Here is a 57,671-nt window from a genome sequence, read left to right as displayed (position 1 = left end):
AATTCAAAACGTACTATCCCGATGGATCAAAAAACATTAGACATACTAAAGCATTGGCGTTCGGTTCAAAGGAAAGAGTTCTTGATTTCAGACTACAATACCCTTAAACCTAATCAGCTGTTGTTTAGCAATGAACGAAACACTTTCATGCAGCTGTCTAAACCTAGAAAATGGATGGAATCCATCATCAAGCAAAACAACTTAAAGCGGATCACGATTCATGGACTGAGACACACTCATGCATCGCTTCTCCTGGAAGCTGGTTCTACCATCAAGGATGTTCAAGAGCGACTAGGCCATGCATCAATCCAAATTACAATGGATTTGTACATCCATATCACCGAGGAACGAAAAAAAAAAACAGCTCTACAATTTGCAAATTATTTAAGAATTTAACCGAACCGGATTCAATCCCGTATTCACTCCAAAAAAATAGAGCTAAAAACATTAACAGATTGGCTCTGTTACAATGTTTCTAACTCATCATCTGGCAAGATGGAAGGAAGGTACGGGATTTGAACCCGTGCACCACATTACTGCGGCTCGACGGATTTCGAGTCCGTTGCATTACCACTCTGCCAACCTTCCGCACCATTTATCTTACCTTTTTTCGTTTAAATGTCAAGATTTTATAACGTATCTAATACAGAAGTGTCTTCTTCTTCCAAGATATTGTTGATCGTGCGGTTCATCAAATGAACGATTTCATCTTGTGTCGGCTCGATAATCCCTGATGACATCAATGTGGCAATTCCAGTCACACAAATCCACGTTCCAACATGCAGAGCATTGATTTTATTTTCGGATAAATTCTTGTATTTCGGATGCTCAGTAATTAATTGATGGAAATAGTTGTAAGAAAAGTCATGCATTTTCTTTCCACCGCCATATTCTTGAACATATAACGCGTTGTAAAGATTACTTTGTTCCTTAGCAAAATACACATAACTTAAACCCAAATCAATAATGGTATCACCTGTGCGAACTTCTGGGAAAATATCGTAATATAGGTGATTACATATTTCATCTAACAAGGTGTTCTTCAGATCACTCATATTCTTAAACTCTAAATAGATCGGTTGCGTACTGATTCCCATTTTTTTGGCAATGTTCCTTGCTGTAAATCCAGAAAAACCTTCATTTTCGACAACTTCATAGGCAGCCTTTAGAATCTGGTCTTTGGTATAAACTTTTCTTCTCATTTTAATTCCTCCCAGAATGTTATTATTTTTCCCGTCATTTTATTTTAATCAAAAACTGATTAGTTTTGCAACCCTTATGCAAGATGTTATCTAAATTTACAGAAATTTTTTCCTAAAAAGCGGCGATGTTATCGATTTTTTTCTTATAAAGGCAGTGTAAACGTTTTATTATTTATGTAATATTTAACTTATTTCATTAAAAAACAAAAGAGTCGTTATACATTTACGGGCATTTTTGTTTCTTTAAAGTAAAAACAGTATCTCACAAAAAAAAAATTGCTGTTACTTTATTATACTTTCTCTGAGGTTCGGTGACAATCCTTATTCTTTTTCTTGTCTAATTTATTTATTTTCTCTACTATAGTATAGGAATAGTAAGGGGGATTAATAGGATGGAACAGCAAAATTATGCACAACTTGTTTTAAATACCTGCTTAAAGGCCGGAAAAATCATGATGGAGTCCGGCTCAGAGGTTTATCGAGTAGAAGATACAATGAAACGAATCGCCCTCAATGCCGGCTTAGATGATATACAAACATACGTAACTGCGACAGGTGTCATCGTTGGTTTTCCCTCTGAACAGACTAGTCAAGTGGTTCAGATCACCCCGCAGTCGATCAACTTAGAAAAAGTAACTGCTGTCAATCAGGGCTCACGGCAATTCGCAGATGGCGAACTCTCTTTGCCGGATTTCTATCTTTATTTAGAAGAAGTTGATCAGGATACACCTGACTTCCCTTATTTGTGGAAAATTATTTCGGCAGGCATCGTTAGTAGTACACTGATGATTATTTTGAACGGTACTTGGTTTGACTTTATTCCAACCTTCATCATCGGAATGATTGGTTTTGCCGTCCATACCTTTTTCGGTAATAAGCTACAGATGAAATTTCTAAATGATTTTGCGGCAGCTTTGATTATTGGGTGTTTGTCTTTGTTGGCAGTTTCATGCTCGCTAGCACGCGATGTAAATAGTTTGATTATCGGATCGATTATGCCCCTTGTCCCCGGACTAGCAATCACCAATGCTTTTCGTGATATCATGGCGGGCCATTTGATTAGCGGGGTAGCTCGCGGTACTGAGGCGCTTTTTATCGCTGGAGCGATCGGCGGTGGGATCATCGTTGCCTTTAACTTCTTTTAACCGAATAAATCTACTTGGAGGTTACTCATGAATTTTATTGTCAATTTTCTTTTCAGTATGTTTAGCACGATCGCCTTCAGCGTCATTACGAATATTCCTCGCCGTGCCTTTTTGGCTTGTGGCTTGACTGGGGCTGCCGGTTGGATGACGTTTTGGGTTTTACAAACCTATTTTCATCAAAATATCGGTATCGCCAATTTTATGGGGGCACTATTGATTGGATTAATCAGTATTTTGTTCTCACGAAAGATGCATATGCCCGTGATCGTCTTCAACGTTCCCAGTTTAGTCCCATTAGTTCCAGGCGGACCCGCATACATGGCGGTTCGGCATATGATGAACCAGCAGTTTACTGAATCGATGGAAAAAGTCGTGACAGTACTCGTTACTGCCGGCGCAATCGCGATTGGCTTCATGTTCACGAACTTGATCGAACGAGCTTTGAAAAGAACACGTTCCAATTTTCAAACTAAATGACTTTAGTAAAACAGGAAAGCCTTCCTGTTTTTATTTGTTTATAGGCTAATGATGTAAGCGGAACCAATAAATATCTAAAAATATTTAAAGTTTTGTACGAAATTTACAAATTACAACCTCAGACCTATGCATTTTGTGAATTTATCCTATATACTCACTGTAGAAAGACAAAGGAGCTGAATCAAATGAGTGTTGTTCAATCCAGAAGGCTGTTAAATATAGTTTCATTAATGGGTATAGCCATAACGATCAGTTTGACAATCTACTTCTATCGTTTAGGAGTATTTAATGATATGAATTCGCTGCAGCAGCTTGTCGGGCAATCCCCGATCGCCGGGCCGCTCATTTTCGTTTTAATTCAGATCGTTCAAGTCGTGATTCCAATTATTCCAGGCGGTATCAGCCTAGCAGCCGGGGTTCTGATTTTCGGACCGTACTGGGGTTTCGTCTATAACTATGTCGGTATCGTGATCGGTTCCTTAATTCTGTTTTTAATGGGACGTCACTATGGAAAACCGTTGATCATGCATCTTGTCAGTGATAAGGTTTATCAAAAATACAATCATTGGCTGGATGATCCCCGTTTCGACAAGCTATTCGCACTGGCAATCTTCTTACCAGTAGCACCGGATGATGCCTTATGTTTGATGGCTAGTCTGACAAATATGTCATTTAAAAAATACAGCGCAATCATCTTTTTAGCAAAACCAGCTTCGATCTTTCTATACAGTTTGGCTTTACTACAAGGCGGCGCATTATTACAACAACTACTCCTCCACTAATCCGTTAGTGGAGTTTTTTTGTCAGTTCTACTTCTTGCTTTAGCAAGATCATGCTAGTTTCACTTGCGGTCCTTGCTTAGTGAAACTGTAGGCGTAACGTAGTGTAGACGTAGAATGATATGCGAGGTGAAAACTCAACTCATTTTTCGCGCCTTTTGAAAAATGATTCCCTTATTACGAACTAGCTGCTTGCTTTGCTTTTCATCGAATATTTATAATTATACTGGATTTACATTTTTCGAGTATTTTTGTAACCAGGCCTCTAGAATGGTATACCTAGCTAAACTCAATTCTATCTATCTTGAATTTCACGAAATAATCTAACTTTTTCGGACAAAGTTGTGATACGCTAAATAAAAAGCACGGTTTATTCCAGATAAACCATTATATATAGCATTTCAGGAGGAACAATGAATTACTTTCGACAACGAATCACGCATTATTTTCGTACGTTTTCCATATATAATTTTTTATTACTTGCCTTTGGTCTCCCTTTTTTGACGGAGGGGCTCTTTTTATTTTTCCGTCAAAGTTTTCTTAATAATCTGTATCACCCATTCTATCTGCTATTATTTTTTGCGTTGTTCTTTCTTTACGGAAATTTATTCAGCCAAGTCCAATCCAATGAAAAGATCTTTGAGAATTTTTCTTTAAAGGCAGCTTTTGTTAGTTTTGCTTACTGGATTCTTTTATCACCGATTTTTTTCTTTCGCTTTTATCAGATGCTGCTGGTATGGCAGCCACTCCCAGCAAGACTGCTTTCTTTTGTCTTTTTATATCGTTGGAAAATTTTACCAGTTATCGTTTTGCTGTATCTGATCCTGCTTTACTTTCTTTTCCGTGGGATTTTGGTACCAAAATACTTGAAGCAAGGAGAAAATCTGAGAGCCAGTTGGCAGCTAAGCTGGCGGAAAACGAACAAACCAACAGCAAAACAGCTTGTTCTCTTTTTCCTTATCCCCTTCGCCTTTTTAGCAGCTAGCTTATTGATCAAGATCGCATTCATCGGATTCACTCAATGGTTGAGTCGTGAAAGCACAGCTATGATTTTATTATTGGTTTATCGTGTGATCCAAAATGCATTATGGGCACTCTTCTTTCTCTACTTAGCCGCTTCTGACAAAGAACCGATCAAGGACGACTCCATGACAAAGGGAACAATCATTTGGCTCAGCTTGATGATCCTGGCTTGTCTTGGGCTCTATTCGTTGCATTACGCTCATGCCTTTCAGGTGAAACAAATCGACGAGCCATTCACGATTTCCCATCGCGGCGTATCTCAGCGAAACGGAGTCCAAAATTCAATCGATGTTCTGGAAAAGACCAGCAAATCCGCTCACCCCGATCTTGTAGAAATGGATGTGCAGGAAACGGCTGATCATCAGTTGGTAGTGATCCATGATGAGGATTTGAAATCCCTGGCGAATAAGAACATACGCATTGACGAATCAACCTGGAATCAACTGAAGAACATTACTTTGAAGGAAAATGGTTATGACAGCAAGATCCCGTTATTCGTTGATTATCTAGCAACAGCAAATCAATTAAATCAAAAATTGTTGATCGAACTGAAAATCACTGCTAAAACAAAAAACACGATTGTTAAGCATTTACTGCCGCTGAAAGACCAGCTGGTTAATCATCAGCTGCAAAGCATGGATCTAGACATAGCTAATCAAATGAAGAAAAATTTCCCTACAATGAAAGTCGGCTATATCTTACCTTTGGATTTGATCGGTGCGCCCAAAACATCCTTAGATTTCATCAATATCGAGTCACGAACGGCTAGCGGCGACCTGATTCAATTTCTACAACATCGTAATCAAGGAATCTATGTATGGCCAGTCAATTCTAAGCAACAAGCAGCTATTTATCGTTACCAACGCGTAAATGGCATCTTATCCGATGATTTGAGTGTATTCAAGACTGGAACAGAGGATATAAAGGCAAAAACTGCTGGAATTCTTCAATTTGATTAAAGTAAGGACCGTAAACAGTCTTCTCCTTTAGAAGAGTGTTCACGGTCCTTTTTTAACGATCTAATAGGCGTTCATATGTAAAACCTGTCATAGAAAACCTTAATAGCAGCAGTGCAATCATGAGCAGAATCAATCCAATAGAGATGACGATCCAACCACCAAAAACGAGAATACCGGTGAACTGGCCAACGAGAAGCAGAGCCAACGGCATAATCAAGAAGGCTGCTTTTTGCTGCGACTCCTCAATCGTGGTAGATTTTGCAGATCCTCTGACGATTAGGACGATAGAAATAATCGTGATCGCTGGAACAATCAACAGCATAACCCAAAGCCAGTTGATACTGAAAGGCAGCAGTATTCCTTGAAGAAGATACACCTCAACCTCAACAACGACCACGGTTAACAGAAATGAAACATAGGTCACAAAGATTGCGACAAGAAAGGAAGCATAGACCTTTGCTTGAAAAATCTTTCTGATTGACAAAGGAGAATACAGCAGTGTTTCCAGCGTTCGTTTTTCCTTTTCACCGACAAATGAACTAGCTGCCATGACACTTGCAGTCATTATTGGAATAATCAAAAAGAAAATCGGAATGACATTATTAACCATGAGCGATAATAGATCGTAAATTAGCTGCTCTTTGCTCAGTGTTTGAAAATTTGGTAAAATGCGTGCCATCTCGGTAAATGATGAAGAATCTGTTGGGCTCAGCAGAACAGTCAACAGCATCATTGTCGGGAAAAGAATCGAGAAAACTAACGGAAGAATCGTCAATACTGAAAAGTAGCGTTTATTTTCAGTAATCCCACGTATATCCTTGATCATGATCGCCTTTTGACGACTATTAATCATGTGTCTCCCCTCCTTCCAATAAAGCGAAATAGATATCCTCCAGTGAATAGTCAACTGGCGTTACCTGTGATATATTGCCGCCTTGAGCAACGATTTTTTTTACTAATTGAGCAATTTCGTCTTTCCTCTGGATACTTATTTCGTAAAGATCACCTTTGACTCGATTGCTTTCGATCGTTAGCGGCATCAGATCTGTTTCAATCATCACCTTAAAGCTATCAAAGGTACGCTTGCGTAATTCTCTCAAACTGCCTAAAGCGAGCAGTTGTCCATTATCCATCAGTCCATATTCATTGCATATCTCCTGCGCATATCTTAATTGATGAGTACATAGAAAGATTGTCGTTCCTTCTTCTTTGGACAACTCCAGTAAAAGCTCGTTGACACTCTTAGTACTTTCAGGATCAAGACCGCTAGTAGGTTCATCCAGAAATAGAACCTGTGGGCGATGGATCAACGTCCGGGCTAGTGATAATCTTTGCCTCATCCCGGTTGAGTAACTCTTTAATTTCACATCAGCAGCCTCGGTTAAACCCAACTTTTCCAACAGTTGTCGACCTCTTAAGTCACTCTCTGCATTGCTCATTCCAAAAAGCTGTCCGAAAAAACGCAAATTATCAATGCCGGAAAAATGGTCGTACATCCCGGCATGTTCGGTTAAAACACCAGTAGATTGATGAAGCTTCTCTGCCTCACTAACTGGATCGAGACCTAAGACGCGCATCTCTCCATCAGTCGGATCTAAAATACCGTTTAGCAATTTAACCGTTGTAGTCTTCCCCGCGCCATTCGGTCCTAAAAAACCGAAGATCGTCCCTTGAGGTACCACCAGACTAACATTATCTAGTGCTTTCTTTCCTTCAGGATATATTTTTTCTAATTGATTAATTTCGATCGCATTCATTTAGAATCCCTCTTTTCTATCAAACGACATACTCCTCTAAACGATATGGTTTTATATTCTTATTGTATTTCTTCTAAGCAGAGGGTTCAATCGATTCTTTGTTAACTTAATGATGCCTATGTATCGCGATACGATACAACAAAATAATTTTTTTACTTTCTTTTAAATTGCTATTAAAAAAATCCGGACCTTATTGAAAGATCCGAATCCTTTTCCTGTCAAAATAAGTTTTTCACATGCTTGCTTAAAAAAATTATGCAGTGCATTCAACCGCAACACAGGCATGCACATTCTCGTATTTCACTAATAAGCGATTTTGCAATTCGATAACTGCTGCTCGATCAGACGGAGCACAAGATACAACATTGATTAATACCGTATTATTGTAAAGCTGTTCGACAACTCCAATAACTTCCTTTTCGATTCCAATTGCTTTACACTCATAAGCAAGACCAATTTCAATAGTTTCTGTCATTTCCATAATAAATCCCCCTTTAATTCTACGTTTTTATAATAACATAATGAAGTAAAATTGAAAACGTTTTTTATTACTTTTTTTGCTTTTATATCAAGGGGTTCGTCACAATTGTTAGAAAATTCGCAAAACACCAACATAAACAACTGAGGTTATTTTTAATCTCCTATTCATTTTTAATTTATCTTTATTTGTTTAAAACCGATTTCATTATGCTTCTATTATGTTTTTTGTGGTTAATTTTGCTTAGCTGTCAATTACTTTTACTATACCAATTAAAAAAGAGCCCTCGCGTAGCGAGGGCTCTTTTCAATGTTCTATAGACGATTATTCAATTCTTTTGCTAAATCTTCAAATCCTGGTTTTCCAAGCAACGCAAACATGTTTTTCTTGTAAGCTTCCACACCTGGTTGATTGAATGGGTTAACACCCAATAAGTATCCAGAGATTCCAACTGCGATTTCAAAGAAGTACATTGCATAACCTAAAGTATAAGCATCCATTGTTGGGATGTTTAATACAAAATTAGGAACACCGCCATCAGTATGAGCTAATAGTGTACCTTGATATGCTTTAGAATTAACAAAGTCAACATCTTTTCCTTCTAGGTAGCCAAGTCCATCTAAGTCAGATTCTTGTGCAGGAATCGCCACAGATTTACGAGGTTTTTCCACTTTCACGATCGTTTCGAAGATGTTGCGACGACCTTCTTGGATGTATTGTCCAAATGAATGCAAGTCAGTTGAGAAGTTTGCACTTGATGGGTAGATCCCCTTCAAGTCTTTTCCTTCTGATTCGCCGTATAATTGTTTCCACCATTCGTTGAAATATTGCATACCTGGCTCGTAGTTGACTAAGATTTCAGTCACTTTGCCTTTACGGTATAGAATATTACGAAGTGCAGCATATTGATAGGCTTCGTTTTCGTCTAAGTTATCGCTTGAGTAAGCTTCACGAGCGTCAGCTGCACCTTGCATCAACGCATCGATGTCCGCACCGCTGGCTGCGATTGGTAATAGACCCACAGCTGTAAGTACTGAGAAACGTCCACCGACATCATCAGGAATCACAAAAGTTTCCCAACCTGCTGCGTCTGCTTCAACTTTAACAGCTCCGCGAGCTTTATCTGTTGTTGCATAGATACGTTTGTTGGCTTCTTCTTCACCATATTTTTTGATCAATAATTCTTTGAAGACACGGAAAGCGATAGCTGGTTCAGTCGTAGTACCTGATTTAGAGATTACGTTAACTGAGAAGTCACGGTCGCCGATCACTTCGATCAAGTCAGCAATGTATGTTGAGCTGATTGAGTTTCCTGCAAAGAATACTTGTGGTGCTTTGCGGTCTTCTTTATCTAACACATTGAAAAAACTTTGGTGTAAGAATTCGATTGCTGCACGAGCTCCAAGGTATGAACCTCCGATCCCGATAACCACTAATACTTCAGAATCAGATTTGATTTTTTCAGCCGCTTTTTTGATGCGCGCAAATTCATCTTTGTCATAGTTTACTGGAAGATCCACCCAGCCTAGGAAATCATTTCCTGCGCCAGTCCCTTCGCGTAATTCTTTGTGAGCTAGAGCTACTTCAGATTTGATGTAGTCCATTTCATGTTCGCTCACGAATGGTGCTACTTTCGAATAATCGAAATGAATGTGTGCCATTGTTTTTCCTCCTTGAAAGTCACTTCATAACAATCTATACTTTACGTTTCTTTTGACTATTTTTCAAGCGTAAACCATTTAAAAATTAAACAGTTCCTTGGGCTAACATTGCTGCGGCAACTTTTGCAAAACCAGCGATATTCGCGCCAGCAGCAAAATTATCTTTATCAGCATATTTGGCAGCTGTATCACGACAAGTTTCATAAATATTTTTCATGATATCATCAAGTTTTCCGTCGACTTCTTCTTTTGTCCACGCTAAACGTTGAGAGTTTTGACTCATTTCTAATGCCGATACCGCTACACCGCCTGCATTGGCTGCTTTCCCTGGTCCATAAAGAACACCGTTTTCATGGTACAACTTAACAGCTCCGTTGGTACTTGGCATATTTGCCCCTTCAGCGACTACTTTCACACCATTTTTGACTAAGAGTTCCGCTTTTTTATCATCGATCTCATTTTGTGTTGCACACGGTAAAGCAATATCCGCTTCTGTTTCTAGCTCCCAAACAGAACCTTCATAGTATTCTGCCGTCTTACGTTCCTTCACATATTCTGTTAAACGAGCACGACGAACCTCTTTGATGTCCTTCAATAGTTCAACGTCGATTCCGTCTTTATCATAAATGTAGCCATTTGAATCTGAACAAGTGATTGCAGTTGCGCCTAGTTCCTGTGCTTTTTCGATTGCATAAATTGCCACGTTACCACTACCCGAGACAAGAACTTTTTTGCCTTCAAAAGAATCCTTGCGATCTTCTAATAAATGTTTCACGAAGTAGACTGCACCATATCCAGTCGCTTCTGTTCTGCCTAGGCTGCCGTTAAAGCCTAAAGGTTTACCAGTCAGCACGCCCATATCGTATTCACGCAAACGCTTATATTGACCGAATAGATAGCCGATCTCGCGTCCGCCGACACCGATGTCGCCTGCCGGTACGTCTAGGTTCGGACCAATATGTTTTGATAGTTCTGTCATGAAGCTTTGGCAATAACGCATCACTTCCGAATCAGATTTTCCTTTCGGATCGAAATCTGATCCACCTTTCCCCCCACCGATTGGAAGACCTGTCAAACTATTTTTAAAGATTTGCTCGAAACCTAAAAATTTCAAGATACTTAGATTCACACTTGGGTGGAAACGTAAGCCGCCTTTATAAGGACCAATCGCTGAGTTAAATTGTACGCGATAACCGCGATTGACTTGCCAATTACCCTTGTCATCTTGCCAAGGCACACGGAATTGGACCATTCTTTCTGGTTCAATGATCATGCCTAAAATATTTTTCTCAACATACTCAGGATGTTCTTCTAGAAAAGGAATCACGGTAGGTAAAAATTCTTCCACCGCCTGTAAAAATTCTTCTTGGTTCGGATCTTTTGCCTCTAAGTTCTTTTGAATCTGTTCAACATATTCTCGTACTTCCATCAAATTCCTCCTCACAGTTAATACTCATAGTTTACATCATTTTCTAATAGAAGTGAAAAAAAATTCATGCTACACTGCAAGTTGAATGCCAATTGTTCGTATTTACAGTATGATTATACATGGTGAACCAATAAATCAATGGATAAATGAGGTTAGTATTAATGAGTAAAACATTTGATGTAATTGTGATTGGCGGCGGACCAGCAGGCATGATGACCGCTATCACGGCGGCGATGAACGGCGCTCAGGTCGCACTATTCGAAAAAAATAAACGATTAGGCAAGAAATTGTTAATGACTGGCGGCGGTCGCTGCAATGTGACGAACAATCGACCAGTCGAGGACTTGATTACACACATTCCCGGCAATGGTCGCTTCTTATATAGTACATTCTCGCAATTCGACAACCAAGATGTGATGAATTTCTTTAGTGAACGCGGGGTCGCTTTAAAAGAAGAAGATCATGGACGGATCTTCCCAGTCTCTGACAAATCAGCAACGATAGTAAATACGCTAAAGGATGAATTAGAGAATCTGCAGGTTGAGCTGCATTTTAAAGAACCGATCGAGAAAATCATCGCCGACGATTCCGTCATTCGAGGGGTTCGTACGGCTGAAGGTGATTATTCCGCAAAGAGCGTTGTAGTGACGACTGGTGGAATCACCTATCCATCGACTGGGTCACAAGGAGACGGCTATCGCTTTGCCAAAAGTGTCGGGCATCATGTTACACCCTTGTATCCGACTGAATCACCAATCTTTTTGACAGATAGCTTTATAACGAACAAAACTTTACAAGGGTTGTCTTTGCAGGATGTTAAATTATCGGTTGTGGATGATAGAAACAAAACCGTCGCCAGTCACAAGATGGATCTGCTTTTTACTCATTTCGGTATATCTGGTCCTGCTGCTTTACGTTGTTCAAGTTTTGTTAACCAACTGCTTCGAGAACAAGAAACCGTAACACTAAAGCTAGACTGCTTCCCAGAAAAATCAGCCATTCAATTATTGGAGGAAATCAGCGAGCGCTCATCAGGCTCCACAAAACAATTAAAAAATGCTCTTACCAGCTTTTTACCAGAACGACTGCTGCTCTTCTTTTTAGAGCAAGTTGATATCAGTGAACAAACCTATAACCAGACATCAAAAGAACAATTAGAAGCTTTTGTTTCTTACTGCAAGAACTGGTCCTTGACTGCCAACAAAACGTTTGGTTTGGAAAAATCCTTCGTCACTGGCGGCGGAGTCGAGCTAAAAGAGATTAATCCAAAAGAATTATCCAGTAAAAAAATCCCCGGCTTGTATTTTGCCGGGGAGGTTCTTGATGTTAACGGGTATACAGGTGGTTATAATATCACTACCGCTTTTTGTACTGGCTATGTGGCTGGCACTCACGCTGCTTATAATGCTTTTGCTTAATGCGTCAATTCAGCAAATTGTCCTCGCGTCAGATCTAAGATGGCGTTGGGGGCAATTTCTATTTGCAGCCCTCTTCTGCCCGCAGAAATCGCAATCTGTTCAAAGTTTTCAGCCGAAGCATCGACAAAAGTTGGAAACAGCTTCTTCATTCCGATTGGGGAACAACCGCCACGAACATAGCCTGTCGTTGCTTCCAAATCTCTCAGATGCAGCATCTCAACTTTTTTATTGCCGCTGACCTTCGCAATTTTCTTCAGATCCAACTCATGATCGCTGGGAATTACTGCAACGACCGGACCAGTTTTGTTACCTACTGCTACCAGCGTTTTAAAGATTCGCTCAGGTTCGATGTCTACTTGCTCAGAGACATGCCCTGCTCCGAGATCACCTTCGCTCCAAGCGTATTCATGCTCTTCATAGGCGATTTTCTTCTGTTCAACTAGTCGAATCGCATTGGTCTTCTGAATTTTCTTCTTAGCCAAGACTATCCCTCACTTCATACATTTTTCTAAAGTCTAGCAAAAAAGCCGTTAGGAAACAAATCGGTCGTTTTGTTTGGTCTTTTTTTCTAAAAGTCCTACACTGGATTTGTAACAGAAAGGATGTTTTCATCATGAAAAGAATCTCAAGAGGAAAGTTTGAAAAGATGCAACAATTGTCAAATGATCACGGTGTCATTGCGGCCTTAGCAATCGATCAACGGGGCTCTATGAAAAAGATGATGCAAGCCGCTGTGGGTGAAGATAAATTTTCAATGAACCAAGTTTATGAATTTAAAGAACTTGTCTCTCAAGAATTGACCAAGCACGTCAGCGCGATCCTGCTGGATGAACAATATGGATTCAAAGGTATTAAAGCCAAAGATCCTGATTCAGGGTTAATCATGTCTTATGAAAAAACTGGCTACGATGCGAATACTCCCGGTCGTTTACCTGAACTATTGCCCAACGAATCCTTGAATCGTTTATTAGAAAAGGGGGCGGATGCAGCAAAAGTTTTAGTTTACTATGATCCTGACGAACCGCAAGAAATCTTAGAAGTAAAGCATGCCTTCCTAGAACGTTTGGGAACAGAAGCCTTAGCAGCGGACATCCCTGTTTTTGTTGAACCGATTGTTTATGATAATAAAATCACCGACGATCACTCGCCAGAGTTCGCTGAAATCAAACCACAAAAAGTGATTGATACAATCAAAGAATTTACGAAGGACAAATACCACATTGATGTATTGAAAGTCGAAGTTCCCGTACTCTTCAAATATGTGGAAGGCTTCAATCAAGGCGACGATCCAGTGGTTTATACTCAAGAAGAAGCGGCTGCCTATTTTAAAGAAGCCGGTGAAGCTGCTACCCGCCCCTTCATTTATCTAAGTGCCGGTGTTCCTGCGGATATTTTCCGCGAAGAGTTGGAATTCGCCGGTCAGAATGGTGCCAATTATAGCGGTATTCTTGGCGGACGAGCTACTTGGCGTGACGGCGTTCAAGTCTACGCTGATGGTGGGAAAGATGCGTTGGTTAAATGGCTAGATACCAAAGGACGCGAAAATGTTGAAGAATTGAATGACATTTTGAACAAATACGCCAAACCTTGGTATGACATTTACGGCGGTTTAAATAATATTGAAGTATTTGATATTGATGTCATGGAATAACTGAATAAAAAAGCCGAGCAGTCATTTTCTATCATTCTGATAGTTTATGATCCCTCGGTTTTTTAATTTTACTTCTATTTTAATTCGTCAATCATCAAAGCCAACTTATCAGCCTCAATCTGTGCATCCGGACTAGCTTGACCTTCTAAGCAACCATAGGTCATGCAGGAGCCATCTAAAGAGCCGCTGATCTGTGAGAACTTCCCTAAGCGCCCCAGAGAGACAGAGACGACTGGTAAGGAAACGAAGGTTTGGGCTTTCATTACGATCTCCATCTGACGCAGGACATCTGCCTCGTTTTCCGGCTCAACCACAATTTTGGCGATATCTGCCCCCCAGTGCTCCATGAGATTTAGTCTAAAAAGAATCACCGCATCTTCAGGTGTTTCTTTGAAGTTGTAATAGCTTAAGATTACCCTTACGTCCAATGCCTGCATCCATTTAATGAAGGTCGTCGATAACTGATCAATGATCGATACTTCCACATCAGCCAGATCAATTGCCCGTGAGGAAACCGCAAATTCATTAATATGACGGTATTGATTCAAGGAAATATCAATTTCTCCCCCAGCTTCTGGTGTTCGCAGGTTGAAAATCAATGGGATATTGCGAATTTCATCCCGTAATGCTAATAATGTTGAATTCAGCTTGTCGTCATCTAAGACATCTTCGTAATAATCCGCACGCCATTCAATTACTTCCGCAACTTTCTTGGCCACATTTGCCTGATCGATGATTTCCTCGAAAGTCCTTCCAACAATCGGCACGCAGATTTTAGGTTTTCCCGCATCAAATCGTACCTCTCTTACTTGAATATCCATCATACGCATCCCATCCCATTTTCTTCTATTTTTTTACCGTATAAAACAATACCTTCAAATAATTGCTTTCTTCAAAATTGCTGGCTGGAAAATCCGCTGGCAGCCGGTAGCTTTCTGATAACTGATAGCGAACGTTTTTATTCTTAAAAGCTGTTTCGATCGCTTGCTTGAATTTCTTGATCGGAAGATTCGCCGCATTGGTTGACGCGATAATCGTCCCTTCTTCAGAAAGGATATCTACACTGTCTTCGATCAAACGTCCGTAATCCTTTGCTACAGAAAATGTCTTTTTCTTATTGCGGGCAAAACTAGGCGGATCCAAGATAATCAAATTATAACTTAAATCCTTCCTTACTGCATAGCGGAAATAGTCAAATGTATCCATAGCGATAATTTTTTGTTGTTCTAATGGTAGTCCGTTTACTTCAAATTGTTCCTGCGTTTTCGGTAAACTGCGCTGTGCCAAATCAACACTTGTTGTTTCTAAGGCACCACCATATGCTGCTGCCACTGAAAAAGCTCCAGTATAACTGAACATATTTAACACTTTCTGCCCAGCTGCCATGCCTTCAGTCAGTCGCCCGCGGACTTCCTTTTGATCTAAGAAGATACCTGTCATGTATCCTTCATCTAAGTATACGGCATATGAAACGCCATTTTCCAGTACTATTAGGGGTTCCTGCGGTTTTTCTCCGGCCAACCAGCGACTCTCTTTCAGTTCGCTTTTGAAACGAATCTTCTCGACAGCTCCTTTAGTACTTGGAAAGACCGCCAATAAACTATCAACAATCAGCTTCTGGAAATGATAAATCGTTTCGTTGTACCAGGAAATTACCAAATAATCCGCATAATAGTCGACGGTTACGCCGCCAAAGCCATCGCCTTCCCCGTTAAACAAACGAAATGCATTCGTTGTTTCATCTGCGAAAAAGGGTTGTCGCTGCTGAATCGCCTGCTGAAATGTTTCCATTAAAAAAGTCTGATCGATCGGTCGTTGTGTCTGATCAAGCACCCAGCCGAATCCTTTATTTTGTTTTCCTAGATAGCCAGTTGCGACGTACTTATTTCTATTATCAACAAAAGTCACCCATTCTAAAGGAATTTCATTAATTTTTTGTTTTAAATCCTCTTCTTGAATTAATGGGTTTCCTTGACGAATTCGTTTAATTCCATAATTATTTAATTCTATTTTCACACTCATCCCTGCTTTCTTCTATAGTATAGCAAAAAAAATTAGTAAATTTCGCTTATAAAGTTTTCTTTAAACCTGATTGCTCAAGTTTTAATAAGAATTGACTGGTTGGATGTAAGCGAGTAAACTAGGTAACAAGTGAACATTTCGCATTTTTTCTGCGGCAGAAAGGAAGTTTCTATTGAAAAAACTAAAAGCTCTTGGATTTTTGAATAAACGTCTCGGCTTTTATGCGTTACTGACATTCTTATTATGGGCGAAAAGTATCTTTGCATACTTATTTGAGTTTAATTTAGGGATCGAAAGTCTGACACAGTACTTTATCCTGTTTATCAATCCAATCGCATCGACAATGTTCTTACTGTCGATTGCTCTATATGTACGACGGTCGAAAGCCTCGTACACGACAATGATGGTCATATATGGACTGGCAAGCTTATTGCTCTTCGCCAACGTTGTCTATTATCGTGAGTTTACTGACTTCATCACTGTCAATACTTTCTTAGGTGCTGGCAAAGTAGCTAGTGGTTTAGGTGAAAGTGCAATTCGTTTATTCCGTCCTTACGATGTTTTATATATGATTGATATCGTGATTTTGCCAATTCTTTTGTGGCGCAAACGCATCAAGAGAGAAGATCGTCCGGTCCGTGCAAGGATGGCTTTCGCTATGACGGCCCTATCAATCATGATTTTCTCAGGAAATCTCTTCTTAGCCGAAGCTGATCGTCCGGAATTATTGACGCGTACTTTCTCTCGCGACTATTTGATTAAATATCTTGGGGTGAACGCCTTCACTGTTTACGATGGTATTCAAACTTACAAGACGAATCAGGTTCGCGCCGAAGCCAGTGCCAATGACTTAAAAGAAGTTGAGTCTTACGTTAAAGATCATTATGCAGCGCCAAACAGCGAGTATTACGGAATCGCTAAGGGACGTAATGTTATTACGATTCATTTAGAAAGTTTGCAGCAGTTTGTAATCGATTATAAACTTAAAGATGAAAATGGTCAGGAATATGAAGTGACACCATTCTTGAACAGCATTTTCCACAGCAATAGCACATTTAGTTTTGATAACTTCTTCCACCAAGTGAAAGCCGGCAAAACATCAGACGCCGAAACATTGATGGAAAATTCGTTGTTTGGTTTAAACCAAGGGTCGCTATTCTCGCAACTAGGCGGTAAAAATACTTTCCAAGCTGCACCGAACATCTTGAAACAAACACAAGGTTACACAAGTGCAGCTTTCCATGGGAATTCTGGAAGCTTTTGGAACCGTTCTGAGACTTATAAAAACCTTGGCTATGATTATTTCTTCGATTCATCTTATTATGATGTGAACGATGAAAATTCATTCCAATACGGCTTGCATGACAAACCATTCTTCCAACAATCTGTGAAGTATCTGGAACGTCTGCAACAACCATTCTATACGAAGTTTATCGCTGTTTCGAACCACTATCCTTATAGTGAGTTCAAAAACGACGAAGGCGGATTCCCAATGGCTGATACCGGAGATGAAACCATCAACGGATATTTCGCCACAGCAAACTATTTAGACAAAGCGGTCGAAGAGTTCTTTAATTACTTGAAATCTTCTGGTTTATATGAGAATTCCATCATCGTAATGTATGGTGACCATTACGGGATATCTAACTCTCGGAACTCTGACTTAGCACCTTTACTTGGAAAATCAAAAGAAACTTGGTCAAACTTTGACAATGCTCAAATGCAGCGTGTTCCTTATATGGTTCACATTCCAGGCCAAGACAAAGGCGGTATCAACCATACGTATGGTGGCGAAGTTGATGCTTTACCTACCCTCTTGCATCTTCTAGGTGTTGATACGAGTAATTACATTCAATTGGGACAAGATCTATTGTCTAAAGAGCACGATCAAATCGTTGCTTTCCGTGATGGAGATTATGTCACACCAGATTACACATACTACAGCGGAAGCTTATATAGTAACAAGGATGGTATGGCAATCACCGAGCCAAGCGAAATTTTACAAAAACAAACCGAGGCGTGGAAAGAAGCCGTTTCTACTCAGTTAAATACCTCAGATAATATCAATAATGGTGATCTGCTTCGCTTCCATTCAAATAGCGGATTGAAACCAATTGATGCTTCTGATTACGACTATAAAGATGCTCTGAATCAGATGGAAAAAATCGAGAATAAACTAGGAGATAAATCTACTAGCTTATTTGATCAAAAAGGTAAAAAATCCACTCAAGACCTCTATAAGACTGAGACTTATAAGCAATATCAAGAGCAAAATCAACAACAATAATACCGAGAACACCCTTCGCAAACAAATGTGAAGGGTGTTCTTTTATCTACAATTATTTCTTCCGATAGAATTCATACTTCTTTCAAATTAGGATTTTATACTTATTAGGAAGAGGTGGGAATCCATGGAACTTATTTCAACGACGCTTTCAACTATCAAACGACATCGAATACAGTTTTCAATTTCATGGGTGATCTGTCTGGTCGCTCTCTTTGTCTTGACCAGTTTGGGCATGATAAAATTAGTTTTGCATCAGTTTGATTCTTCCGCTCAAATCCAATTATTTACTTCAAAGGAAGTAGATCAATTGCAGCGATACTTCTCCGATCGGTTAATCCTGAGTGCGATAGGATTGTTCTTCTTATTGCTAGTATTTTTAGCAATAAAAATCCATCGTCAAAAGGACACTGCTTCTTCAATGAAAAAATTAATCTATTCAACCGGACTCGAGTTTCTAATCGGTCTACTGATCGCAGCTACCTGTCTGATTTTGCTGTTTACTATATTTGAACCTGTTTATGAATCAATCTTACAATCCTTTTATCATCAAGGGTTGAATCAATTAAAAGAACTACCAAACTTTGTCTTAAGTAACGGGACAAGCGGGATCGCCTATTCAATACGTTCCTCCCTTTCCCTTGAACTTTCTTCTACAACCTTGCTAGACCTGTTTTTCAATGCACTATTTAAAGCTATTTCTTATATTTTTATTTGCTTGTGTCTGTTAATCCTATCTTTCCGATTAATCAGTGCAATCAAAAGAAAGAAGAATGCTCGCTAAACACGAACATTCTTTTTTTTATTTGTTCTTTAGTTGAACTAATTGTTGAAAGTCGATTGTTTCTTCACTATAATTAAAAAGTATTCGGTTTTTACGGATATAATGAACTTATTTTTAAGGAGCGTTAAATTATAATGGAGAAATTCTTTAAATTAAAAGAGCAAGGCACCAACATTTCCACTGAAGTAATGGCTGGAATCACTACATTCTTTGCTATGAGTTATATTTTGTTTGTAAATCCTACTATCCTGTCAGCTTCAGGGATGCCCTTTCAAGCGGTCTTCTTAGCTACCATCATCGCGTCTGTGATTGGGACTTTAGTTATGGGATTGTTTGCGAACGTTCCTTACGCACAGGCACCTGGTATGGGCCTGAACGCGTTTTTTACTTACACAGTCGTTTTTGGACTAGGTTATTCATGGCAGCAAGCTTTGGCAATGGTATTCATTTGCGGAATCATCAATATTCTAATCACTGTGACAAAAATTCGTAAGCTGATCATTCACGCGATTCCAGAGAGCATGCAGCACGCAATCGGCGGCGGGATCGGGATTTTCGTAGCATATGTGGGGATCAAAAATGCTGGGTTACTTTCTTTTACTGCAGACTCAGGAGCAATCACCAGCAGTATCGTTGAAGGTGGTAAGGCAACGAGCGTTTCCATTAACAGCGGCATTGTTCCCGCATTAGCAAACTTTAACAATGCTCCTATTTTATTAGCAGTTTTCGGTTTAGTTATTACAACTATCTTAGTTGTTAAAAATGTGCGCGGTGCGATCTTGATCGGTATCGTCATCACTACCCTATTAGGGATTCCTATGGGTGTGGTTCAATTAGGGGCAATCGATTGGCAATCAAACTCATTGAGCAGTTCGATCCAAGAACTAGGTACTACTTTTGGGGCTGCTTTCGGTCCAGCTGGTATGGGGTCACTTTTCTCTGACTCGTCTAAATTGCCTCAGGTCTTAATGACAATCTTGGCTTTCAGTTTATCAGATACATTTGATACGATCGGAACCTTCATCGGAACAGGTCGTCGTACAGGCATCTTCTCTAAGGAAGACGAAAAAGCCTTGGATGATGATTCTCGTGGTTTTAAAACAAAAATGGACAAAGCCTTGTTCGCCGATGCGATCGCTACTTCAATTGGCGCGATCTTCGGAACCTCTAATACGACAACTTATGTGGAGTCAGCAGCCGGGATCGGTGCTGGTGGACGTACTGGTCTAACTTCTGTTGTTGTTGCTGCTTTATTTGCATTAAGCAGCTTGTTTTCACCATTGATCGCGGTCGTTCCTGCGCAAGCAACAGCACCTGCTTTAATTTTAGTCGGCGTTATGATGTTGGCTTCATTCGCAGATATCAATTGGTTAGATTTAGAAGAAGCCGTTCCTGCATTCTTCGCGAGTGTTTTCATGGGACTTTGCTACAGCATTTCTTACGGGATCGCAGCAGGATTTATCTTCTACACAATCGTTAAAGTGATCAAAGGCAAAACCAAAGAGATCTCTCCGATTCTTTGGATCGTGGATCTGCTATTTATTTTGAACTTTATTATCTTAGCTATACTTTAAAAACACAATGAAAGAAGCGTAAAACCGATTTGGTTTTACGCTTCTTTTTCTTCATTTGTTTTCTTTGCTTCCTCTGGTTTGTCCGGAAATACGACGGTAAAGGTTGTCCCCTTTTCTAATTTACTGTCAACCTCAATCGTGCCGTTATGCAAGCGAACCAGCTCATCCACAATCGACAAGCCTAGTCCAGATTCGCCATATTTTGTATTTTTTCGTGAAGGATCTGCTTTGTAATAGCGATCCCAAATATTTTTCACTTGATCCTCCGACATTCCGATTCCCGTATCAGAAATTTTGACCTCCGTGGCTTTCTCCAATTTACTAATCGCAACAGCAATGGTGCCATCTTTTGTAAATTGGATCGCATTTTGGATCAAATTCACCATGACTTGGACAAAACGATCGTAATCAGCATAGACGGTGATCGGTTCTTTTGTTTGCAGGATCAAATGGTCACCTGAAGCCTCTGCTTTCCCCTCTAGTTGAGACAAGAGTGTGCCAACAGCCTCTGTTGCATTAAATTCCTGAAGTAAAATAGTGATCTGATTGGTGCGAATCTTTTCGTAGTCCAGATTTTCATTGACCAAACGAATCAGACGAGATGTTTCATTCTGCATCAGCTTGATGGCTTTTTCTTTCTGATTTTCAGGAATCGCATTATACTGCATCCCTTCCAATAATCCATTGATTGTTGTCAGAGGCGTCCGCATTTCATGAGAAGCATCCGCCATAAATTGTTTTCGCCGTTCTTCCTGACGTTCGATTTCTTCCTGTGATTCCTTTAACGATACTGTCATTCGGTTAAAATCATCTGCCAAATCATCAAATTCATCACGATTTCGATTTGGTACTGCGACATCAAAGTTTCCTGCCGCTACTTCTTTTGTCGCTGAACGCATTCGATTGATCCGTTTCACCTGTTGCGTCGCAAAGAAGTAGCTGACGATGATCGCGATAATCGAAGCGATTATAAAGGCTTTGAACAAGTCTGTTACAATTGAATTAACACTTGTCTCTACGTTCATAGCCGGCTGACTGACTAGCAGCACGCCAAAGAATACGCCATCGGTGAAGAAAGGAACCATCGCATAGGAGGTCGTTTGGCTTTGCCCCATCACATTCTTCGCACTGGTTTCCTTCTGTTGCTGTCCAGCTTTTAATGCACGCCATTGAGAGTCGCTGACTAGATGCTGATTCACCTTTCCTGATTCCTCAGGATATTGTACTGTACGGTCTTTATCAATAAAAACAAATGACACATCCTGCTGATTCAAGCTCGACTCTGTCACTTTGATCGCAAATTGAAAAATCTCATTGCTGGACATGCCTTCGAAGCGAATATCTCGACTTAAAGAAAGATTATTTTTTTCCATCGATTGAGCATAGCCTAGTAGTTCTTTATAGTTGTTATCCTCCAATGTCTTACGAGTAAACTGAGTAAAAGAAAGTCCTAATGTCAATAGGATCAACAGGATCAAGCCGCCAAAAGCCAGTAATTGTTGATACAGGTATTTCATCGACCAACCTCGGTGTCATCGAATTTATATCCTACGCCCCAAACAGTTTGGATAACTTGTGCACCGACCTTCTCGATTTTTTGACGTAATTTTTTGATGTGGGCATCAACCGTTCGCTCGTCACCAAAATACTGATAATCCCAAACCAATTCTAGTAATTGCTCTCTGGTGAATACCTGGCGTGGCTTTTTCGCCATCGTATAGAGCAAATCAAATTCTTTTGGCGTCAATCCTTCAATAGGCTGCCCATCTAAATAAGCTTCCCGCGTTTTCAGATTCATTTTGAAATGATCCGTTTGAATATCAAAGCTGTTATTCGATGCTGTCGCTTCTTTTTGCGGTTCAGACGTCAACTCACTACGGCGATGCAGAGCCTTGATCCTTGCTATCAAGGTCAATGGTGAGAAAGGCTTCGTTACATAATCGTCTGCACCCATCTCTAAACCAATTACCTGATCACTTTCAGAGTCTCTTGCCGTTAACATGATGATCGGAACAGTTTTGGAAATTTTGCGAATTTCACGACCTACTTCCATGCCGTCCATACTAGGCAGATTCAAATCCAGTGTAATCATATCCCATTTTTCAGGATCTGCTTTAAACGCATCAAGGCCTTCTTGCCCGTCGTATTTAAATTCCGCATCCCAGCCTTCATTCAAGAAAAACATTTGCATCATCTCAGAAACGGATTCATTGTCTTCAATCATTAAAATATTCATACTTTAACCCCCTGATATCATCTGATTCTCATTCTAAGTATACTCTATTTCATTTTTTTGAACCATTACCTTACCCGTATCTTCACTAACAATTTGTTTTTTCTTCAATCTTTTTGATTTGGGATAGCAATTTCTTCATTATCCAATTACTTCTTTGCTTTTTTTATAACGAGATGTTATACTTTTTTTTGCAGCAAATTATTTTTAGGGGCCGTTCTGGATTCGACAGGCACGGTTCGAGCCTGAATTGCGCTTCGTAGGTTACGTCTACGATAAAACGTTACAGTTAAATATAACTGCTAAAAACAACAATAACTCTTACGCTTTAGCTGCCTAAAAACAGTTAGCGTAGATCCTCCCGGTATCGCCCATGTGCTCGGGTAAGGGTCTCAAAATTAGTGGGATACGTTTTAACTTACCGTCTGCAAGTTAAAAAAGAGATCATCAGACTAGCAAAATCAGTCGCCTGTCACTCGGCAGCTGATCACGCGAAACTTCAATAGAGCTGACTATGAGCGTAGATTTTTAGGTATTCGGAGTGTTTGGACAGGGGTTCAAATCCCCTCGGCTCCATAATTTTTCAATCATAAAAAGCCAAAACGCCGATTACTTGGCGCTTTGGCTTTTTATTATAGGTAACATAATACTAGATATGTTTTAAACTGTTTCTTGCTCAACCTGCTCTATCATCTCTTTCTCTAATGCCTCTTGTTCCTGATCAACAAAAACGAATTTCAAACTAGTGGGATAGACATAAACGATCAAGCGTTCTTTACATACATCGGTTGCGGTTGCCGGATAAACTTGTCCTGTAGTGAATTTATCGCGAAATAAGTCCTTTAAGGCTACTTCTAGCCCAGCATTGATAAACGGATTCAACATTCAACTCGCTCCCTTTCTGTCACCAAACTCTCTCAAGTACATTATACGCGCTGAGACTCGAGATAGTCTCATTTATTGAAAAAAATTCATTTTATTAAGTAAATGGATTTTTCAGTTGAGCATCCCTTTTACAGATTTGTCACGCGTCTTTTTTTGCCTTATTCCATATTCTTTTTAACATATTTTGAGCATATCTGTGGGTAGCCTGGATTAACTGTGGTAGGGTTACAGCAATCAGAGAGGAGGGTTTACAGATGAAATACCTAGATATTATCGCACTTATCTTGTTGATCGTTGGTGGAATCAATTGGTTATTAGTTGGTCTTTTTGAGTATGATTTAGTGGCAGCAATATCAGGTGGAAGTACAGCGATCCTAGCAAAAATTATCTACATCGTTGTCGGACTATGTGCACTTTACTGTTTGAAATTTATCCCTGGAATTGCGAATCGTGCTGAGTAAATTCAGTGAACTAAAAATTAGTTTAGATCGTTAATATAGATTTAAAAAAAACGAAGCTCTCTGGACACTATAGAGAGCTTCGTTTTTTAACGAAATGGATTGTAAAAGCGGCCGCCGTTGATGACCAGCAATGAGATTCCTGCTGAACATAAGATAATAACAAATAATAAAGCAAGGTAATCATTACGCTTCAATGGTTTTGCCAACAGCCATGTTCGACCTTTCTTCTTTCCGAATCGACGCAGCTCCATCGCTGAGGAAATCGTCTCGATACGTTCCAAGCTTGAAAAAATCAGCGGGATCGCGATCGTTAAGTTTCCCTGGACTCTTTTCATCAATGAAGCCTTCTTGGAAAGCTCATTACCTCGCGCCTGCTGTGCTTTGGAAATCGTCCGAAAATCTTCCTGAATATCTGGAATATAGCGCAACGCTAATGAAAAGGCATAAGCGATTTTGTAAGACCCGCCAACCCGATGAATGCTAGAAGCAAGTTCACTAGGGTTTGTTGTCAGAATGAAGATCAAGCCTGGTGGAATCGTAACAAAATATTTTACTAACAGATTGAACTCATAAAAAAGCTGTTCTTGTGTCAGGGTATAGCGTCCGATTCCTTCAAAGATCACATGACGCGTCCCATAGATCGTCACTCCGTATTCAGGCGCAAATAGATAAACAGTCAGTAAATTCAAAATGGAGAAGAACGCGATAAATTTCAAGACAAATGAAATCTCACGATAACTGATCTGTGCTGTATGAAATAAGATTGCTGAAAAAATCGCCAGTCCTAACAAGAAGCGTGTATCATAGGAGATCATTCCAACAACTGAGATCATCAAGAAGCATAACAGCTTCGTAAAGCCGCTGAGTTGATGGATTACGGTTTTTTTCGGCAAATAACCGATTAAATTATTGCCCTCCATAAGATCCTCCCTCATCCTGCTGAATAAATGCCGACACAAAGCCTGTAGCGTCAGCTAAATGATTGTTTTTTGCCAAATGATATAGACTCGTTTGCCGTAAGCTTGCTGAAGTGACAAGCTCTGCTGAAGATAGTACGTTCGCGGGCGTTTCGTCAGCGATGATCCGTCCATCCTTTAAGACCAGTGTCCGTTGTGTATGCTCCAGCATCAAATGCATATCGTGAGTGATCATCAAGATCGTGATCCCTCGTTGATTCAATTTACGCAAGAAAGTCATCATTTCATTGTAATGATAATAATCTTGACCCGCCGTTGGTTCATCTAAGATCAGCAACTCCGGCTCTAACACCAAAATTGCAGCAATCGCCACACGACGTTTTTGACCATGACTCAAAGCAGAGATCGGCCAATTACGAAACTCATAAAGACCGCAAACCTTCAAAGTCTCTAATACTTTTTCTTGGATCGTGTCCGGATCAACTCCACGATTTTCCAACCCTAAAGAAACCTCTTCAAAAATCATATTCTTGGATAGCATTTGGTTGCTGTTTTGCAGAACATATCCGATCTTGTCCGCTCGTTCCTTGATACTTTCATCTGCGATTGATTGGTTTTTCCATAATAGTTCGCCTGATTGAAGTGGATAGAAACCTGTGATCAGATTTGACAATGTCGATTTACCCGCACCATTATGACCTACTAAGCTGACCATCCCACCTTGGTAAAGCATCAAATCAATATCCCTAATCACCAATTCATTGCCAAAACCAAAGGAAAGCTGCTTCAATGTTAATAACGAATCTTCCTTTTTGGGAATCGGTTTAAATGCTCCTTGCGATTTTGCTAACGCAGCCGCTATTTCTGATGAGACCAATTGATCAACCTGTGTGAGATCAGCGAAATCCGTTAGCGGGATTCCCGCTCGTTTCAACGCTGTAATATATAGCGGTTCACGTATCCCATATTCTGCCAATAGATCACTTTTTAGTAACTCAGTTGGTGTCATGTCCGCAATGATCGTTCCTTCATTCATCAAGATGACCCGATCGATTGGTGCTGCTAAGACTTCTTCCAAGCGATGCTCAATGATGATCGTTGTAAACTTTTGCGATTGATACAATTGGTCAATCATTTGGATCGCTTCATAGCCTGTCTGAGGATCAAGATTGGCTAAGGGTTCATCAAATAAGAGAATCGGCGTTTCATCAATTAAGACACCAGCCATTGTTACTCGTTGTTTTTGTCCCCCAGAGAGATCCTGCGGCCGTTTTTCCAATTGGGCTGATAAATTCGTTTTTTCCGACCAGTAGTTTACTGCTTCTCGCATCTCGGCCTGTTCAATCATTTCATTTTCCAGTGAAAAAGCGATATCTTCAGCTACAGTCAAGCCGACAAATTGACTGTCCGTATCCTGCAGCACCGTTCCAACATCAAGAGAAAGATCGTAAATCGAGGATTCACTAAAGGCTTTTCCGTTGATACTTAAGCTGCCGGTAAACGTCCCTTTTTCATTTTGCGGGATAATGCCGTTCAAACACTTTCCTAGAGTTGATTTACCTGAGCCGCTGGGGCCCATGATCAAAATCTTTTCACCTTGATCGATCGTCAAATTGATTTTTTTTAACGTTGGCTCAGCTTGGCTGTCATATTGAAATGTAAAATCACGAAACTCGATCATTTTATATCCTCGCGTTCTAAGCTTCTTTGTTCAAACTGCCTTTTTTCGTTTTAGTTTGTGCGTAAGCTTTTAATAAAATAAAGCCGATAATTCCAGTTACGATCGCATTCGTGATTCCAGCAACAACACCTTGGGTAAATACCTTGCTTGGTGCTTCTGCATAGATCAGGATATCACCAATAGGCGCAATGACAACCCAAGTAACCAAGTTGGCGATCGTTTCACCAACTAAGAATGTTCCGATTTCTTTCTTGCCGAAAATGCCTTGTTCGATTGGAATTCGTTTTGCTAATAAACCAAAGAATACTCCTAAAATTCCTGATGCAACAATCCAAGACCACCAAGCGCCATAAGTAGTCAAATCTCCCAATGCGTGACCGATAAAACCTGCCAACCCCGCAACGATTGGTCCATAAACAACGCCTAACAGTGCCAAGAAAGGATACGCCGTCGCGATATCCGTGTTTGGAATCCCCGTTGGAATCGTCACAAAACGCTTCAAAATGAAGAAAACTGCCGCGCCGATCCCGATAGCTACAATGTGTTTTACTGTGAATTTCTTATTCATACTTTTCTACTCCCTTATTAATTAATGTATTACTGCGTTTCAAACATTTCCTTGCAAATAAGTGCTTTGATCCCTAAATTTTCGTCAGTTCGATCGTCCAATCATTACCCGTTCCAATCTTATACACACCAGAGAAGGAATCCAAATTAATCCCCAAACCAACATTCAGTAATGAATTGATGTAAAGCACAGCTTCCTTTGGTGCAACTTGAGCGAAGGAGCGACCGAAGACGACTTCGTCTTGATAACGGATCACACCTTGATAGTATATTTTTACTAGCAGGCTTTGTCCATATTCAACCTGCCATTTTTTGAAAAAATCCACTGGAATGTTCGTCCATAGCGAGCCAAAACGGATATCTGTAATATCAATTGTTCCGGTAATTGTCTTTTCACTTTGAACAGGTGCGATTAATGGAAATGATACTAATTCACTTATTGGAATGACTGTTCCTAGTTCAGCAAAGCGAACTTTTTCGCTTGCCAAGCGAGCCCCATTGTAAACATAAACATCGCGACCGTGGAATGTGTGACTCTCGGATGAGCCTGGTAAACGCTGAGTTTCTTCATCGATTTGCCGCACTTCCTTGATGCCTACATACTGAGCTAAATAGGTTAAGGTGCCATTATCAGGTGTAATGACATATTGCCCGTCTTTGAGCTCCGCGACGACACTGCGGCGAGTTGAGCCTACTCCAGGATCAACCACTGAAACAAACACTGTACCAGCCGGCCAATAAGTAACCGCCTGTAATAACCGATAGCTTGCGTCATGAATGTTATAAGGTTCAATTTCATGGGTCAAATTGTTGATGTTTAATGTCGGTTCAACTTGATAAGCCACCCCGTACATTGCATTAACCGCACCATCCTGTAAACCAAAATCCGTTTGAACTACTAAAAAACCTGCCATAATTCTTCCACCTTCCAATTCTACGATTATCCTCTGAGATTAGTCATTGAAGTCTTACCTGTTAAGATCGTCACCTTAACTTAAAAGCAAACACAAAAAAGCCCTCAGCAAAAAAATTGCTAAGGGCATGACTATGCGTTACCACCTTTAATCGTAAAATCCTCACAGACTTTACCTCAACCAGTACCCAAAAAAAATTTTCGGAGACTGTGCCTTGTTAACGGGGGCATCCGTATTTCCTTAAACCTTCGGGAAATCCGCTCAAAAGCCATTTTCAAGCAACTGATTTGCATCCTCTCCCACCAAATAAGGACTCTCTTTAGCAAATATGATTACTTTACTCTCTTTATCATCGCGTTTCTTCGATTGCTAATAAAATAGCAGAGAAATTCTCGCTTGTCAATGGAGAACAAATCAAAACTCAGCCAGCTTTCAAGTGCAGCCCACTCTTCGAAATATAATCATTCGTTTCAAAAAATAGCTTTCTTGGTTTCCAAAACCGAGAAAACTATTTTTCATTTATGGTCAGCTATTCCGCCATTTTTCTATATATTTTCCAGCTGTTTGCGCAACCAAGTCATAATCGTCCTCTGCCGCGCCTTTGAATAGGTTTCCGCCGACACCAGCTAAGATCGCTCCAGCTTGTTTCCATTGTGTGATATTTTCTAAGTTGATCCCACCGGTCGGCATGATGTTAATCTGTGGTAACGGAGCCATCGCTGCCTTGATCATTTGCGGAGTAAAATTATTAGCTGGAAACAGCTTCACTACATCCGCACCACTTTTTAACGCTCGCTGCATTTCCGTGATTGTCATGCAACCGGGCATGTATGGAACTTGGTATAAGTTGCAAAGCTCAGCCGTAGTTTGGTCAAAGCAAGGACTCACGATAAATTCTGCTCCTGCTACTATCGCTAACCGCGCAGTCACTGCATCCAATACTGTACCAGCACCAATCACAACACTCGTATCACCCTGATATTCACTCTTCAAATCAGCGATTACTTTATCCGCTTGCGGCACTGAGAATGTCACTTCGATCCCTTTGATCCCACCCTTGATTACCGCCTTAGCTGATTCATATGCACGCTCTCGAGAGTTTTCTCTAACGACCGCTACAACACCTGTTTTTTCTATACGTGTTAAGATCTCAACTTTTTTCATTGTTCACACCTACTCCACATTGACATGCTCATGAAGCGCATCCTCATTAGAAGTTTGATCACGTTCTGCTAATTTCAAGGTCAATGCGTCTAAGGTGATGTGCACAGTCTGATCGAACAGACTAGATAAAAGTTGAACGGATTTTATGCCTGCGCCTGTTTTTGTCGCACCGGGTACTGTAATGACTTTATCCGCCAGTTTTGCCAATGGCGATTCTTTATCGCTAGTTAAAGCAACAATATCAAGTCCCAGTTTTTTTGCGGATTCGGTATCTGCCACGATTCCTTTTGTCGTACCTGAACCGGAAATCGCGACCCATGTATCACCTTTTTGGATCGAAGGTGTGATCGTTTCACCCATGACATAATCTGTATAGCCAATATGCATCAATCGCATCGCAAAGCCTTTCGCTTGAAAACCGCTACGACCTGCTCCGATCACAAAGATTCGTTTATCCTTTTGGAATAGCGGTAAGGCATCGTCCAAATCCTTTTCATCGACTAGCTTCATGACTTGATTAATTTCTTCCATAATCGTTTCAATTGTTTTCATATGTGAACAGCTCCCATAAATTCTTTTACTGCTTTGAGCGGATCTTCCGCCTTAGTAATTTTTGATCCTACGATAACCACTTCGATGATTCCTTGCTCCGCTAAGATACCGACTTGTTCTAAGTCGATTCCGCCTGCGATCGCAAGGCGTTTAATATCAGGATGTTTTTTGCGGAAATCCTCAACGCTGCTTGCAGCATTGAATTGATCTTTGCGGTCAACAGAGTGATGCAACGCATAGATTGCCTCTGGAAAATTTTTGATCTTTTCAATTTTTTCGTCCGCAACTTCTAACAAGTCAATCATCATAGTCTTGTTTTCTTTTTGAGCGACCTCATAACAAGCCTTCAAGGTGTCTTCCGATGCAGCTCCCATCACAGTGACGATGTCTCCGCCATGATGAAAAGCTTGATTGAATTCATAAGCACCTTCATCAATCGTTTTACTATCTACCAGCAACGTTGTTTGCGTCAAAACCTCTCTCAATTTTACGATTGCAAGATTTCCGTAATCCTTGACCAATGACGTGCCCATTTCTAAAATATCTGTCTTACCATCTAATTGTTTAGCTAAAGCCACCGCATCTTCCAACGAGACACGGTCGATTGCCGCTTGTAATCTCATGCTTCCACTTCCTGTTGTTGTAAAAATTTTGCTAACTCTTCCGGGGTTGGATAACCATCATTATCGCCAGGTGATTGAACCGCCATAGCTCCAATAGCATTTGCTCGAATAACAGCATCCTTCAATGATTTGTTCTCGATTAGAGCTGTAATCAATCCAACCGCGAAACCATCACCTGCCCCAACAGTATCCACCACTTTATCTACCTTAAAGCCTGGAACAGTAAAGCTAGTACCGTCTTTTTGCTTCACATAAGCACCTTCTGTCCCCAGTTTGACAATAACCGTTTTAGTCGCCTCACCATTCTTTAAATAGAAGTCAGCGATCGATTCAGGATCACGGCTGCCCATTAAGATTTCTCCCTCATTGATACCTGGGAGAACAATCTCTGCATGTGAGGCGAGATCATTGATCGTCTCCACCATTTCTTCTTGGGTTGCCCAGAGCTGTGGACGTAAGTTTGGATCAAAGGTGGTACGAATATGATTATTTTCCAATAAATGGATTAAATGGCGGAAGGCTTCTTGTGCTTCTGCTGAAATAGCTGGAAAAATTCCAGACAAGTGTGCCATTTTGACTCCAGAAAAATCAATTTTATCTAAAACTGCTTGATCAAAATGGGCAGCTGCTGATCCTTTACGGAAATAGAAAATACTTGGATCCCCTTGACTGACACGATCCTTCAATTGGAAAGCCGTCCAAAAATCAGCAGTTTCAGAAATATAGTCCGTTCCGATTTTGTTTTCATGCAAACGATCGATAATGAACTCACCAAAAGGATCTTTTCCAACTTGGGTAATGTATTCACTGCTGTGGCCTAAACGAGAAACACCGACAGCAACATTGACTTCTGCACCAGCCAGAAATTTTTGAAAATGACTAGCATCTTTCAATGATTTATCGACTTCCTCAGACCCAAATAATGCGATTGGTTCACCAATAGTTAAAAATTCACTCATGTTAACTTCCTCTTTTCATTTTATTGTTTTTATTTTCTTTAAAGTAAGATATAAGCAACGATCAAATTCAAAACGGTAGCAGCCCATGCCCATGGCATTCCCGTCATTAAGAATGTTTTAGTATCCAGTCCTGCATACTGCACAGACCATAAATTCCATGATTGTGTAATACAAGCTGAGACACCCATCATTGAAGGCACAACCAGCAGTCCGTACAGGAAGTATTGATCGAACATACCAGTTCCTACTAATATCGCAGCGGTAGCGGCGCCAGCACCATATAGCATCAACGGACCACGGAAGTATGAAAGCGGCGCGATGATCGCAACGATGATGATCAAAACAAGCTTGCTGCTTGGAATAATTTCCTGGAATACACTGGTAAAACCTGACATCGCATGAACCGCAGCAGATTGGAACATCGTTAAGACGAAGAGCATGATCAGCAAGCCAGCGATATCACTGATCGCATGTTTAGCGGTTTCATTCATCATTGTGACGAACTTACTGTAACGTTTCATGTTTCCTGTCGCTGCAAAGGCAATAATCGTCGACAGTAGAAGTGCTGGGACTGCATCCCATTTAGCAAATATGCTTAGAGCTACTGGCATGACTGGTAATACGTAAGTCCAAATTGGAACTTCTACTACTTCTTTTTCTGTAGTACTTTCAACGATTTCAGGTTTTCCGTTACGAATTTTCTTTGCGTTGAACAATATGAAAAGTATCAAGATCACCATCTGAACGCCCATTGCAACAAAACCAAAGCGTTGGTAATGCGGTCCCCATGCTACTTTTGGAAAGAAGACCTGAAATTGGACAAACAACACATTGTTAACATACATCGCTGCACCAATAGCAATCGTGAAAACTGAGACAGCAATGTTTTTCGGAACACCAATCGAAAACATGATTGGAAATAAGATGACTCCTACAGCGATAGCTGATCCGACACCATAAGAACTCGTGAATATTAAAGCGATTACAAGAGCGATTAAAATCGTTGCTAATACGGGACTTTTCTTACCGACCTTTTCCGTGCGCCGACTAATACTGCCAGCGATTCCCGTATCGACTAAGACTCGTCCAAACCAAGATCCAAAGATAATATATGCCGCGGTCTTACCATAATTCAGAACCGGCTCTGTGAAAATTTCTTTTACCGCTGTATTGAAAGGCACCATTCCGATAACCGTCCACAAGATTGCCATTACGAAGAAGCCGACTGTTAAGTTTCCACCCTTCATAGCATAGAGAACAAAGATGATAAAGGTTACGGCTAATAAGATTCCAGTTATTGCGCTACCCATTTCGTTCACCTCCTAATAATTGTTTAATTCGCTTAAAATGCGTTGGTATTTTGAAATTGGTTTGGCATGATCTTCAACGAAGAAGTCATTTTCCATATGGTTGAATTTTTGAATTAAGTAATAACCTGTTAGGTAAGCTGCTAATGCTTCCTTGGCAGCTTTTTCCATATCTTCCTTATCGATCTCAGGACGATGAATCGTTTCCATAAAATGGTAAGCAAATTTTTCTGGATCGATTTTTGTTTGTTGTTCTGTCATTAGATTTCACTCTCCAATAATTCTTTGGCTTCTAGAATCTCTGCATTGGCAGTTGTTGGATACTCAATTGCAACCGGAACATTTTTTGGTAGAATTTGTAAGACCTTACGCCAATCAATTTCACCATGATCTAATCCCGCCGCTTGTGGTTGTTCGTCTGTATAGGCTACATCTTTCACGTGAATATAATGTACGTAGCTTTTTAATAAATTGGCCGCCTCAATTTCATCCTCACCAACGAAGCGCCAGTTACCTAAATCATAAACGTAACCAATATGTAATTCCGCTCGCTTCACTGCCTTCATATAATTACTGATGGCTTTGATCGTACCTGAAGTTTGAGTTTGATCATTTTCAATCGAAATCTCTACACCTTTTTCAAGAAGCGCTTTCAATTCAGTTTCATGAAGCTCTCCATTGAAATCGCCAATATTCCATTTAATGTGTTTTACACCCATTTTTTTGGCCTCTTCTAAATACTGCTCTAATCTTGGATTGATCTTTCCATCTACATAGACTTCGTCCGGAACACTGTAGAACAATTGCATGTTTAAACGTTCAGCTTCCGATTGAATAACATCAATTTCATTATTAATATCTTTAAAATACTCTCTTCTGATTTCTACTTGATTAAACCCTAAATCAGAAATCTCTTTTAACAAATCGCTTTGCAACGCACCATCTGCTACTCTATCTGCAAAAACTAAAAAATTAAGCACTAATCTACTATCCTTCATAAAATCGCGTCCTTCCAATTAGTTAACCGGTTTCTATACTCGTATAGTAAACCGGTTTCCGAAAATTGTCAACGGTTTCAGATTTAAAAAACATATTATTTTGAACAAAATAAATAAGCAATGTATGGAAACCGGTTCCTATACATTGCTTATTCACTAAATTATTTTTATAAAATAACAGATATTAAACTGATTTTCGCCAACGAATATCTGATGGAACAATAATTTCCTGTCTTTCTTGCGGTTCTTTCAGTAATTTTAAAAGGTTCTGTGCGGCAATTTTGCCAATCTTTTTAGAAGGCTGCTCAATACTGGTAATCCCTGGTCCGACTAGCTCAGTTAAGTTCCAATCATCAAACCCAGTGATACCAATTTTTGCGGGTATTTCAATTTCTTGTTGGATCAACCATCCCAAAACATCCATCAACATTCGACCATTGGAGGCAAAAAGCAAGCTCTTTTTCGATTCAGCAATAGTTGGTCGAAGTAAATCAGGTAATTGATTCTCATCAGTAATTTCAAGCAGCTTGCAGGTTTTTCCTGCTGCTTGAACGGTTTTTTTGACGGTTTGATAACGTAAGTCCCGAGTACTCACATCTTTGACCGGTTCACTTACAACGACCACATTTTCATAGCCTATATTTAAAGCTTTTTCCAAAACTTCTTGGGTGGCAGCAATATTATTGGTCATTACAGAAGACCATTTTTCCGGTTCAGTTTGCCGATCAACTAACAAGAGCGGAATATTTCGTTCAGTAATAAACTCGTAGTTAGCTGTTTGTCGCGAGGATGGCTGCAGAATAATTCCTTCCACACTCTGATCTAGTAGTTTTTCCAACAACTCTTTTTCTTGCGTGACTGAATTAGCAGCATCCACAATGATCATTTGATAGCCACTTTGTTCAAGTACAGACCCGATTCCTTTTAATAGTAATGAGGAATACAGATTGGAAATATCGGCAACCACTACACCAATCAGATAACTATGTTTTGATTTTAGTGACTGTGCTTGTTTACTTGGACGATAGTTTAGGCGTTCGATCACTTCTGCGATCTTCGCTTTGGTTTCCTTCGACATATTGCCGTAATTATTATTAAGAAAGCGTGAAATCGTTGTTTTTGAAACGCCCGCTTCTTCCGCAACCTCTTTGATGGTAATTTTTTTCATGTGCTCTTCTCCGACTATCTTTTTTTAATATTGTAGCGAATTTTTAAACGAATGGAAAGACAACCAATCTAATCACTCACTTAAAGAGATTCCGGTAAGGCATTCACATACATTGCCAAAGCATCGTTACTCTCGTCTAACACACGCATGGTTTTCCTATTTGGCTTTGTATAGATTACGTTATAATCTCGTTCACCTAAACGTGTGTCTGGATTAAAAGCAAGATGCTCCTTATTCATAGAAAACTGTGCATCAATTCCTGTTTTATTTCCACGGGCATCGAGCCTAATCCATGCATCCTGGGATTTTATGTATACGGCGTTCAGTGCATGGATACAATACCGCTTATCTACTTCATCAAAAAGAAGCAGCTTTTGATAGCAATAACCGGTCGAAATTCCGGCTCTTCGCAATAATCCTGTCAGTAAATTGGCTTTTGCATAGCAAATTCCGTGTCCGCTTTCTAAAACTTCAACAGAAGTCTTGGTCACTCTGGTCGCTTGGATATCCCACGAATGATCAATTTTATCTCTAACATAATAAAAGGCTCGTTGAATGCTAGCAATTTCATTTTCAGTATTTGAAGAAAGCTTTTGACTTAAGTTTTTTATCGCAGGCTCATTCAAACATATCTCCGGTAAATCTTGCAGATAATCAGCTAGCTTATCCGATTCTAATTCCATGCTTCGCCCTCCTTTTACAGCTCCAATTCAAAATCATAGGTCTGGTCAATCAAAATATAGTTGCATCCATATTTTTGACACATCGCCAAAGTTTTTGCATTCTCATTAATCATTGTTTCAATCGTCAAATCAGAATCATCCAACCTCTTTTCAATCGTATTAGCGAATTTTTTGATATCAGAGAAATGCGACTTTATATAATCTTCTGTCATAACCAAACAATAATAGCGAATCTCCTGCAAATATTCCTCTGAAAATGATTGTTTCCAATCAAAAGGAACATAAAGTCCTTCGACAATGAGATGCTGTTTATTTTCGATTGCAGTCTTAATGATCTCCTTCAAAATACGCCATAGATACGGTGTAAGTTCTTTATCATCTGCTGGTGTCAATTTTGTTTCACCGCTGCGGATCAGCCCCATCTTCAGATGATCAATTGATAAGTAAGGATAGTGATACTTTTCTAACAGCTTCTGGGCCAAAACTGTCTTACCCGTATGTGAGGCACCAGTAATAATAACAATCATGTCGATCAATCCTTTTAAGTAAAGTTTTTGAGTAAAAAAATGTAATGATGTTTCCATTGTTTTCTTTTATACTTATTGTAATCGAATTCACTTAGGATTTCAGTTCCTCTTCTAATCCATTATTTGGAAAATGATTATACTAATAAAAATAGGAGTGTTCCCATGGAAAATTATCGTGTTGCTTTTTTTGATATTGATGGCACATTAGCCGATAACAATTTGCCTCATGCGTTATCTTTCGCTGAACGGATTCCTGATTCTGCCAAACTCGCCCTCCGCAAATTGAAAGAAAACAAGATCGAACCTGTAATCGCATCTGGTCGTCATTACGGTGCCCTGGCTGACCTAGCACATGGCTTAGGAGTAGACAGTGTCATTTCATCCAATGGAAACTGTGTCCATTATCAGGGGAAAATGATCCATCAGAATATTATCCCTCAGGAACTGTTAGTAGAATTACTCGATTACTTGGATCAATTTAAGTTAGAATGCTTGATCGAAACGCCTCACGAGCTATACTGCTTTGAAACAAACCAGTACAAAGGCGACCGTTACTCGAGAAAAACTTTTTTGAGTAAATCAGATCCCCTGCCAGATGACGTCATTCAACTGATTGTGCCTTGGAGTGACAAAGCTGATTTCAAATTGGAGATGGATTCACCCTTAATCGTAGAAAAAGTGGCACCTGTTGCGGCTAATATCCACTTAAAAACGGGAACGAAGGCAGAGGGAATCCATAAAATTTGCGAATCAATGAATATTACTGCTAGACAAGCCTTGGCCTTCGGAGATGAAGAAAATGATTTTACCATGTTTGATGTGGTCGGATTTCCCGTGGCAATGGGGAATGCAGCGCCAGCTTTAAAAGAAAAAGCTGCTCATGTGACAACATCTGTTGGAGATGACGGCATCTGGAAAGCCTGTGTCGATCTAGGATTAATCACTGAATAGAAAAAATCCGCCAGAAGAATAATCTGGCGGACTTTTTTAGCGTTCATTGATTTCTTCGTATTCCCGATCTTCGGAAACTTCCATATAAGCAGGACGAATTATTTTTTGCACGTTGATCAGTTCTTCGATTCGATGTGCCGACCAGCCAACGATCCGAGCAATGGCAAACATCGGTGTATATAACTCTTGCGGCAGATCCAACATGTGGTATACAAAGCCGCTAAAGAAATCGATATTCGCACTAACCCCCTTATAGACTTTACGTTTCTCAGAGATAATTTCAGGAGCTAATCGTTCAACTTTGCGGTATAAGTTGAATTCTGCTGATGCCTCGGAACCTTTTTCCGCCGCTAATTTTTCTACATAACGTTTGAAAATCTCAGCTCGCGGATCAGATTCAGCATAAACCGCATGGCCCATACCGTAGATCAAGCCTTGCTTATCAAAGGCCTCCTTATTTAGGACCTTTTCCAAGTAGGCTCGAATCTCGTTCTCATCTTCACAATCATTGACGTTCGCCTTTAAATCTTCCATCATCTGAGTCACCTTAATATTGGCGCCACCATGCTTAGGACCCTTTAAAGAACCTAGAGCCGCTGCGATAGTTGAATAAGTATCCGTGCCGCTGGAAGTAACAACTCGAGTTGTGAAGGTTGAGTTATTCCCTCCGCCGTGTTCCATATGTAAAACCAATGCCATATCTAACGTTTGCGCTTCTTGGAAAGTGTACTTCTTATCTGGGCGCAGCATCGTCAAAATAGCTTCCGCAGTACTTAAATTTTCATCTGGGCGGTGAATATACATACTATCACCTTTGCTATAGTGATTATACGCATGATATGAATAAACTGCGATCATAGGAAAAATAGCAATCAATGATAAACTTTGATCTAAAACATTCTCAATACTGATATCATCTGGTTTATCATCATAACATCCCAATGTCAGAACGCTGCGGGAAATCATATTCATGATATTATGTGATGGCGCCTTCATAATAACATCACGAACAAAGTTGGTCGGAAGCGTTCGTCTTTTACCGATCAACGCCTTGAATTCCGCCAGTTCTTCTTTGGTCGGTAAGGAGCCAAATAATAACAAGTAACTGACTTCTTCAAACCCTAGACGTTCTTCAGAAACAAATCCGTTCACCAATTCATTGATATCGATTCCGCGGTAACGCAATTCTCCATATTTGGATATAACCTTATCACCATCCATAATTTGCGGATGAATCGTCGAAATATTGGTCAAACCGGCCAATACGCCTTTTCCATCGAGGTCACGCAACCCTCTTTTTACGTTATGTTTCCTATATAAAGAAGCATCTAAATAATCCTCTTTTCGGCATATTTCAGCCATTTGGTGCAAATCTAACATTCTTGTGTCCTCCTAACCATATTTAATTTTACAATCGGGTTAAGAAACATTATAACACCATTGGCGTAAAATGAAATACTTTTAATAATATCATTTACTTTCTTTTTCTTTATTCGTATAATAAACCCATCTGATTTTAAACGATAACGTACTCAGGAGGGATTTTGGATTGAATTGGAAAAAAGAGCTTTTCGTCAATAACGAACATTATACATACTACGATCTTTCATCAATTGTTAAGTCGTACCAAAAAAACATCGCTGATTATCCATACAGCATTCGTGTATTATTAGAAAGTTTGGCACGTCATCAAGAACTTGTTGATTTAGAAAATTTGGTTGCTTTTGATGCAAGTCAACCGTCAGGAGTTGTTCCATTTAGACCATCGCGAGTTGTTTTACAAGACTTTACCGGAGTTCCAGCGGTTGTTGATCTTGCGGCGATGCGTGACGCGGTAGTGAAGCTGGGCGGAGATCCAAGAGTCATCAATCCAGAGATCCCTGTTACTTTAGTCGTGGATCATTCAGTTCAAGTGGATTGTGCTGGGACTAAAGAGAGCTTGGCTTATAACACCGAGAAAGAATTTGAACGAAATCATGAACGTTACCAGTTCCTGAAATGGGCACAGCAAGCCTTTGACAATTTTGAAGTTGTTCCGCCTGAAACAGGGATCATCCATCAGGTTAATCTTGAATATTTATCGGATGTTATTTTGAAAAATGATGAAAACTTGCTGTTCCCTGATTCATTAGAGGGAACAGACTCCCATACGACCATGATTAATGGTCTTGGTGTACTTGGCTGGGGTGTCGGCGGCATCGAGGCCGAAGCTGCTATCTTAGGCGAGGCTTCCTATTTTCCTACTCCTGAAGTAATTGGTGTGGAATTGACTGGAGCATTGAGCCCGGGCGCCACCGCAACTGATTTAGCACTATATCTGACTGAACTTTTACGTAACGAAAAAGTTGTTGGTAAATTTGTCGAATACTTTGGAACAGGTTATAAGAGCTTGAGTCTTTCTGATCGTGCGACGATCGCAAACATGGCCCCCGAATATGGCGCTACTTGCGGCTTCTGCCCGATTGATGAAGAAACTTTAAGTTATCTTCGCCTAACTGGTCGTTCCGAAGAGCAGGTCGCTTTGGTCGAGGCTTACGCAAAGCAAAACCAACTATTTTATGATGGTACCGAAACACCGTTTTATACCCGCGTGATTCAATTAGATCTATCAACAGTGCATTCGTCTCTTGCTGGACCTAAGCGTCCGCAAGATCGGATTCCTTTAGCCGAGGTAGCAGAAAATTTCCAGGCTTCATTGACTAATCCAAGCGGTCCAAAGGGCTTTGGTTTGGAGAGCGATGAAATAGATCGCAAAGTTGCAATCACCGGGAGCGACGATGCGATTGAGACCGGTGATCTTGCTTTAGCGGCAATCACCAGTTGTACAAACACAAGCAATCCCTCTGTCATGGTAGCTGCTGGTTTATTAGCTAAAAAAGCGGTTGAACTAGGTTTGAAAGTCCCTGCGATAATCAAAACTTCTTTGGCTCCTGGGTCCAAAATCGTGACGCAATATTTGGAAAAAGGCAATTTGCTTGAGCCTTTAGCTGATTTAGGTTTTGATATCGTCGGCTATGGCTGTACAACGTGTATCGGGAACTCTGGTCCATTAGCTGAAGAGATCGAAACGACAATTAAAGATAGCGAATTAGTCGTTTCCGCTGTCTTATCTGGGAATCGAAACTTTGAAGGACGTATTCATCCGTTAATCAAAGCGAACTATCTAGCCTCTCCGCCTTTAGTGATTGCATATGCTCTGGCTGGTACGGTCAAAAAGGATTTAACAACCGAAGCTATAGCGACAATCAACGGGAAAGAGATTTTCTTAAAAGATCTGTGGCCTTCTCAAGAAGAAGTAAATGCCTATATCAATGATTTCTTGAATCCTGACGATTTCCGCGAAGCCTATAAAAACGTTTATCAATCTAACGAACGCTGGAATCAAATAGAGACCTCTGTTGGCGATTGTTACGAATGGGATGACGCGTCTACCTATATCGCAAATCCGCCATTCTTTACCAATCTAGGCAAGAAGAGCGATGTTGAAAATCCACTAGCTAACCTGCAAGTTTTAGCCAAATTTGGCGATACCGTCACCACCGACCATATTTCTCCAGCCGGAAACATCGGACTTCAATCACCTGCTGGGAAGTATTTAAAAGATCGTGGTCTGACCTATAAAGACTTCAACTCATTTGGTTCTCGACGAGGCAATCATGAAGTCATGATGCGCGGTACATTTGGGAACATTCGGATACAGAACCAACTGACCCCTGATACTACTGGGGGTTACACAAGATTAGCGACGACTGGCGAAGAATTGTCAATCTATGATGCGGCGATGCGCTATCAAGAAGAACAAATCGGCACGTTGATTCTTGCAGGTAAAGACTACGGCATGGGATCCTCTCGTGACTGGGCAGCTAAAGGAACGAATCTATTAGGTGTGAAAGCTGTTTTAGCTGAGAGCTACGAACGTATTCATCGCAGCAATCTAGTGATGATGGGTGTAATCCCATTTGAATACCTACCGGGCGAAACTGCTGATTCACTTGGTTTGACCGGCTTGGAAAGCTATAGCTTTGATTTTCCTGCTGAACCTACGATTAACCAAGTGGTCGATGTGACTGCAAAAGGTGAAATAGACACCCACTTCCAAGCAAAATTACGCTTCGATTCTGAAGCAGATATTGCTTATTGGAAGAATCAGGGAATTTTACCATTAGTGATTAATAAAAAAATGCAAAAGGAGCAAGCATAATGACAAACACATTGAATCCAGTCATCCCCTACATCGAAGGAGATGGGATCGGACCAGAAATCTGGCAGGCAACTAAAAAAGTCGTTGATGCAGCAGTCTCCTCCGCATACTCTGATGATCGAAAAATCAATTGGTTAGAGATTCTTGCCGGTGAAAAGGCCTTTAATCAAACAGGTACGTGGCTTCCTGAAGAAACATTGGAAGCCATCAAGGAACATAAAGTTGCAATCAAGGGACCTTTGACGACTCCTATTGGGGAAGGTTTCCGTTCCCTGAACGTTACCTTGCGTCAAGAGCTGGATTTATATGCCTGTGTACGTCCTGTACGATATTTCAAAGGAGTCCCTTCTCCTTTGAAAGAACCGGAAAAAACCGATATGACGATCTTCCGTGAAAATACAGAGGATGTCTATGCTGGAATCGAATTTGCCAAAGGGTCGGAAGAAGTAAACAATCTTTTGAACTTTTTAACTAAACAACTGTCTGTTACTAAAGTTCGCTTCCCGGAAACCAGCGCGTTAGGAATCAAACCGATCTCTCAAGAAGGCAGCGAACGATTGATCGGGGCAGCACTTGATTATGCTATTGAACAAGGGAAAACACGTGTCACCTTAGTCCATAAGGGAAATATCATGAAGTTTACTGAAGGCGGCTTTAAGAACTGGGGCTATGATTTGATTGAAAAGAACTATCCACAAGCCTTCACGATGAATCAATTCAAAAAAATCGCTGCTGATTCAGGCAACGAAACAGCAAATGCAGCACTAGAGGAAGCAAGAAACGCAGGTAAAATTATCGTTGATGATGTCATCGCAGATAATTTCTTGCAGCAGATACTCCTATATCCAGAAAAATATCAGGTCGTTGCTACAACGAATTTAAACGGCGATTATATTTCTGATGCCCTTGCTGCACAAGTTGGTGGAATCGGTATCTCACCAGGAGCGAACATTAATTATAATACTGGACATGCAATCTTCGAAGCCACTCATGGAACTGCGCCTGACATCGCTGGTAAAGGCTGGGCGAATCCTTGCTCATTACTGCTTTCAGCTACCATGATGCTCGATCATCTTGGTTGGTTTGAAGCTAGCCATAAAATCATGTCGGCCATTGAACAAGCATTACTAAGCAATCAAATGACACATGATTTTGCTCAAATGCTTGAGATTGAAGAATTATCAACATCTAAGTTCGCCGACTGCTTAATTGAGTCAATGTAAAATGCTTAGCAAAAGAAACCCATGGCAGAAATTTCTCCATGGGTTTCTTTATGCACATATTAACGCCATTACGATCTTTATTAAAGAATAGTGAAACTATTTTTTTGAAGAATTATAAGAAAAAAGGAGACGTTATTTTATTTGGTCATTGATTAATCATCTGAAAATTAAGCACAAAAAAATCACTCAAATAAGTTATCTGAGTGATTTTCTTTAAACAGGACGGTCTGTTAACTAAAGAAACATTCTTTAGAAACAATCCCTGCTACTTCACTATATTTAATTAGTACATGTCCATTTACTTGATCAATCTTATCTGCATCTAAACCGTAAAAGCGCTCAACATTCACGATGCAGCCATTATTCTCTTTACGGATCACCTCTCCAATGATCGGCCGAGCAAAATCAGTTTTCCGGCATTCATAGCTTTCCCCTACAATAATCGCTTCTTTATTCATTCAACCACCTCATTAATGTTTTATACTACACTTATATAGTAGCATTAAGCGGAATGAATTACTACATTAAGGGTGTTATTTATCAAATAACCATCTTTTTTGCTATTTTTTAAATTTTTAGTTTAAATTTTCTAGTAATAACGTCACATATTGTTCCAAGTAAAATTGATCAATTTGATCATACATACTGATCTCAGAACTGTCTAAATCTAATACACCAACTAATTGATCGCCTTTTTTCATCGGCACAACGATTTCTGAGCGTGCCGCTGAATCACAAGCAATATAATTCTTGTGCTCCAGCACGTTTTCAACGATCAAGGTCTGATTCTTCTCAGCCGCCTCTCCGCAGACCCCTTTTCCCATTGCAATATGAACACATGAGACATTGCCTTGGAATGGGCCTAAGATCAATTCATCATTTTTGAACAAGTAATACCCTGCAAAGACCGTTTCTTGTAACGTTTGATTCAGCAGAGCTGATGAGTTTGCCAGATTGGCGATCAGATCAGTTTCACCTTCCAGTAATGCTTTTTGCTGCAACAATAATAGTTTATATGCTTCTTCTTTTGCTTCTTGATTTTTCCAGGACACAATAATTCCTCCTAATTTCTATTCAATAAAATAAATATTTCTTTGGTCGTGCCACTCTCGATATTCCCGCGTGTAAAGAGCGTCGACACTTTTGGTTTATTCTACCCCAATTCGATGAATAACTCCATTGTTTAAAATATAGGCGATCAAACAAAAAATAAGAATTAAAACTCAGTAACACATTGGATTGTCAAGTGATTTATCACTTATTTCTCCGTCATAATATTTCATTATCATTACAATCTATACGGTTAGATAAAAATTCAAATACTTTAAACTTTTTCTTCACAAATTCTTATATAATTGAACGCGAAAGATGAAAAAAGCGAGGGAATCCATTGATTAAGTTAAAAAAATATACAGCACTAACTTTATGTGCCTTAACCTTAACCGCTACCCCAATTAGTGTTCTAGCAGATGAGTACGATCAAAAGATTGCCGATCAAGATAAAAAGATCTCTGACTTGCAACAAACAGAACAATCGGCTGAAAACCAAAAAGCAGCTTTGGAACAGCAAGTTGCCGCTGTTGAACAAGAAGTGCAGGCTGTCTTAAAAGAAAAAACGAACGAAGAAAAGAAATTAAGCGATTTGACCGCTAAAATTGCGATTCTTCAAGAAAAAATCCAAAAACGTGACGAACAGATTCGTAGCCAAGCGCGTGATGTTCAAACGAAACAAGATTCAGCCTCGCTCGTTGATGCTGTAATCAATTCTAAATCTGTTGGCGAAGCCGTGAAAAAAACAATGGCTGTCTCTACTATTCTAACAGCTAGCAAAAACATCATGGAGCAACAAACAAAGGACAAAGCTGAGCTAGAAAAGCTTGAAAAAGAAGCCGAACAACGCTTGCAATCGATCAACAAGAAAACTGCTGAACTAAAAGCGAAACAAGAGCAATTAGTTCAAACAAAATTAGATCAGCAAGTGAAGATCAATGAGATCCAAGCCAGCATCGCAACTGAAAAAGGCGAAAAAGAGAAATATGAAAAACAAAAAGAAGAAGCTGAGAAGAAACGTCAAGCAGCTTTGAAAGCCTTGGAAGAACAGCGTAAAAAAGAAGAAGAAGCACGTGCGAAAGCACAAGTTGAGGCTGAAAAACAAGCGAAGATTGCAGCTGAGGAAGCACAAAAAGCGGCCGAAGAAGCGGAAAAGCAAGCGGCTGCAGCTGAAACTGCTAAACAAAAGCAAGAAGCAGAAATCGCTCAATTGGAAGCTGAGAAACAAGAGCAACAAGCAAAACAACAAGAACAGCAAGCACAAACCGTTACAGATGCTGGAGCTAGTCAAGTTACTACAAACCCAACAGCTCCAACGACAAATGAAGCAAAACCTGCGACAAACAGCAGTGGTTGGGCTTCACCTTTGTCAATCGGATTAGTCGTTACTAGTCCATTTGGACCGCGTCAAGACCCAACAGGAGCCTCTGGTACTCAGCATGATGGCATCGATTTTGCTGGAGCTGCTGGTACTCCGATCATGGCTTCTAAAGGCGGAAAAGTCGTAGAAGCAGGTTTCCATTGGTCAGCTGGTAACCATGTTGTGATTCAGCATCCAGACGGCTACTATTCATACTATATGCACATGGTCTCTGCACCAAGTGTCGGTACTGGCTCTGAAGTCAGCGCTGGACAAGTTTTAGGCGGTATGGGAACGACTGGTAACTCAACTGGTGTTCACTTACACTTCGGTGTATCTACTGCATTATGGTCAGGCTTTGTTAACCCTGCCCCATTATTAGGCGTTTAAGAACGATAAAAAAAGTGTAAAGCAATCATCAGAATATCTCTGATCATTGTTTTACACTTTTTATTTATTACAAGAAAGGATGTCGAAGATTGACGATTGATGAAATTATTACTTATTTGCAAGCTTCTTCCTCAGAAAAATTCAAAAAGAATATTATTAAATTTGGCATTCCTGCGGAGTATACAATCGGTGTCCCCACTTCTGAACTGCGCAAGTTCGCGCGAAAGCTTCCTAAGGACAAGGATTTTCTAATGGAACTGTGGCAGACGAATTATCATGAATGCAGAATCCTCGCTGTATTGGCGCTCAAGCCTAAAGACTGTACGGATGAAGACATCAGCTACTTTATGAGCGGGATCATTTCATGGGATCTCTGTGATCTTTTTTGTAAAAGTATTCTGATAAAACAAAGCGACTTTGACCATTTCATTAGGGATTGGATCAATTCTGATGAATTATTTTACAAACGGGCAGCTTTTACCTTAATCGCTAGTACTTCCACCCATGCCTCTCTTTCCATCTCAGAAATTAAGGATTATTTAAAAATGATCGCTGATTATTCTGATGACGATCGCTTGTTAGTAAAGAAAGCCGCCTCTTGGGCGCTAAGAGAACTTGGAAAAACCAATGAAGAAGCAAAAAACTTAGCTATAGAAGCCGCTGAAACGATGCAAAAAGAAGATTCGAAAGCAAAAAATTGGATCGCTAAAGATGCGTTGAAGGAACTGACGATTTTAGTCCAAGCACCCGGACGCTCCCGCCTGATCTCATCAAAATCAAAAATGGGTAAAGAAGTTTAAAACAGCAGAACTGCAGGTAACCTGCAGCTCTGCTGTTTTTATTCTGCTTCTTCGATATCTTTTGTGATTTCCTCTAGTTTGATCTCGTTTGATAAGTAATCCGCATTTTCCGTTGGAAAGTGTTGGCGGAATTCTGCCAACTCCATCAAATCAACTGTTCCATCTGCTAACTCAAAATCCAGAACATGCCCGCCAAATTTTCGATCATCACTGATAAAATGCAAATGGAAACCAGCAGCGGCAGCCCCATGAAATAATCTTGGTGTAAAGAAACCAACGATCGTTCCTGAAATGTTATCCGCCTCAAATTCTGGTTGATTGCGGGCGATTTCCACGAAACGCGGATAGGGCTTCTCTTGTTTTGGAGCCACCCGCACGTGCATGTGCTTGAATGTCCCATCTATTTTCACAGCCGCGAATAGATTATGGCTGATTTTTTCAAGAATTGCTTTTTTAACCGAATCGTCAGAAACTTGCGTTAATGAAAATGCTTCATCTGACTCAAAATTAGTCACTGCCGCATAGGGTGTCAGCTCATCGCCAGATAACAGATTAACCCTTCCTGTTTCGTCTGCTTGGTAAATGACGCCATCCAAGAAAATGACTTCTCCATTGGACCCTTCCAATGTACCTAAGCCAAAGTCGCCGTAGTTAGACAAAGTCCCGATTTTTTCGGTGCCGTCCATTAGATCCTGCATCAATCCGCCAAGTGTTCCATGCTGGTAGATATAATTTTTAGTTTTCACTGTCATGAGAAATCCCCTTCTACTTCTGATTGCTGTATTCGATAGATAGTCCTTTTAATAAAACTGATCCGGTAAAATCGTCTTACCTAATTCTTTGTTATCAGAGTAATCGATTGGAATATCGATAATCACAGGACCTTCAGTTGCTAAACCTTCTTGAATTGCTGCTTCTAATTCAGCTTTTGACGTTGCACGTAGTCCTTTTGCCCCAAAGGCTTCCGCATATTTCACAAAATCAACCGGACCAAAATGAACCCCTGATGAACGATCGTATTTCATTTCTTCTTGGAATTCCACCATGTTGTAGCTGCCGTCATTCCAGATCAAGTGAATAATCTTTTGTTTCAATCGAACCGCCGTTTCTAGTTCTTGTGCTGAAAACAGGAAGCCACCATCGCCAGAAATTGAAAAGATTTGCGTATTAGGTCGAACTAACGCAGATGAAATTGCCCATGGTAAAGCAACGCCCAAGGTTTGCATTCCATTGCTGAATAATAAGTGACGCGGTTCATAACTGCGGAAATGACGGGCCATCCAAATATAATGACTACCGACATCAACTGTTACCGTCATTTCATCGGTGACATTTTTTTGCAAAGTATCGATTACTTCTAACGGATGCACACGGTCTTCAACTGTTTCACTTTTCTGTTTGCCGTTGGCTAATTTTTCTTGCAGTGTCGATAAATAATGATCTGCATCCGTTGATAATTGATAGTTGTCGATCGAATCGCTTAATTTTTCAATCGTTTTCGCGATGCTGCCGATCAATTCAGCTTCTGGCTGCATGTATTGATCGATTTCCATCGGCACTTCGTCTATTACTACAATACGTGCATCTTTCTCTGCATTCCAGTTTCGTGCTTCGTATTCGATTGGATCGTAACCAATTGCTAAAACTAAATCACTGCGTTTTAACAACATATCGCCTGGTTGATTGCGGAACAAACCTACACGACCAAAGAAATGATCTTCCAATTCACGAGAAATAATCCCGGCACCCTGGAAGGTTTCAACAACTGGCAAGCCAGTTTTTTCGACTAACTTACGAATGGATGCTGTTTCTTTTTTGCCAGAGGCTCGCATACCGACTAATAAGGTTGGTAGTTTCGCTTCTTGGATTCGCTTTGCTAAATCCGTGATGTCTTCATCTGAAGCTGCACCTAGAATTGGTGCAGACAAAGGCTTGATTGCTTCTCCCTTAACTTCTCCATCGGTCACATCTTGCGGAATGGATAAGAAGCTGGCTCCTTTTTTAGCCGTCTTAGCGATCCGGAAAGCATTGGCAATATTTTCTGATAAGGTCTCTGGATCTTGGATTTCTGAACTATATTTTGTAATAGGAGCAAATAGCGCTGCATTGTCCATACTTTGATGTGTTAATTTTGAAAGATCGGAACGTTTTACCTGCCCAGCTAACGCTAAAACAGGATCGCCTTCCGCTGTTGCAGTAACTAATCCTGTAGCCAAATTACTTGCTCCAGGGCCGCTTGTAGCGATTACTACACCGGGTTCTCCAGTCAGACGACCGATTGCTTGTGCCATAAAAGCGGCATTTTGCTCATGACGAGCCAAAATTAATTGTGGCCCGTGATCTTCTAATGTATCAAAAACACCATCGATCTTGGCACCGGGAATACCAAAGATATATGGTACGTTATGATTTTCTAAACTTCTTACAATGATTTCTGAACCTTTTTTGCTCACTGTATTACATCTCCTTAAAATCTGTATCACTTACATTTGACAATATAGCATCATTGTATTTATTTATCAACGATGAAACATCGATAATAGTTGTTTTATCAGAAAATCATTGAAATTTTCATTTTTCTCAATTATTTACATGTTTTCCGGTCACAACTACTTTTAAAGACAAGAATTTATTGACAGCTACTTCATTTTAAATGGAGTGTTTTTCCAAAAAATCGTAAAGACGGTTCTATCTTCACTACGCATTCGATTCTACCAATCACAAAAAAAGCCTCATTTCTGAGACTTCTAGCTTTACTCTGGAAAATTAAATTCTGCAGCCCAATCAAAATCGCCGGAGGTTTCAAAGCTTTGCGGCCAATGCGCACACCAGTCGGGGCCTTTGAAGGTTTCTAACACATCTGAGCTCGCTGTATAGGGCTTGATATCTAGAATCGGGCTATCATCTTCCGCGTCCAAATACTCGAGATAGACTTTGTTTCCTTGGATACTGGTAATTTTTGCAGCCGATAAAGCAATCGGATTGGGTCTAACCGGTCCGCGTGTAGCAAAGGTTCCTAATTCTTCGGGTCCATTAGTATAAGGCTTGCTGACAGTGGTTCCTCTTAGTTCAGGAATATCTAAATGATGGAACCAATACAAAACATATAAATGACTAAAATCATCCAATCCAATCAAACCCTCTTGATATTCCAGCAAAAGCTCTAAATAAACACCTGCATCTGTCTGTTTTACTTTACCGATTTCTTTTATTTCCATGACAAATTCCCCTTTTCTTCAAATAATATTTTGAGTCGCGACCTCTAATTAGAAGATAAATCCTCACGTTATGTGAGAGTCAAGGGAATTAATGGAATTTGTAATTCTGTTAGATATTCTTCTGGATTGTCCGTATGTTCTGGTCCTACGTGACAGATTTGTCGAGTTGCTTTCACCATTTCAAACTCTGGATGTTCGTCCAGCCATTTAGCGAATGATTGATAGGCTTCCGGCAGCTGATGATAATTTCCTTCCACAAACATGATCGCAGCGTGCTCAAGTTCGGGAAGCTGTCTCATCTTCAAGGGACTCTGAGCTGCCGCTTCTGAAACAATCGCGACTTCTACATCCACACCCTCTTCCAGATATTCTTTGTCATGAAAAATCGTTAAATTTTGATCAGGCTCGGGGGGAAATTCGATTTGCTGCTTTTCCACAAGAGTCTTGAACTCTTCCCATAATAATCCTTCATGATAAAAGCTCTTGATTTTTTTTCTTAGGCTAACGATAGTACAAGCTGGGACATTTTTTATCGCCACCTGATATTTTCCTTTATGCTTCATTCGTTGGATCATTTGATGGATCTGCTGCTGACGAAATTGATCACGCTGAATCTCCTTTTCGATTTCACGATCCTTTTTTAATAAAGCAGCGGTAAAAATCTTCGGATCCTGCTGAATCAGGCTTTTTATCTCTTTTAATGAAAATTTCAATTCACGCAGTAAAACAATTTGGGCCAGCACTTCTAATTGTTTCACTGAATAGTAACGATAGCCGGATTCTTCATCGACTAATATGGGGTGAAGCAGATCAATCTCGTCGTAGTGGCGCAATGTGCGAATCGATACTTGTCCGAGTTGGGAAAATTCCCCTATTTTCAACAATAAAAACACCTCCATTACTAATTATACCGATACTTTCGATTGTTATCAGCTAAAATTTATGGGATAATTAATACGAACATTCGTTCTAGGAGGTGACGCTATGCATTATAAAGAATACAAAACAATTTTATCAGCAAAAAACGGTCTAAATCTTTTCCGCGGCTGTACACACGGATGTATATATTGCGACAGCCGCAGTGATTGCTACCAGATCAACCATACTTTTGAAGATATTGAAATAAAGGCAAACGCACTAGAAATTTTTGAACAGGAACTGCAGAGACGCCGCAAACCTTGTATGATTGGCACTGGAGCAATGACTGATCCCTATATTCAATTAGAACCACGCTTAAAAATCACACAGGGTGCTTTGGAATTAATCGATAAATATGAATTTGGTGTAGCGATCCAAACAAAATCTTCTCGAATCTTACGCGACTTAGAAGTCCTAAAGTCAATCAATCAGAAGACAAAAGCGGTCGTGGAGATGACGTTAACAACTTATGACGAAGAGTTGTGTAAAATTCTGGAGCCTTACGTTTCCACTACTAAAGAACGTTTTGAAACCTTGATGACGTTCAAAGAAGCCGGCATTCCCACCGTCGTTTGGCTATCCCCCATCTTACCTTTTATTAATGACAGCGAAGAAAATCTGCGGGGAATTTTAAATTATTGCATTCAAGCAGGCGTCAAAGGAATTCTCTGTTTTGGTTTTGGTGTCACCATGCGTGCCGGCAATCGTGAGTATTTTTATGAGCAACTGGATAAGCATTTCCCTGGTATGAAGAAAAAATATCAGTATGCATTCGGTGATAATTATGGCTGTAATAGTCCAAATAATGATCGGCTAATGGAGATTTTCATCGACACATGTCAAAAACATGATATCCTTTGGAGGACAGAAGAAGTTTTTGGTTATTTACATGAATTTGAAGATAAACGTGAACAGCTCTCCTTATTTTAGAAAAGTAGAATAAAATGCTTGCTCTGAAACTCGTTTCATAACTTATACTTCCCTTGTAAAGAAAAAAAGGAGGAATTTTTTATGAATACGTATGTAAAGGTTCAACAAGCTGATACACAAGAACATTTTCAAGTTTCCCTGCATTTTTCTAAAGATCGATTAAGACTGGTTAGAAATCGCGGTTTACGGCGACCAATTATCGAGTATCTTAAAATGTCTGAAATCAAACATTTATTCATTAATGAAATGTTAGGATGTCCAATCGTCAGTTTCTTTTATCAGGATCGTCGATATACGTTTTATCAATTTGGTCCTGCTGTCATTGAATATTTGAAAGAAAATTTAGCTGCTTAAAGCAAAGAGGTGTTTCCATGGCAAATATCCGCGATATCGCAAAACTCACTGGCTACTCTGTCTCCACGATTTCTCGTGTCATCAACAATCATCCTTATGTCGATGACGAAAAACGAGCTAGGGTGCTGGAGGTTATGACAGAGTTGAATTATGTGCCTAATCGATCCGCTCAAAATCTGAGTTATGGCAAAACAAAAAACATCGGAGTAATCCTGCCTTTTGTTAATCATGCCTATTATGATCAGATGCTCAGTGGCATCCTACAAGCGGCCTTTGACCATGGATATCAGATTAGTTTGCTACCCACCAACTATGATCAAGAATTAGAGAAACGCTATCTAGAAGAGTTCGCAAAACGATCCTTTGATGGCTTGATCGTCACTACGAAATCTAACCCGATCAAAGAATTTTTTGACTATTTCCAATATGGTCCCATCATCTTTTGTGAAGAGATTCCAAATGCTGATGTCAGCTGTGTCTATATAAATCTTAAACAATCCCTTCGAGAAGCTTTCTCTTACATGAAGGAAAAAAGGATTAAGCGTCCCGGAATGACTTTGGGGCGGAGTAAAAATATCAGTCATAACTCAAGATTCTCGATCCGCATCGCGAAGGATGTCTATCCTGATTTTGATGAGGCTAATATTTTTTGGGATTGCATCATGGCTTCTGACGGAATTCAAGCTGCCCATTTTTTTAAAGAACAAAAGGTCGATGGTATCTTGACATTTGGTGACGATATTGCCGCTACTATTTTGCAGCAATATAGCACAAACAAACCTTTAGTGATTGGAAGGGAAAATTTGCTGATCAGTGAAGTAATGGGCTTTTCTACGCTAGATCACCACTTGCCTGAATGCGGGAAAAAAGCTTTCGAAGCTTTTTATCACAATAAACACGAGAAAATCTGCGTTCCCCATGATTTTATCAAACGCTAAATACACAACCAGTTGATGTCCTATTCAGCTGGTTTTTTTGTGGTTTGTACGCATGGAAAGTTAGCTTTACATTTAATTGAATTTGGTTTATAATTAATGTATGGAAAGTAAACTTTCCTTAATTGAGGTGATGAAATGAAAAATCGCTTAGAGGAAATGCGTAAAGAACGTGGTATAAAACAAGAAGAGTTGGCTGTTTCTTTAGAAGTATCCCGACAAACGATCGGCTCATTGGAGAATGGTCGGTACAACCCCTCCATTCTTTTGGCCTTCAAAATTGCTCGCTATTTTAATGTCAGCATCGAAGATATTTTCATTTATGAGGAGGAAGTACAATGAAAAAATCAACGCTCTATACAGGTTTTGTTTATTGTTTTGTCGGTATTACCAGCATGGTCATCGCATTAATGACAGAATTTCGCCTTGAGGCTTTACTATGGGGGATCACTGGAGCGGGTATTGTTCCAGGTATTATCATAATTGGAAAGTATTTTTATTGGTTAAAACCAGAGCATCAAGCTGAATATGAAAATCGGAGACAAATGGAAACAATTGATTTGAAGGACGAACGAAAGATTATGCTGCGCGATAAAAGCGGGCGTCTAGCCTATATCGCAACGATGATTTTACAATTGGCCTTAGCGTTTACCTTCTCTATTCTAAGTATCCTGGGATATTTCGCTCCGTTTTCAAGATATGCCTGTATTGGTTTAGGAGGTCTATTGATTCTCCAATATATTTTTGGCATCATCGCTTACAATCGCTTAAGTAAGACATTGTAGTTATCCGAATAGTGATGATCGGAAAGTTTTTTAGAAAAATACTTTATAAATGTAAAGCCAAGCAATCAATTACTTTCAAACTTGATCGTAATTGATTGCTTGGCTTTTTTTATTATTGATTTTCTTTGATAAATTGTGACAGTGCCTCATCTATTTCTGCGCCATGACCGGACATAAGATGCCCGCCATCAGGAAATGAAACAAAAGTAGCTGTGGGAAAACGTCGGACTGCTTTTGACATTGCTGAATAATCGGATAACTTATCATCCTTTGCGTGGAAAATCAATGTTGGAACCTTCAACTTCTCAATCGGATACTCAGCAAAATTTCTAGCCATATCTGGATTAGTGATGGAGGCATCTATCACCATCCCTTCTTTCCGTTCGTTTACAGGCATCATTTCATAAATGGTCTCTGATTTCATCCCCATGATTGGACCAAAAAGTGGTTTCATGAGCCACATGGCGTAATTACTACACAAAACAGCAGGCGGACCTTGGTACTTCATGTATTTTTCAGGTTTCTTGGTCAACGGAGCGGCTGAGCAATACAAGATTAATCCCGCTGTCCTTTCTGGATAATCCAGTGCAAAACGAAGGGCATTCGTCCCGCCGGCCGAAGTCCCCAGCATGTAAACTTTTTCGATTCCTAATTTGTCCAACAACTCAACATAAGCTTTCGCTTGTGAGGCAGGTGTCGCATCCTTTGGTGTATCGCTTCCCAAATAGCCAAACCGTGAAGGTGCGATAATTCGATAATCCTCCGCTTTATCTTTGACTGTATCAAATGCTTGATCATAACCGCCGCTGATACCATGTGCCACGAGAATTGTTTCCCCGCTTCCCTCATCAACATAAGTCATATCACCATAGCTCAACTCTGCTTTTTTTGCTTGATATGTTTTTAGTCTTTCTTCACCTTGTTCAACAGCTTTCTGACACAAAAACCACTGAACCAGTAAATAAAGCAATAGCATCATCAGCAAGGTAAGTACGATCCGTATAATCATTCTTCGCTTTCCAGCTTTCATCTTTTCTTCTTTCTAGTATCCTATTCAGTTTCTAAAAAAATTGTATCAACCTCAAACCAGATGTTCAATCATTGTCAGAAAATAGATATTCAATTTTTTTAATTAATACAAAATTATAAGCAAACAATTTTATTGCTGACTTTTTGGACAAAATACTCATCATGTTCAATCAAGATTAAGGTTGGCTTGACTCGTCGCAGAAGTTCTAGAATTTGTTTCTGATTGAAGACATCAAGATAATTCAACGGTTCATCCCAGAAATACAAATTAGCCGTTTGTGATAAAGATTTTGCCAGTTCGACTTTTTTCCGTTGTCCCATACTCATATCCTGGATGCGGTTAGCAAAAACACGACGCTCCATACCGAGTTTTCTCAAGTTGTTTAAAAATTGTGAGTAATCCAATCGTTCTTTTTCCGCAAAATCCTCTAATGACCCTTGATTGCTTTCGTAATTTTGGCGCACCCGACTGATCTTCAATCCATTTGCACGATGGATCATGCCGGTAATCTCCCCTTCAAACTCACCTAATAAAGCTTGGATCAGTGACGTCTTACCACTTCCATTTCTTCCTGTAATTGCTATACATTCGTTAAGTAGTAACTCAAAATTCTTTCCATTCAACAAGTTTTTTCCCAAATAGCTTAACGATAAGTCTTCTACCTGCAAAATTCGCCGATGATAACTCGGTTCATAAGACATTTTGAGTGCATCAACGGTTTCAATATTTTTCAACAATTTTTCCTTCTCACCGATCTGCCCTTCCACCCGCTGAATGATCGCCTTCGAACGTTTCATCATACGTGCAGCATCGGCTCCGATCGCTCCTGGACTAACACGTCGATATTCTGTATCGATCCAGCCCTTGGGTTTATTCATTTTGTCTTTTTCCCGTGAATTGGACCACTCAGCTTTTTCTTTGGCTGTTTTTTGCAGCCGAGTGATTTCCTTTTTCAGCTTGTCGTTTTGTGCCTGTTCATAGGCATCTCGTTGAGCTTTTTGGTCTTCATAGATCGAGAAATTTCCGTGATAGAGAATCAATTGACTTTTCTCAATGGCTAGAATATGATCGACGGTTTGATCCAAAAAAGTTCGGTCATGACTGACTAAGATGTAGCCTTGCCGCTTCTTACCAAGATACTCCGCTACCTGCTGTCGTCCTTTTATATCTAAATGATTCGTCGGTTCATCAATCAAAGGAAACGATTGATCATCCAGAAACAAGAGTGCCAAAAGGACTTTGGTCTGTTCGCCGCCTGACAAAGTAGAAAAAGATCGCCACAGAATATCCAGATCACAACCCATCAGGGTCAATTCTCGCTCCAGCTTCCAAATATCTAATTCTTTCTCTTCCGACAGTGCATAATACGTTAGCTGCGTTGGATCATTGATTTTTTTGGGAAAATAGTTCATTTCTAATTGGTGGGTAATCTGTCCTTGGTAAGGCAGCTTTTCTTGTAATAAATTCAATAGCGTCGTTTTTCCACGTCCGTTTCGTCCAACTAGGCCAAGTTTCCAATCTGCTGAAATATTTAATTGCGCATCATCAAACAGCAATGTTCCTAGTTGATCATAACCAAATGTTAAATGCTCGATTTTAATGTTTGTCATAATAAACACCTCGTTTTGACTTCAAATGAAGACAATAAAGACCCAGTTATTTTCGAAAAACTGGGCCGCTGAGCTATTTTTAGACAAACAGACCTATAGAAAAATAAGCCTTCTTTGCACAAAAAAGAACCCCGCTGTACATCCACCAATTTTTCGAAAATCTGCACACTGCTCCCTTAGTCTCCTGAGGTACAGTCTTAATGCAGCTTTTCTACTTCATTGATGAATAATACATACGGGATCCCTCACTTTTCTTTTTATGATTTTACGATAGCACGAAAACGCTTTATCGTCAAAAAATCTTAAGAATCTCTTGCCGTTAGAATCCGTTTATTCTATCAGCTCTTTCTATTCATCAAAATATTTTTCTTGTACCATTTTCATGATTTCTGCTTCGGTCAGTTTCTTCGTCTTGTTCGCAAAGTCATAATATGCTGGTTTTTGATCGTAGTAAACTTCCGTCGATAAAACAGCATCTTCCTGATCATCGAATAGATCAATTGGGATACTGTAGGCATCCGTCGGCAATAAATGGTAAAACAAATTTGAACCGCACTGGGAACAAAAGCCTCTTTCGGCCCATTCAGAAGATTTAAATCTGGTAACTAAGTTTTCTGGTTGAATACGAATATCGTTTGCTGTTCCGGCTTCGACAGTCAAAAGCGGGCCTGAGCCCCATTTTCGACACATGGAACAATGGCAGGCGCCCACTTCTGAATGAAAATCCTTCACCTTGATCGATACCTTGCCGCATAAACAGGTTGCTGTTTTCATTGAATCTCCCCCCTTTTATTCCATTATAAAAAAAGACAAATCAGATACTTGATCTGACTTGCCCTCTTTCAAAATAATTTCATGGATTTTCAGATTTCAGAAGCATGAGCCGATCAATGATCGCTGGAATTTCAGTACCATTCCTCTCCAGTTTCTTCAGCTCATACAGCCAGCGATCTCCAACCGATATCAATTCGTCCTGGTCCGGCTGATGGAGAGAACTCAAAACGTTCTTAGGTTCTCTTTGATCAAAATTTCTCATGCTCCGATGAATCGCAGAAATACTATAACCGGCTTGTCGCAGCATATAGATAACATAGAAACGATCAATCATTTCCTCGGAATATACTACCTGCTTCTCCGTTTCTAAAGGAACGGCATGAACTAATCCGTTTCTTTCCCAATTTCTTACAGCCTCAACGGTGACGCCAAATCTTTCAGCTACATCTTTTCTACTGTACCTTTTGGGAGCAATTTTTTTATCTAAATCTTTTTTTCGCTTGCTCCAATCGTGTAATACTTTCCCAGCATACTCAGCTACAATAATCTCCTGCCTGATGGCTTCAATATAATTTTCGTAGCGGCTTCGACTCAATGACCAATCCTGATCAGCTATAGAATGCAGCAAGTCATTACCTGTATCTCTAATATGCCTTTTAGTAAATGGATAGCCAAAGATGCGCCGACAGATTTGCAGCTGAAGAACATGCAGTTCAGTGAACTCTCGATAGCCGTTCTTATTCCGCCTAGCTTTACTGATGAAAGAAGATTTTTCATATAACCGAATAGTATTTGGGTGAACATCAAACATTCTGGCTAAATCAATCGGATGGTAAAGTTTATTGTCATTCATCCTACAT

Annotated in this window: 58 protein-coding genes, 1 tRNA gene, 1 other RNA gene and 1 other annotated feature (1 of these 61 running past the window's edge); of the genes, 22 read left to right on the top strand and 38 right to left on the bottom strand. The window is 40.0% G+C overall.

The window, feature by feature from the left end; all coding sequences use genetic code 11:
* Positions 1-396, top strand: partial view of a tyrosine-type recombinase/integrase gene (locus tag AC4J95_RS13365; protein ID WP_494550312.1) — the 3' portion only. Its footprint begins 351 nt before the window's first position; only the last 396 of its 747 coding nucleotides appear in the window; its start codon lies beyond the left edge, outside the window; the stop codon is at positions 394-396.
* Positions 397-500: 104 nt separating this feature from the next.
* Here the strand turns inward: AC4J95_RS13365 and AC4J95_RS13360 are convergent.
* Both AC4J95_RS13360 and AC4J95_RS13355 read right to left on the bottom strand, forming a co-directional pair.
* A tRNA-Ser gene (locus AC4J95_RS13360) sits at positions 501-588 on the bottom strand.
* Between the two features lie 41 nt (positions 589-629).
* Entirely contained in the window at positions 630-1,202 is a 573-nt protein-coding gene (locus AC4J95_RS13355; RefSeq protein ID WP_316402715.1) for a TetR/AcrR family transcriptional regulator, read from the bottom strand.
* A gap of 392 nt (positions 1,203-1,594) precedes the next feature.
* On the opposite strand from AC4J95_RS13355, the gene AC4J95_RS13350 reads away from it, so the two are divergent.
* The 4 genes from AC4J95_RS13350 to AC4J95_RS13335 all read left to right on the top strand — a co-directional run bounded on the left by AC4J95_RS13350 (position 1,595) and on the right by AC4J95_RS13335 (position 5,585).
* A complete protein-coding gene (locus tag AC4J95_RS13350; protein WP_316402714.1) occupies positions 1,595-2,347 on the top strand; it encodes a threonine/serine exporter family protein in 753 nt (250 codons plus the stop codon).
* A gap of 27 nt (positions 2,348-2,374) precedes the next feature.
* Entirely contained in the window at positions 2,375-2,824 is a 450-nt protein-coding gene (locus AC4J95_RS13345; protein ID WP_494550309.1) for a threonine/serine exporter family protein, read from the top strand.
* Between the two features lie 185 nt (positions 2,825-3,009).
* Entirely contained in the window at positions 3,010-3,606 is a 597-nt protein-coding gene (locus AC4J95_RS13340; protein WP_316402712.1) for a TVP38/TMEM64 family protein, read from the top strand.
* Between the two features lie 410 nt (positions 3,607-4,016).
* Positions 4,017-5,585, top strand: coding sequence for a glycerophosphodiester phosphodiesterase family protein (locus AC4J95_RS13335; protein WP_494550308.1), 1,569 nt, complete (start codon positions 4,017-4,019; stop codon positions 5,583-5,585).
* Positions 5,586-5,637: 52 nt separating this feature from the next.
* On the opposite strand, the gene AC4J95_RS13330 is transcribed toward AC4J95_RS13335, so the two are convergent.
* The 5 genes from AC4J95_RS13330 to gdhA form a co-directional block, all read right to left on the bottom strand.
* Positions 5,638-6,438: an ABC transporter permease subunit gene (locus AC4J95_RS13330; RefSeq protein ID WP_316402710.1), complete on the bottom strand. Its 801-nt coding sequence runs from the start codon at positions 6,436-6,438 to the stop codon at positions 5,638-5,640.
* On the bottom strand, positions 6,431-7,342 hold the full coding sequence (locus AC4J95_RS13325; RefSeq protein ID WP_494550307.1) for an ABC transporter ATP-binding protein: 912 nt from the start codon (positions 7,340-7,342) through the stop codon (positions 6,431-6,433). Before AC4J95_RS13325 ends, AC4J95_RS13330 begins: the two co-directional genes overlap by 8 nt.
* Before the next feature lie 253 nt (positions 7,343-7,595).
* Positions 7,596-7,823, bottom strand: coding sequence for a hypothetical protein (locus AC4J95_RS13320; RefSeq protein ID WP_316402708.1), 228 nt, complete (start codon positions 7,821-7,823; stop codon positions 7,596-7,598).
* A 311-nt stretch (positions 7,824-8,134) separates the two neighbouring features.
* Positions 8,135-9,481: a glucose-6-phosphate isomerase gene (locus AC4J95_RS13315; RefSeq protein ID WP_316402707.1), complete on the bottom strand. Its 1,347-nt coding sequence runs from the start codon at positions 9,479-9,481 to the stop codon at positions 8,135-8,137.
* An 85-nt stretch (positions 9,482-9,566) separates the two neighbouring features.
* Entirely contained in the window at positions 9,567-10,910 is a 1,344-nt protein-coding gene (gdhA, locus tag AC4J95_RS13310) for an NADP-specific glutamate dehydrogenase (RefSeq protein WP_494550306.1), read from the bottom strand.
* A gap of 161 nt (positions 10,911-11,071) precedes the next feature.
* On the opposite strand from gdhA, the gene AC4J95_RS13305 reads away from it, so the two are divergent.
* Positions 11,072-12,328 (top strand): BaiN/RdsA family NAD(P)/FAD-dependent oxidoreductase, encoded by a 1,257-nt coding sequence (locus AC4J95_RS13305; protein WP_494550305.1) that lies wholly within the window; start codon positions 11,072-11,074, stop codon positions 12,326-12,328.
* Here AC4J95_RS13305 and ybaK read toward each other — a convergent pair.
* Complete coding sequence (gene ybaK, locus AC4J95_RS13300) at positions 12,325-12,810, bottom strand: Cys-tRNA(Pro) deacylase (RefSeq protein ID WP_494550304.1); 486 nt, start codon at positions 12,808-12,810, stop codon at positions 12,325-12,327. The two genes, AC4J95_RS13305 and ybaK, sit on opposite strands and share 4 nt — an antisense overlap.
* Positions 12,811-12,941: 131 nt before the next feature.
* Here ybaK and AC4J95_RS13295 point away from each other — a divergent pair, with 131 nt between their 5' ends.
* Positions 12,942-13,979 carry a tagatose 1,6-diphosphate aldolase gene (locus AC4J95_RS13295; RefSeq protein ID WP_494550303.1) on the top strand — a complete coding sequence of 346 codons (1,038 nt, stop codon included), beginning with the start codon at positions 12,942-12,944 and terminating at the stop codon, positions 13,977-13,979.
* A gap of 74 nt (positions 13,980-14,053) precedes the next feature.
* On the opposite strand, the gene aroD is transcribed toward AC4J95_RS13295, so the two are convergent.
* Positions 14,054-14,803 carry a type I 3-dehydroquinate dehydratase gene (gene aroD, locus AC4J95_RS13290; protein ID WP_494550302.1) on the bottom strand — a complete coding sequence of 250 codons (750 nt, stop codon included), beginning with the start codon at positions 14,801-14,803 and terminating at the stop codon, positions 14,054-14,056.
* A 22-nt stretch (positions 14,804-14,825) separates the two neighbouring features.
* The gene (locus AC4J95_RS13285) at positions 14,826-15,995 is read right to left on the bottom strand and encodes a class I SAM-dependent rRNA methyltransferase (protein WP_494550301.1); all 1,170 of its coding nucleotides are present in this window, start codon (positions 15,993-15,995) and stop codon (positions 14,826-14,828) included.
* Positions 15,996-16,173: 178 nt separating this feature from the next.
* Between AC4J95_RS13285 and AC4J95_RS13280 the strand changes: the two genes are divergently transcribed.
* The 3 genes from AC4J95_RS13280 to AC4J95_RS13270 all read left to right on the top strand — a co-directional run bounded on the left by AC4J95_RS13280 (position 16,174) and on the right by AC4J95_RS13270 (position 20,643).
* Positions 16,174-18,288, top strand: a complete 2,115-nt coding sequence (locus tag AC4J95_RS13280) for an LTA synthase family protein (RefSeq protein ID WP_494550300.1) — start codon at positions 16,174-16,176, stop codon at positions 18,286-18,288.
* A gap of 124 nt (positions 18,289-18,412) precedes the next feature.
* Complete coding sequence (locus AC4J95_RS13275) at positions 18,413-19,069, top strand: hypothetical protein (RefSeq protein ID WP_494550299.1); 657 nt, start codon at positions 18,413-18,415, stop codon at positions 19,067-19,069.
* Positions 19,070-19,203: 134 nt separating this feature from the next.
* Positions 19,204-20,643, top strand: a complete 1,440-nt coding sequence (locus tag AC4J95_RS13270) for an NCS2 family permease (protein ID WP_494550298.1) — start codon at positions 19,204-19,206, stop codon at positions 20,641-20,643.
* 35 nt (positions 20,644-20,678) lie between these two features.
* On the opposite strand, the gene AC4J95_RS13265 is transcribed toward AC4J95_RS13270, so the two are convergent.
* Entirely contained in the window at positions 20,679-22,160 is a 1,482-nt protein-coding gene (locus tag AC4J95_RS13265; RefSeq protein ID WP_494550297.1) for an ATP-binding protein, read from the bottom strand.
* On the bottom strand, positions 22,157-22,879 hold the full coding sequence (locus AC4J95_RS13260) for a response regulator transcription factor (RefSeq protein ID WP_316402696.1): 723 nt from the start codon (positions 22,877-22,879) through the stop codon (positions 22,157-22,159). Before AC4J95_RS13260 ends, AC4J95_RS13265 begins: the two co-directional genes overlap by 4 nt.
* A 207-nt stretch (positions 22,880-23,086) precedes the next feature.
* Between AC4J95_RS13260 and ssrA the strand changes: the two genes are divergently transcribed.
* Positions 23,087-23,455: a transfer-messenger RNA gene (gene ssrA / locus AC4J95_RS13255) on the top strand.
* Positions 23,456-23,536: 81 nt separating this feature from the next.
* Here ssrA and AC4J95_RS13250 read toward each other — a convergent pair.
* Complete coding sequence (locus tag AC4J95_RS13250; RefSeq protein WP_494550296.1) at positions 23,537-23,761, bottom strand: hypothetical protein; 225 nt, start codon at positions 23,759-23,761, stop codon at positions 23,537-23,539.
* A gap of 254 nt (positions 23,762-24,015) precedes the next feature.
* Between AC4J95_RS13250 and AC4J95_RS13245 the strand changes: the two genes are divergently transcribed.
* Positions 24,016-24,222, top strand: coding sequence for a DUF378 domain-containing protein (locus AC4J95_RS13245; RefSeq protein ID WP_216409494.1), 207 nt, complete (start codon positions 24,016-24,018; stop codon positions 24,220-24,222).
* Positions 24,223-24,308: 86 nt separating this feature from the next.
* Here AC4J95_RS13245 and AC4J95_RS13240 read toward each other — a convergent pair whose 3' ends face one another.
* From AC4J95_RS13240 to AC4J95_RS13175, 14 genes are all read right to left on the bottom strand, one after another.
* Positions 24,309-25,142: an energy-coupling factor transporter transmembrane component T family protein gene (locus AC4J95_RS13240; protein WP_494550295.1), complete on the bottom strand. Its 834-nt coding sequence runs from the start codon at positions 25,140-25,142 to the stop codon at positions 24,309-24,311.
* Entirely contained in the window at positions 25,129-26,820 is a 1,692-nt protein-coding gene (locus tag AC4J95_RS13235; RefSeq protein ID WP_494550294.1) for an ABC transporter ATP-binding protein, read from the bottom strand. The genes AC4J95_RS13240 and AC4J95_RS13235 overlap by 14 nt, the downstream gene beginning before the upstream one ends.
* Positions 26,821-26,836: 16 nt before the next feature.
* Positions 26,837-27,388, bottom strand: coding sequence for an ECF-type riboflavin transporter substrate-binding protein (locus tag AC4J95_RS13230; protein ID WP_316402692.1), 552 nt, complete (start codon positions 27,386-27,388; stop codon positions 26,837-26,839).
* Positions 27,389-27,461: 73 nt separating this feature from the next.
* Positions 27,462-28,301 (bottom strand): SAM hydrolase/SAM-dependent halogenase family protein, encoded by an 840-nt coding sequence (locus tag AC4J95_RS13225; protein WP_316402691.1) that lies wholly within the window; start codon positions 28,299-28,301, stop codon positions 27,462-27,464.
* A 118-nt stretch (positions 28,302-28,419) separates the two neighbouring features.
* Positions 28,420-28,663 (bottom strand) — a binding site (T-box leader).
* 163 nt (positions 28,664-28,826) lie between these two features.
* Positions 28,827-29,465: a bifunctional 2-keto-4-hydroxyglutarate aldolase/2-keto-3-deoxy-6-phosphogluconate aldolase gene (locus tag AC4J95_RS13220; protein WP_494550293.1), complete on the bottom strand. Its 639-nt coding sequence runs from the start codon at positions 29,463-29,465 to the stop codon at positions 28,827-28,829.
* Between the two features lie 9 nt (positions 29,466-29,474).
* On the bottom strand, positions 29,475-30,017 hold the full coding sequence (gene hxlB / locus AC4J95_RS13215) for a 6-phospho-3-hexuloisomerase (protein WP_494550292.1): 543 nt from the start codon (positions 30,015-30,017) through the stop codon (positions 29,475-29,477).
* A complete protein-coding gene (locus AC4J95_RS13210; RefSeq protein ID WP_494550291.1) occupies positions 30,014-30,640 on the bottom strand; it encodes an orotidine 5'-phosphate decarboxylase / HUMPS family protein in 627 nt (208 codons plus the stop codon). Before AC4J95_RS13210 ends, hxlB begins: the two co-directional genes overlap by 4 nt.
* Positions 30,637-31,599, bottom strand: coding sequence for a sugar kinase (locus AC4J95_RS13205; RefSeq protein WP_494550290.1), 963 nt, complete (start codon positions 31,597-31,599; stop codon positions 30,637-30,639). The genes AC4J95_RS13210 and AC4J95_RS13205 overlap by 4 nt, the downstream gene beginning before the upstream one ends.
* Before the next feature lie 38 nt (positions 31,600-31,637).
* Positions 31,638-32,909 carry a gluconate:proton symporter gene (locus AC4J95_RS13200; RefSeq protein WP_494550289.1) on the bottom strand — a complete coding sequence of 424 codons (1,272 nt, stop codon included), beginning with the start codon at positions 32,907-32,909 and terminating at the stop codon, positions 31,638-31,640.
* A 12-nt stretch (positions 32,910-32,921) separates the two neighbouring features.
* Positions 32,922-33,167 (bottom strand): hypothetical protein, encoded by a 246-nt coding sequence (locus AC4J95_RS13195; RefSeq protein WP_316402685.1) that lies wholly within the window; start codon positions 33,165-33,167, stop codon positions 32,922-32,924.
* Positions 33,167-33,904, bottom strand: coding sequence for a sugar phosphate isomerase/epimerase family protein (locus AC4J95_RS13190; RefSeq protein WP_494550288.1), 738 nt, complete (start codon positions 33,902-33,904; stop codon positions 33,167-33,169). Before AC4J95_RS13190 ends, AC4J95_RS13195 begins: the two co-directional genes overlap by 1 nt.
* Positions 33,905-34,088: 184 nt before the next feature.
* A complete protein-coding gene (locus tag AC4J95_RS13185; RefSeq protein WP_494550287.1) occupies positions 34,089-35,072 on the bottom strand; it encodes a LacI family DNA-binding transcriptional regulator in 984 nt (327 codons plus the stop codon).
* Positions 35,073-35,152: 80 nt separating this feature from the next.
* Positions 35,153-35,755 (bottom strand): transglutaminase-like domain-containing protein, encoded by a 603-nt coding sequence (locus AC4J95_RS13180; protein ID WP_494550286.1) that lies wholly within the window; start codon positions 35,753-35,755, stop codon positions 35,153-35,155.
* A gap of 14 nt (positions 35,756-35,769) precedes the next feature.
* The gene (locus AC4J95_RS13175) at positions 35,770-36,282 is read right to left on the bottom strand and encodes a P-loop nucleotide/nucleoside kinase family protein (protein ID WP_494550285.1); all 513 of its coding nucleotides are present in this window, start codon (positions 36,280-36,282) and stop codon (positions 35,770-35,772) included.
* Between the two features lie 162 nt (positions 36,283-36,444).
* Between AC4J95_RS13175 and AC4J95_RS13170 the strand changes: the two genes are divergently transcribed.
* Complete coding sequence (locus AC4J95_RS13170; RefSeq protein WP_494550284.1) at positions 36,445-37,233, top strand: Cof-type HAD-IIB family hydrolase; 789 nt, start codon at positions 36,445-36,447, stop codon at positions 37,231-37,233.
* 36 nt (positions 37,234-37,269) lie between these two features.
* Here the strand turns inward: AC4J95_RS13170 and AC4J95_RS13165 are convergent, their stop codons facing one another.
* Positions 37,270-38,595, bottom strand: coding sequence for a citrate/2-methylcitrate synthase (locus tag AC4J95_RS13165; RefSeq protein ID WP_410470518.1), 1,326 nt, complete (start codon positions 38,593-38,595; stop codon positions 37,270-37,272).
* Between the two features lie 187 nt (positions 38,596-38,782).
* Between AC4J95_RS13165 and acnA the strand changes: the two genes are divergently transcribed.
* Both acnA and icd read left to right on the top strand, forming a co-directional pair.
* A complete protein-coding gene (gene acnA / locus AC4J95_RS13160; protein WP_494550283.1) occupies positions 38,783-41,434 on the top strand; it encodes an aconitate hydratase AcnA in 2,652 nt (883 codons plus the stop codon).
* Complete coding sequence (icd, locus tag AC4J95_RS13155) at positions 41,434-42,657, top strand: NADP-dependent isocitrate dehydrogenase (RefSeq protein ID WP_494550282.1); 1,224 nt, start codon at positions 41,434-41,436, stop codon at positions 42,655-42,657. The genes acnA and icd overlap by 1 nt, the downstream gene beginning before the upstream one ends.
* A gap of 230 nt (positions 42,658-42,887) precedes the next feature.
* Here icd and AC4J95_RS13150 read toward each other — a convergent pair whose 3' ends face one another.
* Both AC4J95_RS13150 and AC4J95_RS13145 read right to left on the bottom strand, forming a co-directional pair.
* A complete protein-coding gene (locus AC4J95_RS13150; RefSeq protein WP_316402676.1) occupies positions 42,888-43,115 on the bottom strand; it encodes a hypothetical protein in 228 nt (75 codons plus the stop codon).
* 117 nt (positions 43,116-43,232) lie between these two features.
* Positions 43,233-43,709: a GAF domain-containing protein gene (locus tag AC4J95_RS13145; protein WP_494550281.1), complete on the bottom strand. Its 477-nt coding sequence runs from the start codon at positions 43,707-43,709 to the stop codon at positions 43,233-43,235.
* 338 nt (positions 43,710-44,047) lie between these two features.
* Here AC4J95_RS13145 and AC4J95_RS13140 point away from each other — a divergent pair, with 338 nt between their 5' ends.
* Together AC4J95_RS13140 and AC4J95_RS13135 are read left to right on the top strand one after the other, a co-directional pair.
* Positions 44,048-45,457, top strand: a complete 1,410-nt coding sequence (locus AC4J95_RS13140) for a peptidoglycan DD-metalloendopeptidase family protein (RefSeq protein WP_494550280.1) — start codon at positions 44,048-44,050, stop codon at positions 45,455-45,457.
* Between the two features lie 89 nt (positions 45,458-45,546).
* The gene (locus AC4J95_RS13135) at positions 45,547-46,257 is read left to right on the top strand and encodes a DNA alkylation repair protein (RefSeq protein ID WP_494550279.1); all 711 of its coding nucleotides are present in this window, start codon (positions 45,547-45,549) and stop codon (positions 46,255-46,257) included.
* A 38-nt stretch (positions 46,258-46,295) separates the two neighbouring features.
* On the opposite strand, the gene budA is transcribed toward AC4J95_RS13135, so the two are convergent.
* From budA to AC4J95_RS13115, 4 genes are all read right to left on the bottom strand, one after another.
* The gene (gene budA / locus AC4J95_RS13130) at positions 46,296-47,009 is read right to left on the bottom strand and encodes an acetolactate decarboxylase (RefSeq protein ID WP_494550278.1); all 714 of its coding nucleotides are present in this window, start codon (positions 47,007-47,009) and stop codon (positions 46,296-46,298) included.
* 48 nt (positions 47,010-47,057) lie between these two features.
* Positions 47,058-48,710 carry an acetolactate synthase AlsS gene (gene alsS / locus AC4J95_RS13125; RefSeq protein ID WP_494550277.1) on the bottom strand — a complete coding sequence of 551 codons (1,653 nt, stop codon included), beginning with the start codon at positions 48,708-48,710 and terminating at the stop codon, positions 47,058-47,060.
* Positions 48,711-49,010: 300 nt separating this feature from the next.
* A complete protein-coding gene (gene tsaA / locus AC4J95_RS13120; RefSeq protein ID WP_494550276.1) occupies positions 49,011-49,475 on the bottom strand; it encodes a tRNA (N6-threonylcarbamoyladenosine(37)-N6)-methyltransferase TrmO in 465 nt (154 codons plus the stop codon).
* Between the two features lie 68 nt (positions 49,476-49,543).
* A complete protein-coding gene (locus AC4J95_RS13115; RefSeq protein ID WP_494550311.1) occupies positions 49,544-50,368 on the bottom strand; it encodes a MerR family transcriptional regulator in 825 nt (274 codons plus the stop codon).
* 91 nt (positions 50,369-50,459) lie between these two features.
* On the opposite strand from AC4J95_RS13115, the gene AC4J95_RS13110 reads away from it, so the two are divergent.
* The 5 genes from AC4J95_RS13110 (at position 50,460) to AC4J95_RS13090 (ending at position 53,397) form a co-directional block, all read left to right on the top strand.
* On the top strand, positions 50,460-51,323 hold the full coding sequence (locus tag AC4J95_RS13110) for an SPL family radical SAM protein (RefSeq protein ID WP_494550275.1): 864 nt from the start codon (positions 50,460-50,462) through the stop codon (positions 51,321-51,323).
* Positions 51,324-51,404: 81 nt separating this feature from the next.
* On the top strand, positions 51,405-51,677 hold the full coding sequence (locus AC4J95_RS13105) for a hypothetical protein (RefSeq protein WP_494550274.1): 273 nt from the start codon (positions 51,405-51,407) through the stop codon (positions 51,675-51,677).
* A gap of 17 nt (positions 51,678-51,694) precedes the next feature.
* Positions 51,695-52,615, top strand: coding sequence for a LacI family DNA-binding transcriptional regulator (locus tag AC4J95_RS13100; RefSeq protein ID WP_494550273.1), 921 nt, complete (start codon positions 51,695-51,697; stop codon positions 52,613-52,615).
* Positions 52,616-52,750: 135 nt separating this feature from the next.
* Positions 52,751-52,954 carry a helix-turn-helix transcriptional regulator gene (locus AC4J95_RS13095; protein WP_494550272.1) on the top strand — a complete coding sequence of 68 codons (204 nt, stop codon included), beginning with the start codon at positions 52,751-52,753 and terminating at the stop codon, positions 52,952-52,954.
* Positions 52,951-53,397, top strand: coding sequence for a hypothetical protein (locus AC4J95_RS13090; RefSeq protein ID WP_494550271.1), 447 nt, complete (start codon positions 52,951-52,953; stop codon positions 53,395-53,397). Before AC4J95_RS13095 ends, AC4J95_RS13090 begins: the two co-directional genes overlap by 4 nt.
* Before the next feature lie 112 nt (positions 53,398-53,509).
* Here the strand turns inward: AC4J95_RS13090 and AC4J95_RS13085 are convergent, their stop codons facing one another.
* From AC4J95_RS13085 to AC4J95_RS13070, 4 genes are all read right to left on the bottom strand, one after another.
* On the bottom strand, positions 53,510-54,427 hold the full coding sequence (locus AC4J95_RS13085) for an alpha/beta fold hydrolase (RefSeq protein WP_494550270.1): 918 nt from the start codon (positions 54,425-54,427) through the stop codon (positions 53,510-53,512).
* Positions 54,428-54,540: 113 nt separating this feature from the next.
* Positions 54,541-56,037, bottom strand: a complete 1,497-nt coding sequence (abc-f, locus tag AC4J95_RS13080) for a ribosomal protection-like ABC-F family protein (RefSeq protein WP_494550269.1) — start codon at positions 56,035-56,037, stop codon at positions 54,541-54,543.
* Between the two features lie 348 nt (positions 56,038-56,385).
* Positions 56,386-56,811 carry a GFA family protein gene (locus AC4J95_RS13075; RefSeq protein ID WP_494550268.1) on the bottom strand — a complete coding sequence of 142 codons (426 nt, stop codon included), beginning with the start codon at positions 56,809-56,811 and terminating at the stop codon, positions 56,386-56,388.
* Between the two features lie 79 nt (positions 56,812-56,890).
* Positions 56,891-57,671: MerR family transcriptional regulator (locus AC4J95_RS13070; RefSeq protein WP_494550267.1), on the bottom strand; the 781-nt coding region annotated here is incomplete at its 5' end.

Source organism: Enterococcus sp. GPZ-007, assembly GCF_059374735.1.
Note: the sequence above shows the minus strand (reverse complement) of the source record. Positions and strands in the feature narration are given on the sequence as shown.

Excerpts from the sequence above, each read along its gene's own strand:
- AC4J95_RS13355 (WP_316402715.1), bottom strand. The coding sequence starts at position 1,202 with ATGAGAAGAAAAGTTTATACCAAAGACCAGATTCTAAAGGCTGCCTAT.
- AC4J95_RS13350 (WP_316402714.1), top strand. The coding sequence starts at position 1,595 with ATGGAACAGCAAAATTATGCACAACTTGTTTTAAATACCTGCTTAAAG.
- AC4J95_RS13345 (WP_494550309.1), top strand. The coding sequence starts at position 2,375 with ATGAATTTTATTGTCAATTTTCTTTTCAGTATGTTTAGCACGATCGCC.
- AC4J95_RS13340 (WP_316402712.1), top strand. The coding sequence starts at position 3,010 with ATGAGTGTTGTTCAATCCAGAAGGCTGTTAAATATAGTTTCATTAATG.
- AC4J95_RS13335 (WP_494550308.1), top strand. The coding sequence starts at position 4,017 with ATGAATTACTTTCGACAACGAATCACGCATTATTTTCGTACGTTTTCC.
- AC4J95_RS13330 (WP_316402710.1), bottom strand. The coding sequence starts at position 6,438 with ATGATTAATAGTCGTCAAAAGGCGATCATGATCAAGGATATACGTGGG.
- AC4J95_RS13325 (WP_494550307.1), bottom strand. The coding sequence starts at position 7,342 with ATGAATGCGATCGAAATTAATCAATTAGAAAAAATATATCCTGAAGGA.
- AC4J95_RS13320 (WP_316402708.1), bottom strand. The coding sequence starts at position 7,823 with ATGGAAATGACAGAAACTATTGAAATTGGTCTTGCTTATGAGTGTAAA.
- AC4J95_RS13315 (WP_316402707.1), bottom strand. The coding sequence starts at position 9,481 with ATGGCACACATTCATTTCGATTATTCGAAAGTAGCACCATTCGTGAGC.
- gdhA (WP_494550306.1), bottom strand. The coding sequence starts at position 10,910 with ATGGAAGTACGAGAATATGTTGAACAGATTCAAAAGAACTTAGAGGCA.
- AC4J95_RS13305 (WP_494550305.1), top strand. The coding sequence starts at position 11,072 with ATGAGTAAAACATTTGATGTAATTGTGATTGGCGGCGGACCAGCAGGC.
- AC4J95_RS13295 (WP_494550303.1), top strand. The coding sequence starts at position 12,942 with ATGAAAAGAATCTCAAGAGGAAAGTTTGAAAAGATGCAACAATTGTCA.
- aroD (WP_494550302.1), bottom strand. The coding sequence starts at position 14,803 with ATGATGGATATTCAAGTAAGAGAGGTACGATTTGATGCGGGAAAACCT.
- AC4J95_RS13275 (WP_494550299.1), top strand. The coding sequence starts at position 18,413 with ATGGAACTTATTTCAACGACGCTTTCAACTATCAAACGACATCGAATA.
- AC4J95_RS13270 (WP_494550298.1), top strand. The coding sequence starts at position 19,204 with ATGGAGAAATTCTTTAAATTAAAAGAGCAAGGCACCAACATTTCCACT.
- AC4J95_RS13265 (WP_494550297.1), bottom strand. The coding sequence starts at position 22,160 with ATGAAATACCTGTATCAACAATTACTGGCTTTTGGCGGCTTGATCCTG.
- AC4J95_RS13260 (WP_316402696.1), bottom strand. The coding sequence starts at position 22,879 with ATGAATATTTTAATGATTGAAGACAATGAATCCGTTTCTGAGATGATG.
- AC4J95_RS13250 (WP_494550296.1), bottom strand. The coding sequence starts at position 23,761 with ATGTTGAATCCGTTTATCAATGCTGGGCTAGAAGTAGCCTTAAAGGAC.
- AC4J95_RS13245 (WP_216409494.1), top strand. The coding sequence starts at position 24,016 with ATGAAATACCTAGATATTATCGCACTTATCTTGTTGATCGTTGGTGGA.
- AC4J95_RS13240 (WP_494550295.1), bottom strand. The coding sequence starts at position 25,142 with ATGGAGGGCAATAATTTAATCGGTTATTTGCCGAAAAAAACCGTAATC.
- AC4J95_RS13235 (WP_494550294.1), bottom strand. The coding sequence starts at position 26,820 with ATGATCGAGTTTCGTGATTTTACATTTCAATATGACAGCCAAGCTGAG.
- AC4J95_RS13230 (WP_316402692.1), bottom strand. The coding sequence starts at position 27,388 with ATGAATAAGAAATTCACAGTAAAACACATTGTAGCTATCGGGATCGGC.
- AC4J95_RS13225 (WP_316402691.1), bottom strand. The coding sequence starts at position 28,301 with ATGGCAGGTTTTTTAGTAGTTCAAACGGATTTTGGTTTACAGGATGGT.
- AC4J95_RS13220 (WP_494550293.1), bottom strand. The coding sequence starts at position 29,465 with ATGAAAAAAGTTGAGATCTTAACACGTATAGAAAAAACAGGTGTTGTA.
- hxlB (WP_494550292.1), bottom strand. The coding sequence starts at position 30,017 with ATGAAAACAATTGAAACGATTATGGAAGAAATTAATCAAGTCATGAAG.
- AC4J95_RS13210 (WP_494550291.1), bottom strand. The coding sequence starts at position 30,640 with ATGAGATTACAAGCGGCAATCGACCGTGTCTCGTTGGAAGATGCGGTG.
- AC4J95_RS13205 (WP_494550290.1), bottom strand. The coding sequence starts at position 31,599 with ATGAGTGAATTTTTAACTATTGGTGAACCAATCGCATTATTTGGGTCT.
- AC4J95_RS13200 (WP_494550289.1), bottom strand. The coding sequence starts at position 32,909 with ATGGGTAGCGCAATAACTGGAATCTTATTAGCCGTAACCTTTATCATC.
- AC4J95_RS13195 (WP_316402685.1), bottom strand. The coding sequence starts at position 33,167 with ATGACAGAACAACAAACAAAAATCGATCCAGAAAAATTTGCTTACCAT.
- AC4J95_RS13190 (WP_494550288.1), bottom strand. The coding sequence starts at position 33,904 with ATGAAGGATAGTAGATTAGTGCTTAATTTTTTAGTTTTTGCAGATAGA.
- AC4J95_RS13185 (WP_494550287.1), bottom strand. The coding sequence starts at position 35,072 with ATGAAAAAAATTACCATCAAAGAGGTTGCGGAAGAAGCGGGCGTTTCA.
- AC4J95_RS13180 (WP_494550286.1), bottom strand. The coding sequence starts at position 35,755 with ATGGAATTAGAATCGGATAAGCTAGCTGATTATCTGCAAGATTTACCG.
- AC4J95_RS13175 (WP_494550285.1), bottom strand. The coding sequence starts at position 36,282 with ATGATTGTTATTATTACTGGTGCCTCACATACGGGTAAGACAGTTTTG.
- AC4J95_RS13170 (WP_494550284.1), top strand. The coding sequence starts at position 36,445 with ATGGAAAATTATCGTGTTGCTTTTTTTGATATTGATGGCACATTAGCC.
- AC4J95_RS13165 (WP_410470518.1), bottom strand. The coding sequence starts at position 38,595 with ATGGCTGAAATATGCCGAAAAGAGGATTATTTAGATGCTTCTTTATAT.
- icd (WP_494550282.1), top strand. The coding sequence starts at position 41,434 with ATGACAAACACATTGAATCCAGTCATCCCCTACATCGAAGGAGATGGG.
- AC4J95_RS13150 (WP_316402676.1), bottom strand. The coding sequence starts at position 43,115 with ATGAATAAAGAAGCGATTATTGTAGGGGAAAGCTATGAATGCCGGAAA.
- budA (WP_494550278.1), bottom strand. The coding sequence starts at position 47,009 with ATGACAGTGAAAACTAAAAATTATATCTACCAGCATGGAACACTTGGC.
- tsaA (WP_494550276.1), bottom strand. The coding sequence starts at position 49,475 with ATGGAAATAAAAGAAATCGGTAAAGTAAAACAGACAGATGCAGGTGTT.
- AC4J95_RS13110 (WP_494550275.1), top strand. The coding sequence starts at position 50,460 with ATGCATTATAAAGAATACAAAACAATTTTATCAGCAAAAAACGGTCTA.
- AC4J95_RS13105 (WP_494550274.1), top strand. The coding sequence starts at position 51,405 with ATGAATACGTATGTAAAGGTTCAACAAGCTGATACACAAGAACATTTT.
- AC4J95_RS13100 (WP_494550273.1), top strand. The coding sequence starts at position 51,695 with ATGGCAAATATCCGCGATATCGCAAAACTCACTGGCTACTCTGTCTCC.
- AC4J95_RS13095 (WP_494550272.1), top strand. The coding sequence starts at position 52,751 with ATGAAAAATCGCTTAGAGGAAATGCGTAAAGAACGTGGTATAAAACAA.
- AC4J95_RS13090 (WP_494550271.1), top strand. The coding sequence starts at position 52,951 with ATGAAAAAATCAACGCTCTATACAGGTTTTGTTTATTGTTTTGTCGGT.
- AC4J95_RS13085 (WP_494550270.1), bottom strand. The coding sequence starts at position 54,427 with ATGAAAGCTGGAAAGCGAAGAATGATTATACGGATCGTACTTACCTTG.
- abc-f (WP_494550269.1), bottom strand. The coding sequence starts at position 56,037 with ATGACAAACATTAAAATCGAGCATTTAACATTTGGTTATGATCAACTA.
- AC4J95_RS13075 (WP_494550268.1), bottom strand. The coding sequence starts at position 56,811 with ATGAAAACAGCAACCTGTTTATGCGGCAAGGTATCGATCAAGGTGAAG.